This window comes from Oryzibacillus soli (genome assembly GCF_051594765.1).
In the GTDB taxonomy this organism is placed as follows: domain Bacteria; phylum Bacillota; class Bacilli; order Paenibacillales; family NBRC-103111; genus Paenibacillus_AR.
In genome coordinates this window covers 1-57,671 of the sequence record NZ_JBPPGJ010000019.1, presented here as the reverse complement: position 1 = coordinate 57,671, position 57,671 = coordinate 1, and the positions used below count along the sequence as shown (strand labels likewise).

The window sequence follows — 57,671 nt, the reverse complement described above, 5'->3', positions numbered from 1 at the left end:
GCCATATCACCCTTCCGGGACTCAAGCCGGTCATCATTATCTTGTTGATTATGAGCCTGGGGAATATTCTGGAGTCGGGGTTCGAGCCGCAATATCTGCTGGGCAACGGCATGAATGTGGACTATTCCGAGAACCTAGATATCTTCGTGCTCAAGTACGGGATGGCGATGAGCAATTTCTCGCTGGGCACGGCGGCAGGTATGTTCAAGACGGTCGTCAGCTTCATCTTCCTGTTCTCCGCCAACTATATCGCCAAAAAAATGGGCGAAAGCCGATTGTTCTAGAGGAGGGCATCCGTCATGGGGAATGTGAAATCGTCCCGGCTTCGATATTCCAGCCTAAGCGATAAAGTGTTCGATACCTGTAACATCCTCTTTATGCTTGCGCTGATGATCATCACCCTGTACCCGTTCATCAATATGCTGGCTGTATCCCTTAATGATGCGAACGATGCGATCAAGGGCGGAATCTATATATGGCCCCGTTCGTGGACCATGGAGAATTACAAGTATATCTTCGGGGAATCCTCCATCTACCACTCCACGTTGATATCAGCATTGCGAACGGTGATCGGCACGGCGGTTGCCGTCTTCTGTACGGCCATGCTGGCTTACACCATCAGCCGCCAGGACTATGTGCTGCGCAAGTTCGTCACTATGTTCTTCGTCTTTACCATGTATTTCAGCGGCGGATTGATTCCCGTATACCTGCTGATCAAGAATCTGAATCTGATCGATTCCTTCTGGGTATATATCATCCCCGGCATTGTCGGCGTCTTCAATATGATCGTGATCCGCTCCTTCATTGAGGGTTTGCCCGAAGGGATACTGGAATCGGCACGTATCGATGGGGCGGGCGAATTCACGACATTCATGCGGGTCGTCCTTCCGCTGACGATTCCTGCGCTGGCTACCGTCTCCCTGTTCGTCGCGGTGGGACAGTGGAATTCCTGGTTCGACGTCTTCTTGTACAACTCCTCCAATCTGAATCTGAGCACGCTGCAGTATGAGCTCATGAAGATTCTGCAGACGTCCAATACCGCCACCAGCCAATCGGCCGGCGATGTCTATGCTCAGAGCGGAAGCGTCACCTCCGTCACGCCGGCCTCGATCCGGGCTACGATGACGATTATTGCCGGCGTGCCGATTCTTGTGGTATACCCCTTCCTTCAGAAGTACTTCGTGCAGGGCATGACCGTCGGCGGGGTGAAGGGATAGAGAATCATGAAAGGAGGTGAGAGCGATAGAATGGCAGGCAGGGATCTGCACAATTAAATCATTAAGGAGGAGATGAATGTATGGTTCCAGGTGTCAAAAAGTCCATTCGTGCGTTATTGGCTGGTGCAACAGTGCTGTCGCTGCTGTTCAACGTGCCGGGGCCGGCTCCGGCTTCCGCAGCCAGCGACGTCATCGTGAATGTATCGGCGGAAAAGCAGCTGATTCGCGGTTTCGGAGGCATCAACCACCCGGCATGGGCCGGAGATTTGACGGCAAGCCAGAGGGAAACCGCATTCGGCAACGATGCGAATGAATTGGGTTTCTCCGTGTTAAGAATCTACGTTGACGAGAATAAGGACAATTGGTACCGGGAACTGGATACGGCGAAAAACGCCATTGCCCACGGAGCCATCGTGTTCGCTTCACCTTGGAATCCTCCCAGCAGCATGACGGAAACCTTCAACCATAACGGCGACACGGCGGCCAAGCGGCTGCGGTATGATAAGTACGCTGCCTATGCCCAGCATCTGAATGACTTCGTTACATACATGAAGAATAACGGAGTGAATCTGTATGCCATTTCCGTCCAGAATGAGCCGGATTATGCCCATACCTGGACGTGGTGGACACCTCAGGAAATCCTGCGTTTTATGAAGGAGAACGCGGGCTCCATCAATTGCAAAGTCATCGCTCCGGAATCCTTTTCGTATCTCAAAAATATGTCGGACCCCATCCTGAACGATCCGCAGGCTCTTGCCAATATGGATATCCTCGGCACCCACCTCTATGGGACCAGCTTCAGCAATTTCCCCTATCCTCTCTTCAAACAAAAAGGGGCGGGGAAAGAGCTTTGGATGACGGAGGTATACTATCCTAACAGCGACAATAATTCAGCCGACCGTTGGCCCGAGGCGCTGGATGTGTCCTATCACATTAACAACGCCATGGTGGATGGGGAGTTCCAGGCCTATGTATGGTGGTACATCCGCAGGCAGTACGGTCCTATGAAGGAGGACGGTACGATCAGCAAGCGGGGGTATAACATGGCCCACTTCTCCAAATTCATCCGCCCGGGGTATGTCAGGGTGGATGCGACGAAGAATCCGAATACCAACATTTACGCCTCCGCTTATAAAGGCGACAATAAGGTTGTGATTGTAGCCATTAACCGAGGCACTTCTGCGGTGAGCCAGAATTTCGTGCTTCAGAACGGAAATGCGTCGACGGTTTCCTCGTGGATTACGGATGGCAGCCGCAATCTTGCCGCAGGACCCGCCATCTCCGTATCGGGAGGATCCTTCACCGCCCAGCTTCCTGCCCAGAGTGTAACAACCTTCGTAGCCGCTATGGGCGGAAGCACCGGCAGCGGCACGGTCTATGAGGCGGAGACGGGCACCACGCTGACCAGCTCCGCGGTGGAGAGCATCAATCCGGGCTATAACGGTACCGGATACGTGAACTTCAACGCATCCACCGGTGCAGCTATTCAGTGGAGCAGCATTTATTGCGCCACGGCAGGCACGAAAAACGTGAAGTTCCGGTATGCGCTGGAAACCGGAACCCGGAACCTGGATGTGTATGTGAACGGGACAAAGGTGATTAGCGATACGGCCTTTGGGGCATCCGGAAGCTGGTCCGCCTGGGGGGAGAAGACGATTCAGGTCTCCATGAACAGCGGAACCAATACGCTGAAGGTGGTCACGACCGGAACGGAAGGGCCTAATGTAGACAGCATTCAAGTGTCGGCGCAGTAAAAGAATCTAGGAAGACGCCTCTGTTGCGGAACAGAGGCGTTTTTTCATTTTCAATATACTTTTCATACTAGAATCTAAACTTTCCTTACTAATCATAGCTGGGGTTTGTTGATATACTGAAAGAGTATGTGCGGATATATGCAGACAAGCGGTCTTGGTGAGAGGAGAGGAGCCATGCATCAGAACCCGATTATATGGGCGGATTATCCGGACATCGATGTGATCCGGGTCGAGGATACGTATTATATGGTCAGCACCACCATGCACTTTACACCGGGCGGTGTCATTTTAAGGTCCTATGACTTGCTTCACTGGGAGGTAGCCTCCCACGTATACGACGTTCTGGAGGATACGCCCGGGCAACGGCTGGAGGGAACCCACCATATCTACGGAATGGGCATGTGGGCCGCCTCGTTAAGGTACCATCAAGGGCGATTCTATGTGGTCTTCGTCGCTAACGATACGATGAAAACCTATTTGTTCTCCTCCCCGGACGCATCGGGTCCATGGACCAGACACCCTAACATCGAAGGCTTCTATCATGATGCCTCTCTTCTGTTCGACGATGACGGCCGCATCTATATCATGTATGGCAATACCGAGATCCGTCTGACGGAATTAACGGAGGACCTTACGGGTCCCAAGCCCGGCGGCTTGAACCGGATCGTGGTAAGGGACACCGAGCCCCATGATCTCGGATATGAAGGGGCGCATCTGTATAAGATCAATGGCAGCTATTATGTCTTCTTGATCCACATCGCCCGAGCCGGGAACCGGAGGCGGACCCAAGCGTGCTTTAGGGCCGACTCCCTGGAAGGAGAGTTTACCGGCGGTGAAGTTTTTGACGATGATATGGGTTATTGGAATGCCGGCATCGCGCAGGGGGGGATCGTCGATACTCCGGATGGCCGGTGGTACTCCATCATGTTCCAGGATCATGGAGCCGTGGGGCGAATCCCTGTTGTAGTGCCCTTAAGATGGGAGAAGGGCTTCCCGGTATTCGATGCAAGGGCGCCGCATTATATTGATATTCCCAGTACCAGGCCGGACTACATCTACAAGCCGCTGGTGGGGGATGACGATTTCCGCTATGAGCCGGACCGCCTCGGACAAGTTCGATTGAAGGACTATTGGCAGTGGAATCATAACCCGGCGGCAGGGCTGTGGTCCGTCACGGAAAAACCGGGGGCTTACCGCATACGCTCCGGCAAGATCAGCCCCAACCTGAACTATGCGGTCAACACGCTGACCCAGCGGGCCATGGGGGCCGTATGCGAGGCGCAGGTTACCTTGGACGGCTCCGGGCTGAAGGAGGGAGATTACGCCGGCCTATGCTTCCTAATCAGCTCGTACGCCTTCATTGCCCTGCACAAGGTACAGGGGCAGTATGATCTGGTTATGATGGCCCGGCCAGCGGAAGACCCAACGATCTTCGGCAATCTGATCGATCTCAAGCCGGGGACCGAATATGCCCGTATTGCCGCAGGCGGTCCCATTGTGACGCTGAAGGCCAGAGGCAACTTTGCTAACAACACGGATGAGTGCGAGTTCTACTATCAGATCGGGGACGAATGGAACATGCTCGGGATTCGGCATCATATGGTTTGGAAGATGGACCAATTTGTCGGAGCACGCCTGGGGCTATTTATGTATTCGACCCAGGAGACCGGAGGAACCGCAGATTTTTCGTCATTCCAATATAGGCATTAGATCAGTCAGCCCAAAAGATTGGACAGGGTTAGCCCCCGCGTCCACCTCTTGGGCTTCATTATTGCACAACCCTTGCAGAAAACAAGAAAATCAACATTAATAAAAAGAAATTACATCGAGTATTCCCGGCAACACCGCTATAATAAGAGCATTCGCAGCCTCGTCTTCTTCATAATGCTACAATTCGTAACTTTCATTGGGAGGTGGTATAGAAAATTTAAAGCGCTACCAAAGCCGGGAAGGAAGGGGCTTATACACTTTTTTTGGAGGAGGCTCAACAATGAACCGTTCGTCCATTCAACCCCTAATCAGGAAGCCGCTGCTCATGCTCCTGGCGTTCATCCTCTGGGTGGGCATAGCCCCCGGAACGACGATACATGCCGCTCAAGGAAATGCGCCTAACCCCATCCTATGGGGAGATGTTCCCGATCTTAGCGCCATCCGGGTCGGAGATACGTACTACATGACCAGTACGACCATGCATATGAACCCTGGGGTTCCCATTATGAAGTCCAAGGATCTCGTGAACTGGGAAATCGTCAATTATGTATACGATATTCTGGCAGCCAGCGACAAACAGACTTTATCCAATGGGCAAAATATATATGGGAAAGGTTCATGGGCAAGCAGCATCCGGTTCCATAATGGCAAGTATTATATTGCGTTTGCATCCAATGACATTGGCAAAACTTATATTTTTCAAACAACGGACCTCGAACAGGGGACTTGGGAGAAGTATGAGCTTGGAGGCGGCGTCTATCACGACATGTCGCTGCTGTTCGATGATGACGGTCGCGTCTACTTGGTATACGGCAATGGCACGATTCGGATTCTTGAGCTGACAGCCGATGCTACAGCCATCAAGGCAGGGGGCATGGACAAGGTCATTATCGAAAATGCGAGCGCTCCGGGGGGCTCCGGCGGACTTGGGGCGGAAGGCTCCCACATCTACAAAATCAATGGCAAGTATTATATCTTCAATATCTCTTGGCCATCGGGCAGTATTCGCACCCAACTGGTCCATCGGGCCGACAAGATCGACGGGACCTATGAAGGAAGAATCGCTTTAAGATCGGGGAGCCATTCGAACGGTGCCGGCGTTGCCCAGGGGGGGATCCTCGATACTCCCGACGGGAAATGGTACGGCGTCCTGTTCCAGGATTATGGCTCGGTGGGGCGGATCCCATACATCGTTCCGATGACCTGGAGCCAGGATGGCTGGCCGGTATTCGGGGATGTCAATGACACCGGGATTCCGGCGGAGCTGTCGAGATCCGGCTGGGTTACCTCCGACACATTCGATCAGGGACCGAAGAGAGTCCATGCTTATCATACCGTGGTGGCCGGCGGAGAGAATGATGATAACGGCTCCAATCTGGCTCTGGCGTGGCAGTGGAATCATAACCCGGATAACCGGTATTGGTCGCTGACCGAACGGCCCGGATATTTAAGGCTCACGACCGGAAGAACAAGCACCGGCTTGTTGAACGCCCGAAATACGCTATCCCAAAGAACCTTCGGGCCGGAGAGCTCGGGCACCGTTGCCATCGATGTCAGCGGCATGAAGGACGGTGATTATGCCGGTATCGCCGCATTTCAGATGAACTACGGGTTTGTCGGCGTGAAGATGTCGGGTGCGGCCAGGTCCGTCGTCATGATGAATGGGAGCTCCGGGTCTGCGGTTGAAGTGGCAAGTGTGCCTCTCCAACAGAACACCGTGTATCTGAAGACGGAGCTGGACTATAAGAATAGAACGGATAAGGCCAAGTTTTATTTCAGTCTGGACGGTGAACGCTGGGCATCTATCGGGAACACGCTGCAGATGTCCTATACCTTACCGCACTTTATGGGCTACCGGTTTGCATTGTTCAATTATGCAACCAAGACCACCGGCGGCAGCGTGGACTTCGACTATTTCAGACTGGACGACAAGCTGACCGGATCGAACTATGATACGAACCTGAATTCTCTTCGGGTGAACGGCGTACAGGTGGGCGGCTTCAGCCCAAGCACATACACCTATGCCGTAGATGTACCGGCCGGAACGACTGCATCCCAGCTGGTCGTAACGGCAGAGCCGAGTGACCCTGGGGCCAACGTGACGATTACCCAGGCTGCGGGAGTACCCGGCAGAGCTACGGTGACTGTAGGCAGGGAAGGTTTGCAATCCTCCACGTACACCATTGACTTCAGCATTCCGTCCGTGATCGCCATCGAGGCGGAGACAGCAGCGGAAAATTCGCAGAACGCCTATGTATACGGCGTTGCCAACGGCCATACCTGGACGCTGGCGGACGGCCTGATCACCAAGGCCATGCAATTCACCCCGGATGACGGCACTGCGGTGACACCGGGAACGGATGCGGCCAGTCTGGCTGCCGGCTCCAGATTGAATTATAAAATCAACGTGCCGGTAACGGGAGCCTATAACATCTGGCTCTTGGCCAAGAGCCGCAGCTTCCAAACGGATTCCATTCATGTCGGGTTGGATAACAGCTACAAGTTCACCTCCAACGGGATTCAGAGTGTGAGCAATAGCCAGTTCCGATGGGTGAATCTGAGCAACGGCGGCACGTCCGTAACCGGCGGCACTTCGCTGAACATGACCGCCGGTGAGCATGAGTTGAACCTGTGGGGCCGGGAATCCGGTCTGATCATCGACCGGATCTACATCACCACCAGCAATGCCGCCACAGACCCGGTATGGCCGGCATCCCAAGTGCTCACGGCTTCCATCACGGCGGACGGAAGCGTGAAGCCGGGCGGCACCTTAACGGCAACGGTGAGCCTGGACAACGTCGTGCAGAGCGTATACGCCCAGGATATGACCTTAACCTATGATGCCGGCGTATTCGACTATGTGAGAACGGCTGGCGCAACCGAGAGCATTCAGATCGTGAAGGAGAACAAAGAGACGGCCGGTCAAGTACGGATCGTGGCGGCCGATATCGGCGGGATATCCGGCGCCAGCACGCCGGTGCTGAAGGTGACCTTCAAGGTGAAGGACGGTGTTCAGAATACGTCCGGAACCATAGCCGCCGCCCAAGCCAAGCTGGGAGTGGCGCCTGCGGGCACCGTTGTTCAAGCAGCCATGGGCAGCAAGAGCATCTCCGTCGGCGCCTCGGAGCCGGTAGTGGATAAGGCCGCCCTTACCACAGCCATTGTGAATGCACAGAGCAAGTATCAATCTGCTGTGGTCGGCACTCTGCCGGGTCAATACCCGCAGGCTGCTAAGGATGCCTTCGGTACGGCGATCAACGCCGCCCTTGCGGTGAAGGACAACGCAGCTGCGACCCAATCCCAGGTGAACAGCGCCGTTACGGCATTGGCTGGTGCAGTGGAGACCTTCCAGGCTGCTGTGATCAAGGAAGCATCGGCGGACTTGAACCAGGACGGGACGGTTGATGTAGGCGACTTGGCCATCGCTGCTTATCACTTCGGCAAGGACTCCGGCAGTGACGATTGGACCACGGCCAAGACAGCGGATCTGAACGGGGATAACCGGATCGATATTGCGGATCTTGCATACGTCGCGTCCAAGATTGCGGACTAGGCCCATGACAAGGAGATCGAAGATGAGAAAAGGGAACTGTACGATCGCGGGATTGCTCCTCGCACTCTTGTTGGCTGCTTGTATTCCCGGTGTCGTGTATGCGGATGGCGATACGGCGTTCACCCTGAGTCAAAGCTCAGAGCGCGTATTACCGGATCAGACGCTGGAGGTCACGATCCATGGAAGCAACCTGAAAGGCCTCTACGCCTACGAAGCTCTCATTACGTTTGATTCCGATATGGTGGAGCTGGATAAGGCGGAATCGAAGCTGGAAGGCTTCTTTATCCCGCCCAAGGCGGCGAACGGCAAAATGACCATTGCCTTTACCAAAATCGGGAAGAAAGCCGGGGAGCAAGGGGATGTAGCCCTTAGCAGGATCGTCTTCAAGGGGAAAGCTTCGGGCAGCGCCCATATCAAGCTGGAATCCGTGAAGGCGCTGGACCCGAGTCTGACGGCAGCGGTGTACCGGTATGGAGCCGCCTTCGATGACCTGGGAGGCTATGAGTGGGCAAGGATGCAGATCGAATCCCTCGCCGCATCGGGCATCATCAAGGGAACGTCCGCTGCAGCCTTCAGCCCGGGGGAAGCGATCACAAGGGCGGATTTTATGTGTCTCTTGGTCCGGGCCCTGCAGCTTCATGCAGAGCCAGACGGTCAGTTCGACGATGTGGAACCGTCCGATTATTATGACCGGGAGGTAGGGATCGCGCGCAAGCTGGGTATAGCCCAAGGCATAGGCGATAACCGGTTCGATCCCGGCGGCAGGATATCGAGGCAGGACATGATCGTGCTGGCTACCCGTGCCATGAAGAAGGCCGGAAGAATGCTGGATGAGCCGGCCAGCGACTTAGGCGGCTTCCGTGATTCCGAGGAGGTAGCGGCGTATGCGGTTAACGCCTTGGGTCAGATGCACAAGGCCGGGATCATCCAAGGACATAACGGCATGATCAAGCCTAACGATACGGCGACCAGAGCGGAAGCGGCCGTGATCCTCTACAGGCTGTTGAACAAGTAGAATCCCGAACGAAGGTGATACAGTGGCAATATCGAACAGACTCAGGAAAACCATCTCCATGCTGCTCCTTCTGATCATGGTCCTTGCCCCCCTTACCGTTCTTCCTGCAGCGGCTGCCGGGAATCCCATCGTGATATCCGGAGCCAACGGGAATGCCACGCAAATCGAAAAAGGCACGTCCATGAAGCTGGTGGCATCCGGAGTCACGCCGGGGAAATCGGTAAACTGGACGGTGACGGATCTGGACGGTGGGGCAACGGATGCGGCAGCGGTCGTACCCATTAGCCCGCTGTCCTGTATCCTGACGGCCTCAGCCAACCAAGGCGGATCGATCAAAATAACGGCAGCCCAATCGGATGGGTCGGGCCATAAGGGGGAGCAGATCATCCGGATCACAAGCAGCCTGATGACCGTGGATAATCCCGATCTGGCCATCCGATACGTTAGTGCGGGAAGCGGGGAAGCGTGGGCTCCTTCCGCTAACGCGGGCTACTATCAAGGGACGGGAATATCTGTTATACCTCCCGAGGATGACCGCTATTCCGCTTCTGTTCCGGCCTATGCCGAATATACGTTTACCGGCACCGGCATCCAGTGGATCGGCGAAGCCAACTATTCCGGCGGTGTGGCGGAGGTATATCTGGACGGCATGAAGGCTTCTACGGTAGACCCGTTTATGGCTCCCAGCGCCATCCAACAATATATTAACTTCAGCCGGGAGGGTTTGCCCTACGGAACGCACACGATCCGGGTGGTGGCCACCGGGGTGAAAAATCCGTCCAGCACCGTATATCCGGGAACCAAGGTGCTGATCGATGCTTTCAGAGTCGTGCCGGATACCGGAACACCTGCGGTTTCCTTAAGGGGAAGCGAGCGGGTCCTTGCAGGAGAAGCCTTCGATGTCCTCTTGAATCTGATCAACCTGAGCCAGGCGATTCATGCCGAAGATATAACCTTGAGCTATGATACGACACGGTTCGAATATATCGATGCGGAAGCCGCCAGCAGCAGAATCATCATAGCCAAGAAGGAAGCGCATGCGTCTGGAACCATTCATATCCTGGCGGCCAATGATGGAGGCGTGATCGGAGAGGCGCCCATATTGAAGATCTACTTCAAGGCTAAGCAGACCGCCGGGAGCGGTGCGGGCTCCATCGCTGTAACCGAGGCTAAGCTGGGCAGCGGGCCGGAGGGGGCGGTCCTCCAGGCGGGACTAGGCAGTATCACGATCACGGTCGGCGCAGAGCAAGGCGATATCAACGGAGACGGAATCATATCCGTAGGTGATCTTGCCTTGGCGGTGTATTCCTACGGGAAGACCTCCGATAGCGCAGACTGGCCGTCGGTCAAGGCGGCGGATGTGAATCATGACGGCAGGATCGACATCACCGACCTGGTTTCCATTGCGGTCCAGATGTCGGATGAATAATCAAGAAAATGGAGGCTAGTCTATGAAAAGATGGAAGAAAACGTTGGCTGTAACCATGGCGTTAGCCCTTTGCACATCCGTTTCAACCCTGGTGACGGCACCTGTACCGGCGAAGGCGGCAGCGACTCAGCTTGCGCCTGCCTATGCCAAAACACCCGGAAACGGCAATCCGCTCTTCTCACAAAAGTTCGGAGCCGACCCTTTTGCCATGGTGTATAACGGCAGGGTGTATGTCTATATGACCAATGACTTCATGCAGTACAATGCCGACGGTACCGTCAAGGATATCTCCTACAGCCTGATCAATAAAATTACCGTTGTCTCGTCGGATGACATGGTGAACTGGACGGACCATGGAGAGATTCTTGCAGCGGGTGCGCAGGGGGCGGCCAAATGGGCCACCAACTCCTGGGCGCCGTCAGCCGCCCATAAAACGATCGATGGCAAGGAAAAGTTCTTCCTTTACTTCGCAGACAGCGCCAACGGCATCGGCGTACTGACGGCAGACAGTCCAATCGGCCCGTTTACAGATCCCATTGGCAAGGCGCTGATTAACCGGAATACGCCGGGAGCCAGTGACGTCACCTGGCTGTTCGACCCTGCGGTGCTGGTAGATGATGACGGAAGCGCCTACATCTATGCTGGCGGCGGCGTTCCGACCGGCAAGGAGGCGGACCCGGGAACGGCACGCGTTGCCAAGCTTGGAGCGGATATGATCAGTCTCGATCTGTCTGCCAGCGGCGGAACGATGAAGCCGATCAACCCGCCTTGGCTGTTCGAGGATTCGGGCATTAACAAGTACAATGGGAAGTATTATTACTCCTATTGCACGAACTTCTCCGGCGCGCATCCCTCGGATATTCCGACCGGAACCATTGCTTATATGGTGAGCGACAACCCGATGGGTCCATTTACCTTTGTCAAAACGATCCTGCCCAACCCTGCCAACTTCTTCGGGGTCGGAGGCAATAATCATCACGCCATGTTCGAGTTTAACGGTCAATGGTACATCACCTACCATGCCCAGACCCTGGCCAAGGCCATGGCCGAAAGCGGTGATTGGCCGCAAATGGGAGGGCAGCCCCATGGCTACCGGAACGCTCAGATCAACAAGGTCACATTCGACGCCAACGGAGTCATCCAGAATATAACCGGAGACTATAAAGGGGTTCCGCAGGTGAAGAATCTGGACCCCTACCAGAGGGTGGAGGCCGAAACCTTGGGCTGGAACGGAGGCATCTCCACAGAAAGCACGACGGAACCGGGGGGGACGGTCAGCAGTGTGAACCTGGCGGTCAGCAGCATCCAGGATGGAGATTGGACCGCCGTGTCCAAGGTTGACTTCGGTGCAGAGGGAGCGGGCACCTTCACGGCCCAGGTCGCGTCCGGCACCAACGGCGGGCAGATCGAGCTGCGGCTGGATAGCGCCGATGGCCCCTTGGTCGGAACCCTCCCCATCTCCAACACCGGTGGAGAGAACAGCTGGAAGCCGGAAACCATCAACGTCACCGGTGCCACGGGAGTCCATGATCTGTATATGGTCTATAGAGGTGCGGCATCGGGCAATCTCTTCAAGGTGGATCATTGGCGGTTCAGTCCGAAGAGCAGCGTGAAGGAGCTTGCCGCCATCAATGCCTCCATCGATAAGGAGAAGATGGACATCGTGCCTGGCAACAATCAGGCAACCATGAAGGTGACCGCCGTCTATTCCGACGGGACCAGCCAAGATGTAACGTCTCAGGCGGTGGTTACGCCGGCGCAAAGCGGTATAGTAAGTGTTCATGACGGCGTGGTTACCGGCGTGGGCTACGGCACAACGGGCATCTCCGTCACCTATAACGGCAAGGCCGATACCCTTCATATGCTGGTCAAGGATCTGAACAGCGAGCTGACCGTGAAACGGATTACGGTTGACAATCCTTCCATAGCGCTGGATACGGGCAAAACAGCGGCTTTCAAAGTAACCGCCGAATATATGGACGGACATACGGAGGATGTAACCAAAACGGCGACCTATAGCAATCCGAATCCGGGCATCGCAGATGTTGCCAACGGAATGATCACAGCCAAAGCAAGCGGCACCACCCAGGTTTCGGTGAGCTTCAAGGGAGCTCTGGGAGAAGCTGCAACCGCACAAATCTCGGTTACGGTGAACCTTGCCGCTGTAGTGGCCATCGAAGCGGAGACAGCGGCCGACAACTCCGCCACGGCTTATGTCAAAGGTACCGTCAACGGACATACATGGTCTCTTGTTGACGGAGTGTCCACCAAAGCTATGCTGTTCGGGCCGGATAATGGCTTCAATATGCCGGGGACCGATGCGGCAACCCTCTCCGGGGGCTCCAGTCTGAATTATAAGATCAACTTCCCTGCATCCGGCAGCTATAACGTATGGCTGCTGAGCAAGAGCGTCGATTTCAATTCGGACTCCATCCATGTTGGAGTGGATAACGAGTACAAATTCACGGCGAACGGCATACAAGCGGTGAGCGGAGGCCAGTTCAAATGGGTCAATGTAAGCGGTGCCGCCGGCGGAGTAAGCGGTGGATCTGCCTTGAACGTAACAGCCGGTGTGCATGAATTGAACCTCTGGGGAAGAGAGGACGGCTTCGTCATCGACCGGATTTACGTAACCACCAGCAGCGCCGCATCCGATCCTGTCTGGCCGGCACCCAAGACCCTGACGGCTGACATCTCGGCAGACAGCAGCGTGAAGCCCGGAAGCAGCTTTACGGCGGCCGTGAGTCTCGATGGCGTGACGCAGAGCGTGTACGCGCAGGACATCACGCTGACCTACGATTCCAACGTATTCGAATATGGGGGTGCGTCAGGGACGAACGATCATATTCAGCTCCTGAAGGAGGATAAATCCACAGCAGGCAAGGTACGACTTGTTGCCGCCAATATCGGTGGGGTAGATGGAATCAGTACGCCTATACTGAATTTATCCTTCCATGTGAAGGCCGGCGTTCAAAATACGACCGGGTCGATCGCCGTTTCCCAAGCCAAGCTGGGTACGGCAGATGGCACCGTGGTGCAGGCGGCACTTGGCAGCAAGAGCATCTTCGTCCGTGCAGTCGAGCAGCCGGTGGTGGATAAGACGGCGTTGACTACAGCGATTGCCTCTGCGCAAAGTCTGTTTAACGCCGCAGTCGCCGGTACGCTGCCGGGCCAATACCCGCAGGCGGCCAAGGACGCCTTCGGTACAGCCATTAACGCCGCACAAGCGGTCAAGGACAACGCAGGAGCGACACAGTCCCAGGTGGACGGTGCCGTAACCGCCCTGAATGCAGCGGTGGATACCTTCAAAGCAGCGGTCATTAAGGAAGCGTCTGCAGACTTGAACAATGACGGTCAGGTGGACGTAGGCGATCTGGCGATCGTCGCTTACTATTACGGCAAGGATTCCACTGGCACAGACTGGGCAACGGCTAAGATCGCAGACCTGAACGCAGACAACCGGATCGATATTACGGATCTTGCGTATGTCGCAACCAAGATAGAGGAATAGGTTAAACAGGAGGAACGCTATGGATGAGGGAGCTAAGGCCCCTTGTCCATAGCTTTGTTTAAGCGATAAACAAAGGGAGTTGAATCCTATGTTTTCAAGGCTGAAAACACCGGTTCTTGCAGGGTTGGCATGTGCCATGGCGGTGCCGTTCATCAGTGTGCCGGCGGCTGCCCAGGCAACCGCCTACGATGTCACCATCCGTGCAGCATCGGAGAAACAAGTGATCCGCGGTTTCGGTGGTATGAATCATCCGCTATGGATCGGAGACTTGACACCGGAGCAGCGGGAGACCGCCTTTGGCAACGGGGAGAATCAATTGGGCTTTTCCGTACTCCGAATCCCGATTACCGAGGATAAAACGAACTGGTACCGGGAGGTTGAAACGGCAAAGGCGGCGCAGGAGCATGGCGCCATCGTTTTCGCTTCGCCGTGGAATCCTCCTAGCGATATGGTGGAAACCTTCACGCAGGGGACCAGTACGGGCACCGGTACCACGTATGAGGCGGAGACAGGCACAGCGTTGGCCGAGTCCATAGTAGGGAACGCCTATTCCGGATATACAGGCAGCGGTTACGTGGATTTCCAGGCCGCTACCGATGCATCCGTCCAGTTTAACGGTATTACCATCGGCAGTACGGGGACCAAGAATATCAAGATCCGGTACGCCCTGCAGACGGGAACCGCTTATTTGGATGTGTATGTGAACGGGACGAAGGCGCTCAGCCAAGTGGCGTTTGCAGCCACCGGAAGTTGGACGTCCTGGGGCGAGCTGTCCATCCAGGTGCCTATGGTGAACGGGACCAGCACTCTCAAGCTGGTGACGACCGGGACGGAAGGACCGAATATCGATCACGTCCAGGTATCCCCATACGTGCAAGGAACGGCGGCGAGACGGCTGAAATACGACAGGTACGAGGATTATGCCCAATACCTGAATGACTTTGATTCTTATATGAAGAGCAACGGTGTGAACTTATACGGGATATCGATCCAGAATGAGCCTGACTATGCCCATGATTGGACTTGGTGGTCCCCCGATGAAATGCTGCGTTTTATGAAGGAGAACGCGGGATCCATTCATAACCGGGTCATTGCCCCGGAGTCCTTCTCGTATGTCAAGAAAATGTCCGATCCCCTCCTGAACGATCCGGCAGCTTTGGCCAATATGGACATTCTCGGCGCCCATACGTATGGAACGAAGTACAGTGACTTCCCGTACCCTTTGTTCGAACAAAAGGGGGCAGGCAAGGAGCTCTGGATGACGGAGGTCTATTATCCCAACAGCGAAAGCAACTCGGCGGATCGCTGGCCGGAAGCCTTGGGCGTGGCGGAGCATATGTACAATGCCATGGTCGAAGGGAACTTCCAGACCTATGTCTGGTGGTACATCCGCAGGCAGTACGGTCCGATCAAGGAGGATGGAACCATCAGCAAACGCGGATACGCCATGGCCCATTATTCGAAATTCGTGCGCCCCGGCTATGTAAGGGTGGATGCGACCCGGAACCCTGCCCCGGGGGTATTCGTCTCTGCGTATAAGGGGGATGGAAAAATAGTCATGGTTGCGGTGAACAAGGGAACATCGGCCGTCAGCCAAACCTTCGGCCTGGAGAACGGCTCCATGGCGCGGGTCGCATCGTGGATAACGGACGGCAGTAGGAGCCTGGCGGCCGGGACGCCTGTCCGGCTGTCGGACGCTTCCTTCAGCGCCGAGCTTCCCGCCCAGAGCGTGACTACCTTCGTCGCAGAACTCGGCACCCAGTCGGATCCGGCCGCCGGGCTAACGGCAGATAACAGCGTGGAGCCGGGCAGCACCTTCACGGCGACCGTAAGCTTGGACAATGTGGCGCAGAGCGCTTATGCCCAGGACCTGATCTTAACCTATGATGCCCATGTCTTCGACTATGTGAGCGCGGCAGGGGCAAGCGATAGCATCCGAATCGTGAAGGAGGAACGGGGTACGGCCGGCCAAGTGAGACTGGTTGCAGCCCATATCGGAGGGGTATCCGGCGCCAGCACACCGGTCTTGAAGGTGATCTTCAAGGTCAAGGAGGGCGTTCAGAACACGTCCGGGACGATTGCCGCGGTCCGCGTGAAGCTCGGAACGGCGCCTGCGGGAGCCGTCGTTCAAGCAGCCCCTGGCAGCAAGAGCATCTCCATTGGAGCCCCGTCTGCAGACTTGAACAAGGACGGCGCCGTGGATGTAGGCGATCTGGCGATCGCCGCTTCTCACTTCGGCAAGAACTCCGGCAGCGCGGATTGGGCAACGGCCCGGACGGCCGATCAGAACGGAGATGGCCGGATCGATATTGCGGATCTTGCCTATGTTGCTGGCAGGATGCCGGAGTAATCAGCCTGTCCCCCCAAAATAATGCAAGATCAGAATGAAAAAACAAACTAATTTTTTCTCTGTTGCGGAATGTGACGGAAATTTATAAGTTGTGCAGATCAAACTCCGTATACCTGGATTTGGAAGCGTTTTATAATGAAGCCACACCAAATGATGGTGATCCAAAAGGGAGGAATTCAAGAGATGGGAACAAAGAAAACGGCAGGCCTTCTTCTAGCTTCCGTCATGATGCTATTCTCCGCCGCATGCGGAAGCTCCGGCAGCTCTGGCTCCGGGAGCAGCTCCGCTTCTCCGGCGGCATCCACGCCACCGCAAACCGCAGCGGCAGCGGCGGCTACCCAAGCACCGGCGCCTGCAGGCAAGAAGATTACCTTGGGCTTCGCCCAAGTCGGGGCAGAGAGCGGATGGAGAACGGCGAACACCAAGTCGATCCAAGACTCGGCCAAGGATGTCGGCTTCGAGCTGAAATTCTCCGATGCGCAGCAGAAGCAGGAGAACCAGATCAAGGCGATCCGCACCTATATTCAACAGAAGGTGGACATCATTGCCTTCTCTCCGGTCGTAGAGTCCGGTTGGGATACCGTGCTGAAGGAGGCGAAGGACGCCGGCATTCCGGTGATTCTGACCGACCGGGCCGTAGATTCCAAGGATACCTCGCTGTATAAGACCTTCATCGGATCGGACTTCGTGGAGGAAGGGCGCCGCGCAGGCAAATGGGCGGTGGATACCTTCAAGAATGCCAAGGAGCAGGTGAACATCGTGGAGCTTCAGGGCACCACAGGCTCTGCGCCTGCCAATGACCGCAAAGCCGGCTTCGAGGAAGTGATCAAGTCCAATCCGAACCTGAAGATCATCGCCTCCCAAACCGGCGACTTCACCCGCGCCAAAGGCAAGGAAGTCATGCAAGCCTTCCTGAAGGCCCAGAAGAAAATCGATGTGCTGTACGCGCACAATGACGATATGGCTCTGGGCGCCATTCAAGCCATCGAAGCCGCGGGCCTGAAGCCGGGCAAGGACATCACCATCATCTCCGTGGATGGCGTGAAGGACGGCTTTGTCGCCGCCAGCGAAGGAAAAATCAACTTTATCGTCGAGTGTAACCCGCTGCTCGGACCGCAGCTGATGCAAGCCGTTAAGGATGTGCTCGACGGCAAGGAGCTGCCGAAGCGTATTGTAACCAAGGAGGGCGTCTTTACCTCCGAAGATGCCAAGCGCGAGCTGCCTAACCGCCAATACTGATCCGATCTCGGACGGTTTCAAGGAGACATAAGGAAGGGCCGTTCCATTCCGCAGCGAGGCGTGGAACGGCCCCTATCCTTGGATGGAGAGGAGTGGAAGAGATGGCAGATGAGCGGCCATTGCTGCAGATGACCGGAATCCACAAGCAGTTTCCGGGAGTTCGAGCGTTATCTGATGTAAGTTTCCGGCTGTTTCCGGGAGAAGTGCATGCCTTGATGGGGGAGAATGGAGCAGGCAAATCCACCCTGATCAAGGTGGTGACCGGGGTGTATTCCATCGATCAAGGGACGGTGGAGTTGGAAGGGCGGGCCATCAAGATCGGGAGCCCGCAGGATGCCCAGAATGCGGGTATCAGTACGGTTTACCAGGAGGTGAATCTGTGCCCCAATTTGTCCGTGGCGGAGAATATCTATATCGGAAGGGAGCCCCGAAGATTCGGCCGCATCCTATGGAAGGACATGTACCGCAACGCGGAGCAGCTTCTGAAGAAGAGGCTGAATCTGGAGATCGATGTCACCCAGCCCCTCCATCACTACTCGGTGGCTATTCAGCAGCTGGTGGCGATTGCGAGGGCCGTCAGCATCTCCGCCAAGGTGCTGATTCTGGATGAACCGACTTCCAGCTTGGACCGGGGGGAGGTCGTCCAGCTCTTCTCCGTGATGACACGGTTGAAGTCGGAGGGGCTGGCCATCCTGTTTGTCACCCATTTTTTGGACCAAGTATATGAAATCTCGGATCGAATAACCATTCTCCGCAACGGAGAATTGATCGGGGAGCATCCGGCGAAGGAGCTGCCCCGCATAGATTTGGTATCTAAGATGATCGGCAAGGAGCTCCATCTTCTGGAGGAGCTGCCGAAGACCCATGCGGAACGAAGTGTTCATCCGGAGGTTCTTCTGGATGCGTCCCGATTGGGCAAGAAGGGCTCCGTCGAATCGGTGGACTTGACCATCCGCAAGGGTGAGGTGGTAGGGATAGCAGGTCTGTTGGGCTCCGGGCGTACGGAGCTGGCCCGGCTTCTGTTTGCGGCGGACCGGCCGGACACGGGTGAGATCAAGATTGGCGGCCGCAAGGCCGTTATCCACAATCCCAGGCAGGCCATCGATCATGCCATCGCCTTTTGCTCGGAGAACCGTAAGCTGGAGGGCATCATCGACGATCTGACCGTTCGGGAGAACATCATCTTGGCGCTGCAGGCTTCCCAAGGCTGGTTCAAGACCATCTCCCGCAAGCGCCAAGAAGAGGTCGCCGATGAATATATACGAACCTTGAATATTAATCCGCCCCATCCGGAGCACTTGGTTAAGAACCTAAGCGGGGGAAATCAGCAGAAGGTGCTGCTCGCCCGCTGGCTGCTGACGGAGCCTAAGCTGCTCATCCTCGACGAGCCGACGCGGGGAATCGATATCGGCGCCAAGGCGGAGATTCAGAGGCTGGTGATGTCGCTGGCCGAGAAGGGAATGTCCGTCGTGTTCATCTCCTCCGAATTGGAAGAGGTTCTTCGGGTAAGCGATAAGATCGCGGTTCTTCGGGACCGCCGGATGATCCTGGAGATGTCGGGCGATGAGATCAGTCAGCAAAATGTGATGAAGGCCATAGCGGGAGGTTGACTTGAAATGCTGAAGCATCCATTATTCTGGCCGCTTGTCGTCCTGGGGGCATTGCTGTTATTCAATCTGGTGTATTCGCCGGATTTCTTCTCCATCCGGATGAAGGACGGGCATCTGTACGGCAGCCTGATCGATATCCTGAACTTCGGCTCGCCGCTGATCATCGTGGCCATCGGAATGACCCTGGTCATCGCCACCTCGGGCATTGATCTGTCGGTTGGCTCGGTGGTGGCGATCTCGGGTGCGATGGCATGCCTGACGATCAGTCATGGAGACGGGCAGGACCCGTTCGGGTTGATGCTGAAGGCCGTTGCCATTGCCCTGGTGCTGTCCTTGGTGCTTGGGGTATGGAATGGGTTTCTCGTGGCGCAGATCGGCATGCAGCCCATTATCGCCACCTTGATCCTGATGGTAGCCGGCCGTGGGGTGGCCCAGCTCATCACGAACGGGCAGATCATCACGGTGTCGAATGGGGAGTACAAGTACATCGGGGCCGGAACGTTGGCCACCTTGCCCTTCTCCATCTTCATCGTCATCATGGTCTTCACGGCTGCAGCCCTCCTCACCCGAAAAACCGCGCTTGGCCTGTTCATCGAATCGGTGGGCTGCAAGCCTACGGCCAGCCGTCTGGCCGGCATCCGGTCCAAGACCGTGCTCTGGGCCGTCTATATGTTCTGCGGGCTGTGCGCCGGCATCGCGGGCTTGATCCTGAGCTCCAACGTATCCAGCGCCGACGGCAACAACGCAGGATTATGGTATGAGCTCGACGCGATTCTGGCGGTCGTCATCGGAGGAACCTCCTTGAACGGCGGGCGCTTCTCCTTGGCGGGCACCTTGATCGGGGCCTTGATCATCCAAACGTTAACGACCACCATCTATATGATCGGGGTGCCGCCGGAAATTACGCTGGTCGTGAAGGCTTGCGTCGTCCTGGCCGTATGTCTCATCCAATCGGAAACCTTCCGAAGCACCATCATCGCCCGCTGGAAGACCCGGCGTTATCCGGCAGAACGGGGGCTCAAGCCGCATGCTTAAGAGACAGAATTTCCCGATATTCGTCACCATAGGATTGTTCGTGCTGTTATTCGCAGCGGGCTCCTTTCGCTATACGGGCTTTTTCTCCACCCAGGTCCTGATGAATCTGCTGATCGATAATGCCTTCCTCCTCATTGTGGCCGTCGGCATGACGTTCGTTATTGTCTCCGGTGGAATCGATTTGTCCGTAGGCTCCATGATCGCACTGACGACCATGATTTCAGCATCCCTGCTGCAATCGGGCTGGTCGCCGGTGGTGGTGATTCCATTGGTCTTGGCCTTGGGGGCCGCCTTCGGATGGGGGATGGGGGCCATCATTCATATCTTCCAGATCCAGCCCTTCATCGTGACGCTAGCCGGCATGTTCCTGGCCCGGGGACTCTGCTATGTCATCAGCATCAACACGATCACCATTGACAACGGCTTCTACACCAGCATGGCCCAGACCAAGATCCGGTTTCCCGGCGGAGACTTCATCTCGGTCAGCGTGTTGATCGCCCTGGCCGTCGTGGGGGTGGGCATCTATCTGGCACGTTATACCCGGTTCGGGCGAAATACCTATGCCCTGGGAGGCAGCGAGCAGTCGGCCCTCCTGATGGGTCTCCCCGTAGGCAGAACGAAGATGATGGTCTACATGTTCAGCGGATGCTGCTCTGCGCTGGCGGGCATCGTCTTCACCTTCTATATGCTATCGGGCTACGGGCTGCACGCCATGGGAATGGAGCTGGATGCCATCGCTGCGGTGGTGATCGGCGGCACACTCTTGACCGGCGGGGTGGGAACCATTGCCGGAACCTTCTTCGGCGTCATGATTCAAGGGGTGATCCAAACCATCATCAGCTTCGAGGGCACGCTCAGCTCCTGGTGGACCAAGATCGTGATCGGCGCCCTGCTGTTCCTCTTTATCCTGCTGCAAAAGATTCTAAGTGAGAGAAGCTGGACGAATCGGGCATAACGAATAGAAGGAGATACCGGCGGTGTAATCCCGGTATCTCCTTCTTCTATCGCATAAGGCTTACGGTGTCCGGCTCAGCGGCGTCACTTCCCGGAATCCCGTATCGATCCAAGAGGAGATGGGATTTCCCGATGAGGCATCCATCAGACTGGCGATGATCCGGCTGCCGAGAAGGTGTTCGTTCTCCGATATGACCGCATTCACCTGGCCGTTCGACAAGGCGCCTTGAACCTCGGGAGACATGCCGAAGGCCAGTGCCAGCCGCTTCAGCCCCAGCGCCTTCCATACCAGAATGGAGGTGGAGCTGGAGATCAAGTCCATGGAGACCAAGGCATCGAAGTGCGGATGATCGTCGATCATCCGCTCCAGATTCGCCAGTGCCTGCTCGCTGCGGCCTTCATGATACCGGACCTCCAGAACCTGAATGCCGGTATTCCGCTTCAGATATTGCAGCAATCCGTCCAGACGGAGCTGTTCCCGGGATAGACCGGATAGTCCGCCTTGCACCATGATCATTCCCTTGCCCTTCAATTGGCGGTTGAGAAGCTCTCCCATCAGCTCCCCCTCCTGCCTGTGGTCCGAGCCGATATAGACCGATCTCCGGCTGTCCAGAATGTCGGATTCGAAGCAGATGACGGGAATCCCCTGCCGGACGGCCTTTTCCACGAGAGGAGTTAGTGCGACGGGGTCAATGGGACTGATGGCGATGGCGGACACCCTCTGCCGGATCATATTCTCCATCATCAGGACCTGCTGCTCCAGATTCAGCTCCGCCGGCGCTTTGACGATGAGCTTGACGTGGAACTTCTTGGCGTATTCCTCCATCTGCTCGGTAATGTTCTCGTAGAACGGATTGGCCATCGGATAGAGGATGCCGAAGGTGTAAGAATCGGACGGGTCAGTATCGCGGTCTTTGGCTGCTGCGGCGTCTTCGATGCCCTTGGACGGAGCTGCGGGCGGCGCGGTGCTTCGGCACCCGGCTATAACAATCAGGAGGGCGAGCATCAGAACCATCAGGGGGAAGGAGCGGAGACGCATGGGTCAGGCCCCCTCCTCTGCCAAGCTTTCCAACGGAAGTCCGCTCTTCCTGAACTCCTTGGTCGTCATCCCGGTCATCCTCTTGAACAAGTTGGAAAAGTAGTGGGGATCGCAGTAGCCCACCTGGAATGCGATCTCATAGGACTTGGCCGATGTGGTCTGGAGGAGCTCCATCGCCTTGCGGATCCGGACCTGGGTGACATATTCAATGAAGGTCTGTCCGGTCTCCTGGCTGAATACCTTGCTCAGGTGACTGGGGCTGACTCCCGCGTGATCCGCCGCATCCTGCAGGGAGACATCGTCCTGATGGTAATGAGTGCGGATGAACTCCTTAACCTTCAGGAGCATATCGCTGTACTTGTCGATCCGGGAACGCCAAGACCAGAACTGCTCCGTCAGCCTCCTGAGATAGGCGCAGACGTCTTCCCATGCTCGGATGCTGCCGATCACCAGCTGCAGCTGTCCCAAGACCTCCTCCGAATCCGACAGCCTGCGGTACATATTCTTCGCGGAGCGGAATACTTCCAAGGTCAAGTCGTTCAGGATGTAGTACCCGATGGGGGAATTCTTCCAGTTGATATCCTTCAGCACGGCGGCATACTCCGGAATAAAGGAATCCAGCTGGTTCATCGTTCCGATCTTCAGAAATTGGATAAACCTTCCCCGGTCCAGAAATACCGATGCATCCAGCGTTCCGGACATGATCTCCCACAAGGAATGGCTGTTCTGGCGGGAGAGCCGGCGCCAGTGCATGTCTTCAGCGGCCTCCAGGAAGGAGATATGTACGTTCTGCAGGCGGTCTTGGACGCTGCCGATCCCGACGGCCAGAGTAGGATCCCCGTCCTCCATCCGAAGCAGCTGCATATCCTTGAAGGGCTGAAGCTCCTTCTGCAGCTGCTCCAGAGAATCCGCCTTCAAGATCCAGACCGTTTCCGACTTGCTGCGCTGAAAGCTCAGCTGCGAGGGCTCCCGCTGCATCGCGGAGAGGCGTTCCGCCAAGCCGCCTGCAGCTTCCTTAGACTGCAGCGCGGATGAGCCGGAGCGGTAGTCTGCGATGACGACCGTATAGAAGGAGGCCACCAAATTCAAATGCAATCCCGTGCTCAGTTGAATCGCATCGTGGGTTGTGACGAAGCCGCTGCACAGGTCATTCAACAGCTTCTGACGGGAGAGCTGAACGTGCTCGGACTCCCTGCGCTCCAGCTTCTCGATGCGGCTCTTCTCCTCCCGCTCCTGATCGATCTTGGCGCTTACTTCCCGGAGCGTCTGGGTCAGCTCAGCGGAGGAGATGGGCTTCAGGCAGTATTCGTCGATGCCCAGGCGAAGGGCCGATCGGGCATATTCGAACTCGCCATGGCCGCTTAGTATGATGATCTTCATCTCCGGGAAACGCTTGGTTACAATATTGCACAGCTCCAGCCCGTTCATGAAAGGCATAGAGATATCCGTGATGAGAATATCAGGCCGAACCTGCTCCAGAATCGGAAGAGCCACCTCGCCGTCCGAGGCGTCCCCGCAATAGATCAGTCCTTCCTTGTCCCAATCCAGGCATTCCCGAATGGTTTCCCGGAACACGATCTCGTCGTCGACCAAGACCACCTTCTTCATTGGCATCCTCCTATCTCATCGGTATTCGAAGGGTTACGGTCGTCCCCTCCGATTCCACACTCTCCACTTGCACTCCGTAGGACTCGCCGTAAAACAAGCGAAGCCGCTGGTGGACATTATGCAGCCCGAAGCCCCCGGACACTTCTTGGCCGGTGGATTCCGGAATCTGCATATTCTGAAGCTCTTCGAGCAGCTTATGCAGCCGGGCTTCCGAGATCCCGATCCCGTTATCCTCGACCCGGAACAGGATATCCTTATTCCCGGCAGTGTGGCCGCTGATCCGGATCCGCCCCTTGCCACGCTTGTTCTTCAACCCGTGATACAGAGCGTTCTCCACGATGGGCTGAAGAATCATCTTCAGGATGGGGAGCGGGTGGATGCCGGGATCGACGCATATTTCGTAGTCCAGGATGTCCCGGTACCGGGTCTGCTGAATGATGAGATAGCTCTGCAGGTGTTCGACTTCCTTCTCTATGGTGATCCAGTCTCTGCCCTTGCTCAGCCCGATCCGGAAGAAGCGGGACAGGGCCAGCACCACCTGGACCACCTGCTCCTTCTTCCCCGCCTCCGCCAGCCATAGGATCGAATCCAGGGTATTATACAAGAAGTGAGGATTGATCTGGGCTTGAAGCGCGCGGAGCTCCGCCTTCTTCAGCTCATGCTGCTCCTGAACGCATTGATCCAGAAGCATGCGGATCTTATCGATCATCGTGTTGAAGCTGTTGCCCAGATCCGTAATCTCATCGTTGCCGACGGGCATCACCTTGGCCTCCAGGAAGCCCGACGCCGCAAGCTGCATCTTCTTCTTCAGAATATGGAGGGGGAGCGTAAGGCGCTTGGTCAAGATATAATGCAGCGTCAGGGCGAAGATGATGCTCAGGACGACGCTGACCACAATCAGCTGCCGGATCGACTGGGCTTCCCAGACGATCTCCTGGAGCGGGACCAGCCCAACGATACTCCAGCCGGTCGTCTTGGACGGGCTTGCGAAGATAAACTTCGGCTTGCCCTCGGACTTGTCGACGATGTGCTTATCAGGGCCCCGAAGGATGAGGGACAAGGTCTCATGACGGGGCCATTTGATCTCCGTGCCGTTCAGTCTCGTGGGGATCAGGATGGGAGCCCCGCTTTCATCCGCCACGTAGAAAAATCCGTTCTTCCCGATGGTATTCGTATCGCAGAACCTTCTTACGATGCTGTCGTCCAGGTCGATGATGATATAGCCGATCACTTCATGGGTGACCCGCTGTTTGATGGTGGATAGGATGGAGATGACGCTGCGCCCTTGATAATCGGAGCCGTCGAGCGGAGGCAGGGCCTTCGGGTCGGAGGAGGGAATGTTCATCACGGTTTCCTTATTCTGCAGCAATTCCTTGAAGGGCTCGCCGGAGATCAATGGAATGCTGACCTGGAAGACGCCCTTCCGCTCACTGATGCCGCGCCCGTACATATTGATCATGGTGACGTTCAGTACGCTGTCGTATTGGTAAGTCTGCCGGTAGGAGTCCATGGTGCGGAGAATATCCTTGGCGTTCTCGTAGGTGTCATTCTGGGAGAATAGATATTGAAGCACTTGGGGGTTCTTCTCCAGCTCCAGGAGCTTCCTCGTGTCGGTAAAGAGACTGTCGATGTCACGGGCAAGCTGCTCCGCAAGCAGCATGGTCTGGGATTTGCTGGTGTTGAACACGGTATGGTAAGACTTCTGATAGGAGATCAAGCCCACCGTAATCAGCGGCATGCATGTCAGGATGATGAACATGGTCAGCAGCTTGGCACGCAAGCTGGATGTGATCGATCGGAACAGTTTCATGGCTGCATGGACCCCACGTTGAAGAGTGTCAAAGCCCTGGTAATTCCGATTATGAAGCAACCCCCAATAAAACGCAATCATTAGTAAAAAACTATAAGATTTGAATAAAAAAACAAACGTTTTGTTGCGATGGATGCTCTTGCCAATCTCGGGAGGCTGCGACTACAATGATCACAGGAAGCGCTGCCATAAGCGAAAAACACGGAGTAGGGGAGATGCCCTTCGATGCATAAGATGTCGCACAATACGCCGCGAATGGCGGCCTGGTTATGGATGATCCTGGGGATGGTGCTGATGGTATCCGGCTGTCTGCGCGGGAACGGTACCGAGCCGGCCGGGGAAGAACGCGGCAGACAAGCTGCGATCGGGGAGCTGAGAGGGCTTGCCGGGGAAGGGGAAGCGGATTCGATCGTACTCGGCTTCTCCCAGTTGGGCTCCGAAAGCGATTGGAGGAAGGCCAATACGCTGTCCATCCAAACTTCCGCCCGTGAATCAGGAATTCTCCTGGAGTTCGCCAATGCTGAGCAATCCCAGGAAAGGCAATTCGAAGCCATCCGTTCTTTTATTCGGAAGCGTGTGGATGTCATCGCCCTAGCGCCTGTTGTCGAGGAGGGCTGGGATGCCATCCTGGAGGAGATCCGGCAAGCCGGAATTCCGGTCATTATCATTGACCGATTGGTGAAGGTGAAGGATCCGTCCATGTATGTTTCCTTCATCGGGTCGGACTTCTATCTGGAGGGCCAGAAGGCTGGGAAATATGTGCTCGATAAGCTGGCTGACATCACCGGACCTGCCGGCATCGTGGAATTGAAGGGTACGGAAGGCTCCACGCCATCCATCGACCGGGGGAACGGGTTCCGGGCCGTCATGGCGAAGCGGCCGGATCTGCAGCTCCTGGAGAGCGAATATGCGGATTTTACTTACGACCGGGGCAAAGAGGTCATGGCCCAATATCTGCACAGGCAGGGCAGCCGCATCCGGGTGCTGTATTCCCATAACGATGACATGGCGCTTGGGGCCATAGAAGCAATTGAAGAATACGGGCTGCGTCCGGGGCGGGACATCATCATCGTCTCGGTGGACGGGACGAAGCGGGCGCTGGAGCAGCTGGCTGCAGGCAAGATTAACAGCGTCGTCGAATGCAACCCTCTCTTGGGACCCGGTCTGATGCAGGCGGTCAAGGAGCTGATGGACGGGCGTACCTTGCCCAAGCGCATCGTAACACCCGAGACCATCTTCACGGAAGTGACCGCGGAGCTGGAGCTGGAGAACCGGACCTATTAAGGAAGCTGACCATCCTGGAGGTGGCAACGAGGAGCCGGTTCCCCTGGTTCCGAGGAGCTGCAACGATAAATTAAGGGGCCTCCGGTGAAGCCCTCTTCACGGCTTTCAGGTCATACAGTCCATGTCCCCGCCCAATGACGAAATCCGGCTGGCCCTTGGCACGGCCTTGGCGGTGAAGCTCCAGATGGGCCTCGCTCTTCTCCCAGTTCTTCCAAGCCTCCTCGGATTCCCAGCGGATCAGAAGCAGCACCTCTTCTTCACCGCGCCGCACCTGCTTGACGAGAATGGATTGATCCACGAAGCCGGGCGCCTTCTCGAGGGGCCCCTCCTGGCTAAAGCGATTTACCACCTGCTCGGAATAGCCTTCCTTGACCTGAATCGATTTCAATTCGATAAACATCTGCAACCACCGCTCCTTAAGTCCAAAATGACAACCAATCCCTTCCATTATATTGAGAATGATTATCATCGTCAATGATAAACTAGGGACTATGCAAGAGGGGAGGCTGCCCCGTTATCCAAGATAGATCTTCCGGTATTGGTTGGGACTGATCTGCTCCAGCTTCTTGAAGACGGTGCAGAAGTAATTGGCATCCTCGAAGCCGGCCCAAGCGGCAATCTCCTTAATCTGCATATGCGGGTTCGCAAGGAGAAGCTCCTTGCTCTTCTTGATCCGGACGGAATGGATGTATTGGAAAATCCGGTTATTCGTGGTTTTCTTGAACACGGTGCATAGGTGCTGCGGGGAGAAGCCTGTAATCTCGGCCATCAGCTCCAGGGTAAGAGGCTTATGAAAATTCTCTTCGATATAATCGAACAAGGGTTTTAGCTTGTGGTTCAGGCTTGTGGCGCTGTGATCCGGATGGGCAGAGGCATACTGCACCATATCGGTCAGGAGGGAGTAGACGACCTTGGAGCATTGGATGCCTTGCAGCGGCCGATCCGATTGAAGGATTTCCAATGCGTTCTGAATATGGGACAGAAACAGATCGGGCCTCGATACATATAAGGCGCAGGAGGATTCGATCCCGGCGTTATGCTCGATGAACGGCCCCACCTGGTGGCCATCGAAGACGATCCAATCCACGATCCAGGAGGAGCTTATGGCGTAATACTCATGAGGGATGCCCTTCAACAGCAGCATGGCCATGCCTTCCTTCAACCGGAAAGTGTTCCCCCCGGTGATCAGCTCTCCTTCCCCTTCGACGCATTGAATCCATTGGTACATATATCCGACAGGGCGTACGACATGCTCCTGACTCCAAGTAGATCCCACATCAATAAGATAATAGGGAAGCCTCTTGTCCGTATCCGTAATGACCGGTATGTGTCTTTTCATGAGAATCCCGCCTTAATATTTTCGAGTTGTCCTTAATATCGTTAGATTGTTAGGCGTAAAGGTCGGTCCTATAATGTGAATATATCAGAGTGTCAAGCGCTAGACAACGAAAGGATGGGAGCTCATGAGCCGAAGAGAGACCCTGATCATGAACGGATGGGAATTCACGTTGAAGGAGCCGGAGGATTCGCACTTCGTGCCGGTACAGCTGCCGCATGATTGGGCCATTACCGCCCCGATCAACCGGAATATGAAGGAGGGGGAGCCCCAGGGCTTCCGAGACCGGTGGGGGATCGGGTGGTACAGAAGAAAGCTTGAACTAGCGGAGATCAAGCCGGGCTATGTGTATCTGCTGCAATTCGACGGGGTATACGAGAACAGTACGGTATGGGTGAACGGCCAGGAAGCCGGGGGGCGCAAATACGGCTATTCCCGATTTACACTGGATATCACGGCTTACATTCATGAAGGCGTCAATCGGATCTTGGTGAAGGTGGATAACACCGCCCATCCGGCGGACCGGTGGTATTCGGGAGCCGGCATCTACCGGACCGTCAAGCTGCTGGAGCTGAATCGGCATCATCTGAATCCCGAGGACATTCAGGTGAAGACCGCAATCGACGGCGATACGGGGATCGTAACCATCCAGACCGGCGTCCGTTCCTTGGTCAAGGCCTGTCTTGCGGATGGGAGCGTGCGGATAACGGGTGAATCGGATAACGGGGTCATCCGGCTGGACATTCCGAACGTCAAGCGGTGGAGTCCGGATGAGCCCCACTTGTACCGGCTGGAGCTGTCCCTGTACGAGGGGGATGAACCCGTGGATACCTGCGAATTGCGGATTGGAGTAAGGGACATTCAATGGATTCCCGGTAAAGGGATGTCGGTGAACGGCCGGATCACCAAGATCAAGGGATTCTGCATCCACCAGGATGCAGGCTGCCTGGGAGTGGCCGTCCCGCCTGAAATCTGGAGAGACCGGCTCATTGCCTTCAAGGCCATGGGCTGCAATGCCATCCGGACGGCCCACCACATGCCGGCAGCCGAATTGCTGGATCTGTGCGACGAATTGGGACTGTTCGTCTATGAGGAACCGTTCGACAAATGGACGGGCGGCTCGTACCGAAGGTATTTTGAGACGGAATGGCAGAGGGATCTGGAGTGTATGGTGAAGCGGGACCGCAACCGTCCGTGCATCTTCATATGGGGCGTCGGGAACGAGGTGGAGCATCAAGGGCAGGAATCCATGCTCCAGATCCTTAGGATGCTCAAGGAGCATCTGCTTGCCCTGGACGATACGAGACCGGTCACCTATGCCATGAACCCTCACTTCAAATACGAAAGCAACGTGGATCTCTCCCAAGTGAAGGATATTCAGCAGTTTGTCGATGAGGTCAGCGATACGGAGATTGAAGACCTGGACGAGAAGGTGGAGCGAATCCGGAGAATCGGCGAGATCGTGGATGTGATCAGCTGCAATTACCAGGAGCAATGGTATCCGGCCATCCATAAGGCCATTCCGGATAAGCTGATTCTGGGAACGGAGACGTACCAATTCTTCCGCGGTCATCCCGGCCAGATGCAGAATTACAGCGAGGACGTGCCTTGGATGGACGTGGAGAAGCATGATTATGTGATCGGCGGCATGCTCTGGACGGGCATCGATTACTTAGGCGAATCCATGGGCTATCCCGCCAAAGGCTGGGCCGGCTCCCTGTTCTGGACGAATAACGAGCGTAAGCCGCTGTCGTATCTCTATGAAAGCTATTGGTCCGATAAGCCGATGGTTTACCTGGCCGTCATGGACTACTCCTTGCAGGATGAAGGGGTGAAGGAGCATTGGGATGCCCCCAGATACGCGAGCCATTGGAACTTCCCGCAGTTCCACAAGACGGTGATTCCGTATATGATCGCCACTAATTGCGACGAGGTCACCTTGGAATTGAACGGGAAGCGGATCCACGAGAAGCCCCCCGCATCGTATCCCAGCCGGATGATGACAGGCTATCTCCCCTATCTGCCGGGAACCGTAACGGTCCGAGGCTTCATCGGCGGAGTCGAGGCTTGCTCGTACACGCTGAGAACGGCAGGGCCGGCTGTGAAGCTCGGGTTCGATCTGGAGGTATTAAGGCTCGGGGCCGGCAGCGGCCATCAGAAATTATTCACGGTCCGGGCGAAGGACAGCGAGGGCATCCCGGTATTCCGGGAAAGCTCCAAGGTCGCCTTCCGTGTGGAGGGACCTGCCGAGATCGTGGCGGTGGACAACGGGGACCTCTGTTCGAGCGAGACCTATGACAACTCCTGGATGCATATGTACCATGGGGCCGTCAGTACGGTCCTCCGGTTCACCGGAGAGAAGGGAAGGGTCGTCTTATCCGCCTTCTCGGAAGGTATGGCCGCCGCCCAGTTGGTTATTCATATCGTCTAAGCCGCAGAAAGACCACCTCGCGTGGTCTTTTTTTCTTCTGTTCCTACTCCGCGGCGGCACCGTATAGCTTCCGGTAGGTGTCCGGGGTCATGCCTTCCTTCCTGCGGAAGGTGGACACGAAGTGGCTGGCGTCCCGGAACCCCACCGCCTCCCCGATGCGGCGGACCGTCCAATCCGGCCGGGAAGGGAGCCATTCCTTGGCTTTGCGGAGCCGCAGGTGAATGAGATAGGCATAAGCCGATTGGCCGAACAGCTCGCGGAATAGGCTGTTCAGCTGACGCTCTCCGGTCCCGAGCCGCTCCGCCATCTCCGCCAGCCCGATCCTCGGGTTGGCGAATTCGTGGTCGAGCCAGCTCAGGAGACCTTGAATCCGCTCCAGCCGCTTCGAGATGGAGGGACGGTTGTCCATGCGGGCATCGGTCCGGAGCAGAGTCAGGAACCGGTACAAATCCGCCGAAGACTGCCATCCCGACGGATCGCCCCCCGACTCGGCGAACGCCAGCATGCTCTCCAGGTGGGCGGTGATCCGATCGTGCTCCTCCTCCCATTGGAACCGCAGGGAGGTCTTCCAATCGAAGGAATGAACGAACGCTTCGGCCATGCTGCCGTGAAAGGTGATGTATCCGGTCCGCCACAGGCTGCTAATGGCCTGGTACCGATGGGGGACGCCCGGCGCCAGAAGGACGCCGGTATGCACAGGCAGCCTCCAGGTTTGGCCGTTGGCCGTTAGTTCCCCTTCCCCCTCCAGGGTCTGCAGCCAATGGAAATGGGGATAGCCGCCCGGACGGATGAAGATCTCTTGATCGGGCTTCATTCCGATGGTTTCCAGCTGCAGGGGAAGCGTTTCCGCCGGGAAGGCAGGAGCCACATGGCGTATCATAGGGAACCTCCAGATTTTTATATGCAAAATCCTATATTTTATATGGGAACGGGTGAAAATGCGACTTAAAATAGAGTTGTATATTGTATTTTTATCATATCTGATGATAGGCAACAAGCGTGGTAAGTATAATCTAGGGAGGCACGATCATGCAGCATAAGAAAAAAGGCGGCTTCACCCTTCCGGGGGAAGCGGGATACGAAGCATTGACGCTGGAATTGGCCAATCGCTGGGGGGCCGACGTCATCCGCGACAGCGACGGCACGGCCTTATCCGATGAGATATTGAACGCAGGCTACGATATTTACTCCACGATCTGCATCATTCGCGATCATAACGAATGGGCGAAGCGGAACCCGGACAAGCTCCAGATGACCTTCCTGATGACCCAGCCCGTGGTAGCGGCTGAATCGGAGCTTGCCATATCTCTTATGCAGGACTTCTTCGCGGAGCAGTTCGCCGTCAGCGAGACCCCGGATTCGCTCCGGTACTGGCAGGTCTTCGACCGTACAACCGGGAACGAGGTGCCCCGGGAGAAGTGGACCTACGACAGCGCCGCGCAGCGTGTGCTGGTGCATGGGGCTGCGCTATGGCATACTTATACGGTCAGCTTCCTGGCGTACCGGATCTGGGAAGAGATCTCCATGTACAACCATACCACCAACAATTGGGACAAAGAGCATCTCATGCAGATCGACCCGATCTACCCGGAAACGCAGGAATACCTGCTGAACTGGCTGGAGAATTGGTGTCTGGCCCATCCGGCCACCAACGTGATCCGCTTCACCTCCATGTTCTACAATTTCGTCTGGATCTGGGGCAGCAGCGAGAAGAACCGGCATCTCTTCACGGATTGGGCCTCCTACGACTTCACCGTCAGCACAAGGGCGCTGGACCTGTTCGCCGAGCGCTACGGCTACCGGCTGACTGCGGAGGATTTCGTCAACAAGGGCAAGCTGCGGACCACCCATACGGTGCCTGACCAGCACAAGCTGGATTGGATGGCGTTCATCAACGACTTCGTCATCGAATACGGCAAGAAGCTCATCGATATCGCCCACAAGCACAACAAGCTGGCGTACGTCTTCTATGACGACAGCTGGGTCGGCATCGAGCCTTACAACGGACGGTTCGCGGAATTCGGCTTTGACGGAATCATCAAATGCGTGTTCTCCGGCTTCGAGGCCCGTCTGGGCTCCGGCGTCGAAGGGGTCAAGACCCACGAGCTGCGGCTGCATCCGTATCTGTTCCCGGTCGGGCTGGGCGGACTGCCTACCTTCATGGAAGGCGGCGACCCTACGCTGGATGCCAAGAAGTTCTGGAACAACATCCGCCGCGCCTTATTGCGGGCTCCTGTGGACCGGATCGGACTGGGCGGGTATCTGCATCTGGTGGAGCCGTATCCCGACTTCGTCGATTATATCGAGAAGATCGCGGACGAATTCCGCTTGATCCGGGATCTGCATGCCGACGGCAAGCCGTATGCCCTGAAGCCCAAGGTGGCCGTGCTGACCGCTTGGGGCAAGCTCCGCAGCTGGACCTGCTCCGGCCATTACCACGAGCAGCCGGGGCTGGACCTGATCAATGTCTTGGAGAGTCTGTCCGGATTGCCGTTCGAGGTGGAGTTCCTGAACTTCGACGAGATCCGGAACGGGGTACCCGACGGTATCCAAGTCATCATCAATGCAGGGACGGCCGGCAGCGCATGGAGCGGCGGAGAGCTGTGGAACGATCCTTCCGTCATCGAGGCTCTCACCGGCTGGGTCTATAGCGGCGGAGTCTTCCTCGGAATCAATGAGCCTTCCGCGGCTCCGGGACAGGATCGGCTGTTCCGCATGGCTCCCGTATTGGGGCTGGACAAGGACACTGGCGAGCGGATCAGCCATGGCAAGTGGCCTGTAGCCGCCCAAGGCGGAGAGGTGTCCGTACCGGGAGACTTGACGGAGCAGAAGGGCTTGTATCTGACCGACGGCAAGGCCCAGGTATTGGCGGAGCAGAACGGCAGCCCGCTGGCTGCGGTCCATGACTTCGGCAGCGGCCGGGGCGTGTATCTGTCCTCCTACACCCATTCCGTTCAGAACGCCCGTCTCTTGATGGATCTGATCCTGCATGCCGCCAAGCAGCCGGCTTCTCCGGACTATGTGACGGATAACGCGGCGACGGAGTGCGCTTATTATCCGGCCAGCAGCACCTTGATCATCATCAACAACAGCGATGCGGAGCAGACCGCTTCCGTCCGCACAGACAAAGGCACCGTTACCCAAACCCTGGCAGCTTACGACACCGTTATTCTTAAGGTGTGACGAATCGGCCGGGCTCATTACAACAAGAGGGAGAATGATCCTATGGCATACCGGAAAGCATTGACCATGAAGATATTCGAGGGGCGCGCGGAAGAGTATAAGAAGCGCCATGATGAGCTGTGGCCGGAGATGAAGGCCATGCTCTTGGACCATGGAATCACAACCTATTCCATCTATCTGGACGAGAAGACGGGCATCCTGTTCGCCTATCTGGAATACGAGAGTCAAGAGCTGCATGACAGCATCTCGAGTGAGCCAATCTGCAGAAAATGGTGGGACTACATGAAGGACATCATGGAGACGAACGAGGATCACAGTCCTATCAGCTTCGACCTCCGGGAAGTCTTCCATATCGAGAAATAAGCTCGCATGAATACGAGGTCTCCGCTCACAGAAATAGCCCCTTTCGGGGCTATTTCTCGTTTAGAGCGACCCGAACAGGCGCGTGCACTCCAACATTTCGTATGGTTTACCCTTCGTTTACGGTCACCGGCTTGAAGGCCGACTCCTTGGACTCCTCCTTGGCTTGGGAGGTCTTCTTGATGAAGAAGGAGAGCAGCAGAGCCAGGATGCCGATGGCGACAATCACGAGGTACGCGTCGTTGATGCCCTTGATCGTAGCATCCAGAATCAACTGCTTCTGACCTGCCGCGTCCGTGGCGCCGCCCGACATCATCAGCTCCTTCACGTGAGATTTGGTTCTGTCGGTCATGACGGTGACGAGGAGCGAGGTGCCGACGGCTCCCGCCACCTGGCGGATGGTGTTGGAGATGGCTGTGCCGTGAGCGTTCAACCGGTTCGGCAGCTGGTTCAGGCCTGCGGTCTGGATCGGCATTAGGAACAAGGCCATCCCGATTCGGCGCCCGGTAGACATCAGGATCAGATAGGTGTAGCTGGTGGAGCCCGTCAGATTCACGAAGCCCAGGGTGGTGGCGATGGTAATGACGAGACCGATGACGGCCAGCCACTTGGCTCCGAACCGGTCGAACAGCTTGCCGGTAACGGGCATCAGAAGCCCCATCACCAGGGCGCCCGGAAGCAGGAGCAGGCCGGATTCCACCGGGGTGAAGCCGCGGGTGTTCTGCAGGTACAGCGGCAGGAGCATCATGTCCGCGTACATCACCATCGTGACGGCCACATTGATGATGGTGGTCAAGGTGAACATGTTGTACTTGAACGCGCGAAGCTCAAGAAGCGGCTCCTTGGAGACGAGCTGCCTCCAAGTGAAGAGGGCCAAGCCGACCACACCGGCACTAAGGGTGGCCAGGACTTCCGCGCTGTCCCAGCCGGCGCTTCCCGCACGGCTGAAGCCGTAGAGGAGGGCGCCGAAGCCCGCGGTAGAGAGCAGCAGGCCGGCAACATCCAGCTTGGCGGGGGTCCGCTCGGAGATGTTCCTCAAGTAGATGGTTCCGCAGATCACCACGATGACGGCCAGCGGGATCATCCCGTAGAACATGACCTGCCAATCATAGTGCTCCAACACATAGCCCGCGAGCGTCGGCCCTACGGCCGGGGCGAAGATGATGGCGAGGCCGACCATACCCATGGCGGCCCCTCTTTTTTCGGGGGGGAAGAGGGCTAAGATGACATTCATGAGCAGGGGCATAATAATGCCGGCACCGGCAGCCTGGATCAGACGTCCGGTCAAGAGCGACGGGAAGTTGCCCGCCAGGGCGGATACGACCGTTCCGATCAGGAAGATGACCATGGAGCTTAGGAAGAGCTGGCGCGTCGAGAACCGCTGCATGAAGTAGGCGGTAATCGGGATCAGCACGCCGTTCACCAGCATGTATCCGGTGGTCAGCCATTGGGCGGTGGTGGCCGAGATGCCGAAGTCCTTCATCAGCTCCGGTGTGGCAACGCTCATGATGGTCTGGTTCAAGGTGGCCAGGAAGGCGCCCAGGATCATGATGAATAGGATGGGGCCCTTCTTGATGGAGCTGCGCTCCAAAGGCGGGGTATGGCTCATTTCCACTCCAGTCCTTTCTCTTTGTCTATAGATTTAATTTACAACCTGTTGTATAATCCACGATGTATAAATTAGATTATAGCGCCGGAGCGGTCATTTACAAGCAACGATTTTCGAGGAAATGTTGATTAGTTTACAGTGCGATTCGATCTGTAGCATAGCTGAGAGAAATACGACAGGGATGATGACAATTGTCAATAATCATTCTAATGAATAGGAAGGAGAGCCGTTATGGAGACTGCCAAACCGCGATTGGATCCACGGATTATCCGGACCCGTCAGCTGATCCGGGAGGCCTTCGTCGAGCTGTTGGAGGAGATGGATATCGATAAGATCTCGGTGAATCGCATCGCCGAGCGCGCCACGATCAATCGGGTCACGTTCTATCTGCACTACAAGGATATTCCGGACATGATCGACAAGATGGCAGAGGAGATGATCGAAGAGATCCGCCGGGCCCTGTATCATTCCCCTCCCTCCGCATCCAAGACGGAGAACGGGGAGGAGCCGGTTATTCTCGGACTGCTGGAGCATTTCGCAGAGCATGCCAAATTCTATAAAGTGATCCTGGCCTCCAGACGAACGCCCGTATTCACGGAGAAGCTGAAGGTCTTCCTGACGGAAAGCATCAGTGCGCGCTTCGAGAGCCAACCTCCTTCCGAGATGGGGGGAATCCAGAAGGAGATTGCCATCTGGTACGGGACCTCCGCCTTGATCGGAACCATCGTGTCCTGGCTGCGGGCGGACATGCCCTATACGCCGGCATACCTGGCCCGGCAGTTTAGGTTGCTAAGATCCCTCCACATGGGGCGGAGCTAGCCTTCAACAAGGTTGGGCGAGCCGCATTTTATGTTGTCAATATTTTTTCCGTCGGGCGACAGCCGACTGGAGGAATTTGTCTGCAGAGCGAGAACTAATGAACGAGAGAAGAGAGCCGGCTATGAAAGGAAAGAATGTGGTCATGAACCGTATTCCGTGGTTGATCGGCTTTTCCATGATCTTGTTGTATCTGGTTGTCGGCTGGGGCTGGTATGATGCGGAGTCAGTCCGGTATCTGGCGGGCATCAATGCGCTGCAGACGCTGGCCGCTCTGTATGCGGCGGTTCTATTATGGCGTTTGTACCGGATGAACCGAAGGCGTTATTGGCTGAGTTACAGCCTTGGTGTGCTGTTCTACTTTTTCGCCCAGGTCTACTGGACGGTCTTCCTCCTCGTTCAAGGGAAAGAGCCCGGCTCCTTCGGCATTCCGGAAGTGCTCTGGATGCTCCAATATCTGTTCTACCTGCAAGCCCTGTACCGGCAAAATAAGATCAGCCGCAGGAGGCCGGCTCTTCGGTTTTCACTGGACGTGCTCCTCTTCATGACGGTTGCCACAACCGTGTATTGGCGATTTATCATCGAGCCGCTGTCCTCCGGTTTCACAGACGCTGAAAGGTTCTTCCACTTGTATTGCTCCTCCGCCAATACGGTGATTCTGCTCGGGCTGTTCCTTCTCTTCATCTATGAGCGGGACTCCAATGATGCTCGTGCGACGCTGCTCCTGATGGCGGGATTCTTGACGAAGTCAAGCGGGAATACGATCGGGCTGCTGCTCTTCTACCGTTACGATGGGACCGGGATACCGGGTTGGCTTCCCGACCTTTGTTGGTTCGGAGGGCTGATGCTCCTGGGGATGTCCGCCGCCGCAGCGGGCACCCGATCCGAGCGAGCTTCTCCTCCGGCACAGGCCGGCAGGTGGTATACGGGCAAGCGGTATATACCCCTGATGGCGATTTTTTTGCTGTTGATGATCTTTGTGGTTGGGGACCAACCTCTATCGGCCGGCTTGATAGGATTGTTGGTGGCCTTCGTCATCTTGCTGGTCCGGCTGCTTGTGGAAATTCAGGATTACAAGCAATCCGAGCAAGCGCTGATCCGGTCCGAGAAGCTATCCGTCGTCGGACAGATGGCCGCCGGGGTGGCCCATGAGATCCGCAATCCCCTTACGTCTCTCAAAGGGTTCACGCAGCTGCTCTACAGGAGCTCGGAAGCCAACCGCAGATACTGCGAGCTCATGCTCACGGAGCTGGAGCGGATCAATTACATCGTCGGCGAGTTCATGCTGCTCTCCAAGCCGCAGCAAAGCCAGAATCTGCGGCCGCACAGCGTGCAGGAAATTCTGACGGATCTCATCCCGATTGTGGAGGCGCAAGCCATCATTCATGATGTCGTGATCGAGGTAGAGCGCACACCCGAGCTGCCACCGGTTCTGTGCGACGCGCGCCAAATCAAGCAGGTGTTCCTGAATGTATTGAAAAATTCGATCGAAGCGATGCCGGACGGCGGCAGGCTGGTCGTATCCTTCCATAGCTCCGGGATGGAGATCATCGTCACGGTTGAGGATGAGGGAAACGGCATTCCGGAAGTGATCCTGCACCGGCTGGGCGAACCGTTCTTCTCCACCAAGGATACGGGAACCGGATTGGGGCTGATGGTCTGCCAGAACATCATCCAATCCCACCGGGGCTCGCTTACGATCCGGAACCGTCCGGTCAAAGGCGCCGTCGTGAGCATCCAATTGCCGGCGCTTTCATAATGTGAGCAAGCCGGAGGCTTCTGCCTCCGGCTTTTTTTTGGCGCGGAGGTCCGTCCTTCCGGCAGGGAACCCTCGATTGTGGGAAAACGTAAGACATTGTATAGTACTAAGGTAACCGTATGTTGCGAGCAAGAACCATACCCACGGAAGTCGCAGTCGCAGGCCGCGCGGAAAGGACGACCTCATGAGCACGAACCAACTCGAGCAATTCAAGCAGCTTCGCACCCTCCTGACCCGATTCATGATGATGTACAAGTTTGCCTTGCAGGAAGTGGAGACGAAGATCGATATCCTGCAGGAGGAGTTCCAGCTTCTTCACGAATACAACCCCATTGAGCATACCAAGTCCCGTATCAAGACCCCCGAGAGCATCATGAAGAAGATCTACCGTAAAGGAGCCATCCATTCTCTGGACGATGTGCGGGAGAGCATCAAGGACATTGCGGGAATCCGGATCACCTGCTCCTTCGTGTCGGACATTTACCGCATCAGCCGGATGCTTCAAGATCAGAGCGACCTGGAGATCGTGTCCGTCAAGGATTACATCAAGAATCCGAAGCCCAACGGGTACAAAAGCCTGCACCTCTTGGTCAAGGTCCCGGTCTTCATGTCGGACCGGCAGGAATCCGTATACGTGGAGGTGCAGATCCGGACCATCGCCATGGATTTTTGGGCCAGCCTGGAGCATAAGATCTTCTATAAATATAACGGCACCGTTCCTGAGCGGCTGCTTGATGAATTGAAGGAAGCCGCCATAACGGCCACGGAGCTGGACGGGAAGATGGAACGGCTCCACGAGGAGGCCAACCGGATCAAGAGTGAACAGACCGGAGGCGAAGGGCTTGCGTCCGAATTATTCGGCGGGGCTGCCAAGCTTCCGATCCCGGACCATTTCCTGGCGCTGCTCGGCGGCTCGGACGAGTAAGCGGCCTGCGGACGGCGCTGACCGTTCCCAGAAGAAGGAGGGATCCCTTTGGACATCGGCAATCTGGTTACGCTTATCGTCTCTATCGTGACGGTCGGCAATATATTGCTGGCCGGCGTCGTGGTCTTCATCGAACGAAGGGATATCGGGGCAACCTGGGCCTGGCTGATGGTCCTGTTCTTTATCCCGCTGCTGGGCTTCCTCTTCTATATCTTTTTCGGCCGGCAATTAACGAAGAAGAATTTCTATAACCTGTCGTCGGAGGAGCGCGCTTACCTGCAAGCTGCAGCCGATGAGCAGCTGACGCATATCCATTCGTTCGGGCCGTTGTCGGAGAAGTATGGGGATCTCATGCAGATGAATCTGAGCTCGGCCAATGCCACGGTGACCACGGACAACGAGGTGGAGGTCTTCCATGACGGGAAGGCGAAGTTCGAATCCTTGTTTGAGGATATCCGGAATGCGGAGAAGGAGATCAACGTCCAATATTACATCATCCAGCGGGACGGATTGGGCAAGCGTCTACGGGACGAGCTGACCCGTAAGGCTAAGGAGGGAGTGAAGGTCCGGGTTCTCTACGACGAGATCGGGTCGCGGCGGATCTCCCGTTCCTTCTTCCGGGAGCTGCTGGCCTATGGCGGGGAAGCGGAGGTGTTCTTCCCGTCCTGGTTCAGACTGGTGAATTTCCGGATCAACAACCGGAATCACCGGAAGCTGTGCATTATCGACGGGAAAACCGCCTACATCGGAGGCTTCAACGTCGGGGAGGAATATCTGGGCTTGGATCCGAAGATGGGCTATTGGCGGGATACGCATTTGCGGATCACGGGTGAAGCGGTCCGCAACATTCAGGGCCGATTCGTATTGGACTGGAAGAAGGCGGCGCACCGCAAAAGCATCCACCCGGAGGAATTCGTCTTCCGGTCGGACCTGCACACGGGGAGCAGCACGGTCCAGATCATCTCCAGCGGCCCGAATTCCGAGACGGAGCATCTGAAGAATATGTACCTGAAGCTGATCACGACGGCGAAGAAGAGCATCTTCATCCAGTCTCCGTATTTTATTCCCGACTCCAGCTTCATCGATGCCTGCAAGATCGCGTTGTTATCCGGCGTCGACATCCGAATCATGATTCCGAACAAGCCGGACCATCCCTTCGTGTATCCGGCGACGCTGGCCCATGCGGGGGAGCTTCTCCCCTATGGCATTCGTGTCCTGCAGTATGAGAAAGGGTTCCTGCACGCGAAGACCATCGTCGTGGATCAGGAGGTGGCCTCCGTCGGGACGGCCAATATTGATACGCGGAGCTTCCGCCTGAACTTCGAAGCCAACGCGCTGGTCTATGACGCGGAGGTGGCCAAGCGGCTGCACGCTCTGTTCCTGAAGGACAGCGAGGACTGCTCGGAGCTCACTCTGGAGCGGTACAGAGGCAGGAGCCGGATGGATAAGTTCAAGGAAGCGGTGTCGCGGCTGCTGTCCCCGATTCTATAGGGGCTGCAGCCGGTGGAGGGGCTTAGGCGAGGGCCGCAGGCAGGACGCAGCAGGAGTTAAGGAGTTAAGGCGGTGAGACGCCTTAACTCCGACGCTGCCGGGTCTAGACCCGGGTTAAGGCTTGCAGCCGCCTTAAGCTGCGCAAGCAGCCGGGTCTTGGCCCGGCTATTCGCATGTAAGGCGGTGAGACGCCTTAACTCCGACGCTGCCGGAGCTAGACCCGGGATAAGGCTTGCAGCCGCCTTAAGTTGCGCAAGCAGCCGGGTCTTGGCCCGGCCTTTCGCAGTTAAGGCGGTGAGACGCCTTAACTCCGACGCTGCCGGAGCTAGACCCGGGTTAAGGCTTGCAGCCGCCTTAAGCTGCGCAAGCAGCCGGGTCTTGGCCCGGCCTTTCGCATTTAAGGCGGTGAGACGCCTTAACTCCGACGCTACCGGAGCTAGCCCCGGGTTAAGGCTTGCAGCCGCCTTAAGCTGCACAAGCAGCCGGGTCTTGGCCCGGCTCCAAGCCCCCCCCTGGTCGGGCCGAGGACGCTCCCCATTCAAGCAATAAGGGTCCATTGATTTTGCACTGGCAAACGGAGGGTTAGAAACCGAATATTGAAGTCAGGGACAACGCGCAACCGGTTTGTTCCATCTTTATGTATGCGCTTTCACAAAGGGGGCCATGGGGAAGCTGATACGGAGATGGCGCCACAAGGCTCGGGCCTAAGAATTCTCCGGGGCGGATGAATACAGTGTACTATGTATCATCCGGTTACGAAGGAGACGTCATCCATGCGCCAAGTGGCCTCGAAGTGGCAGAAGTTCATCATCCTGCAGAAACATCCCGGTCTGGCCAGGCATATCCCCAGGATGGACCGGTTCACCATGCCGAAGCTCTTGGCCATGCTCCGGCAGTACCCCTTTGTGGTCGCCAAGCCTGTTGTGGGAACCGGTGGGAAGGGAGTGGTCCGCATCAGCCGGACGGGAGCAGGCTTCGAGATCCGGCATGGAACCTCAATCCGCACCGCCTCTTCCCCCGTCCAGCTGGAGGGGATTCTGAACGAGATCCGCCGGGGGCGGGCCTACATGCTTCAACAGGGCATCCCCTTGACCAGGGTTGACGGAAGGCCGTTGGATTACCGGGTGAAGCTGGTGAAGGAGAACGGCCAGTGGCACATCCGGGCCGTCGTCGCCCGGCTGGCCCATCCTTCGCTCTTCGTCACCAATCTGTGCAGGGGGGGCTCCTTGATCGGCGGCAGGCGGGCCCTGCACATGACGTTTCCACAGCGATTGGCCCGCGACAAGCATGCCACGATGGTAGGCGTCGCCCGGACGGGGACGGCCCTCCTGGAGCAGCAGCTCCCGGGCATCGGCGCGCTGGGCTTCGACTTCGGCATCGACCGGTCGGGCACCGTGTGGATTCTGGAGGTCAACACACGGCCGCATTAAGGTGGCCGTGTGCTCCGGTCCTTACAGGGTATAGAATCTAGTCTTGCGGCTGCAAAGTTTATATCCCCCATGCGGAATGGTTTCTGTTATATTCACATATTGTGTTATGGTGAACCTACTCCGATGAAACCAAAGGTAACGAACTCATGAATCCTACGCCCCTGAGACTTCGTATTCGGTATCTGCCCGGGCTTCTGGCCATCGTCCTGTTGGCCGGATGTATGGGCAACGCCAGTGCGGAGAGAACGAAGATGACCGAGCCCACCGGTCCCGTCGTAACCGTTTCCCCAGCACCGACCGTTCCGGAATCGCCGTCCCCTTCTCCCATTACGGAGATCGAGCACGAAAACGGCAAACCCAAGGAAGAGACCACAGGCAAGGAGCCGGCCCGCAAGTCCAAGCTCCAGCCCGAATATTCCGTCGCCAAGGGCACGGTGGCGATTACCGTCGACGACGGCCCGACCAAGCATACCCCGGAGCTCCTGAAGGTGCTGCGGGAGGAGAAGGCCAAGGTCACCTTCTTCTTCCTGGGCCAGAATGCGGCCGCCTACCCCAAATCCGTAAGCGAAGCGGTCTATAACGGGCATGGGATCGGCTACCATTCCAACGTGCACCCGAAGATGACCGCCATGACCTTCGACGAGCAGTTGAAGGAATTCGACACCGGACTCAACACGCTGCAGAAATGGGCCAAGCAGCCGGTGCTGCTCTTCCGCCCGCCGTACGGAGCATACAATAACGATACGAAGCTGATCACGGAGGACCACAAGATGAGGATGATTCTCTGGAACGAGGACCCCAAGGATTGGTCTACATCAGACCCGTCCGTGATCGCCAGAGGAGTGCTGGGCCAAGTCCACTCCGGCAGCATCATCGTCATGCATGACCGGCCCTCCACAATCGCCGCTTTGCCGGCTATTATCGATGGAATCCGCAAGAAGGGCTATCAGCTGGTAGTCCTATGACGCCATTCGTAGTCTGCCGGTTATGCAGGCGGATAGTCGTACCTATGGAACGGCAGCTTCGGGACAGGAGTCCCGGCTGCCGTTTTCCATTTTGTCGCTAAATCAGAGATTGGTCATGAATTTCTTGATACAAATTGTAACATTTATTATATAATAATGATCGTATGACCAGTCATAATCCAATTATAGGGAGTGAAAATGTGAAGAAACGCAAGCTCTCGAGTCTTATGGCGCTTACGATGTTGTCCGCCCTCCTGGCGCCGGGGTGGGACGGCACCGCTTCCGCAGCGTCCTCCGGGACCGGCGGCCATCCGGAGTTCCATGTACGCGCTCCTGCCTTGGAGCGTCCCGATCTCAGCCGGTTGGAGCTGGACAGCAGCGGCAAGATGGCCATGCGGAGCAGCCATGCTTCGGAAGAATCTTCCCCCGAAGCCTCAGCCCGGGCATGGTCCGGCAAGTCCCATGCGGTGCCCCAAACATCCGCGGGCCCACACAGCTACGTCCCGAAGACGTCGGGCAGCGGCAGCACCACCGTCATCGTCGAGCTTCAAGCGGAGCCGTTGGCCGTCTACGAGGCGAACGTGAAGAAGGGCCTGATGAAATCTTCGGGCAATCACCGGTCCAGGATCGCCGCGGAACAATCCGCTTTCTCGGCGGCAGCCGAACGGACCTTGGGAATCCGCGTGAACCGGACGTTCACCAAAGTGTTCAACGGGTTCTCCCTGACCCTTCCCGCGAACCGGGTGGATGCCCTGTTGGCCATGCCCGGTGTGAAAGCGGTTTATCCTTCTCGGACCTTCAAGGTGGACCCCATTCAGGAGGTCACCCCCAAGATGTCGGACGGCGCTCTTCATATCGGGGCGGATGCTTTTTGGAGCGGCGGCTATGACGGGAGCGGCATCAGGGTCGGCGTCATCGACTCGGGCATCGACTATAACCATCCCAGCCTGAAGGATGCTTACAAGGGGGGCTACGACTTCGTGGACGAGGACGACGATCCGATGGAGACTCCTCCGGATCCTGACAATCCCAACGCCGCCACCTTCCACGGTACCCATGTGTCGGGAATCCTGGCCGGCCGAGGCCATCCAGACGATCCCGTCAGCTCCACAGGCTGGATCCGGGGCGTAGCTCCGGGAGCGGACCTGTATGTGTACCGCGTGCTCGGCCCCGGCGGGGACGGGACGACGGAGGACGAGATAGCCGCCATAGAGCGGGCTGTAGAGGACGGGATGGACATCATCAACCTGTCCATGGGCTCCTACGCCAACAACCAATACGAAGCCGATGCCGTTGCCGTGAATAATGCGGTGCTGGCCGGTACGGTAGTGGTCGCCGCCAACGGGAACGACGGGCCCGGGGATTATACCATCAGTGCGCCCGCCGTCTCGGAGATGGCGATTTCCGTCGGGTCCAGCACGTCATCGGGGGTGCTCGAGTCCATCCGGGGCACCAGCACCGTTACGGGGAGCACCTATTACACCTTGTATGAGCTGGCCAAATACAACACCAGCGATTATAAGCCGCTGTTGAACCGCCCGTTGGAGCTGGCGTATGCAGGTCTGGGAACCGCCGCCGACTTCGAAGGCCGGGATTGGACCGGCAAGATGGCCTTCATCAAGCGGGGGGCCATCAAGTTCGTCGAGAAGATCGCCCATGCCAAGCAGGCCGGGGCGGCAGCCGTTCTGCTGTTCAATGACGAGCTGGAAGAAGGGTACATCAATCCCGAGCTGGACGACTTCCCGGAGTATCTCCCCGCCTTCGATATGAAGGGCTCGGACGGAAGAGCCCTGCTATCCGCTCTGGAGACCGCCGGCACGGGAACCTTCACCTTGACGGGCTATGAAACGCTGCACTTTCCGGGAGATACCTTGGCCGACTCCTCCTCGAGGGGGCCAGCGCTGCCCGGCTATGAGATCAAGCCGGATCTGACCGCTCCCGGCGTGGGCATCCGATCGTCCGTACCGGTGGAGAACGGTGGAGACCGCTATGCCTACGGGGCCTACTCCGGAACGAGCATGGCGGCTCCCCATGTCGCCGGGGCAGCGGCCCTGGTACTCGATAAGGAGCCCGGGCTGAAGCCGGATGAGGTGAAGTCTCTCCTGATGAACCAAGCGGTTCCCATGGAGAAGCCGGACCATGCCCGGTATTCCCTCATGGGGCAAGGAGCCGGCCGATTGGACCTGCCCAGCACCCTCCAGGCGAAGGCCGTGGCCATGGTCCGGGAAACGACGGACGCCACTCCCGGCGGCGAAAGCACGGAGTACCATACCGGAAGCCTCTCCTTCGGCCTGCTTCAGCCTGGGGAAACGGTGTCCCGTACGGTGGACGTGAAGAGTGTGGCCGGGCAGGCGGCAAGCTATGCCCTATCCACACATTGGACCGGCGCCGGTGCCGGCAGCTTGGAGACCGGTGTCACCCAGGTTCAAGTGGAGGCGGGGGGCAGCTCCAGCTTCGAGGTGACGCTAGGCGTGCCGGCCGATACTCCGTCCGCCTGGTATGAGGGCGAGATCCTCCTGACGGGGGCGGACGGGGAGCTGGCCATTCCGGTTTCCGTCTACGTGCCGAATGTGGTGTCCGATATCGAGATCTTCCCGGAGCTGTTCTCTCCGAACCGGGATGAGGAGCAGGACGTGGCTGCGGTCAGCTTCAGCGTCAATCTGGAGAACCGGTATCTGTCCTTGGACGTTTATAACGCGGGCACGGGTAGTTGGGTCGGCACCCTCTTCGAGGAGGAGGCCGGCACCGCTCCCGGAACCTTCGCCATCAACGATTGGGAGGGCTTCGTATGGGATCAGCAGGGCCGCTTCGTGCTTCCGGACGGCTCCTACCTCATCATTCCTTGGTACGGAGATGGAGCCGATAAGTATATGCTCGAGTCGGAGGCGGTTCCGTTCGTCGTCGATACGGATGCCCCGGAAGTCACCTTCGACCCGATCCGGGTGGAAGGGGAGCTGGGGACGATTCGCGGACAGATCGGCGGTGATCTCCTGATCGACCATTTCGGAGATTATCGGGGCATATTTGTAAGAGCATGGTACAAGGAAGGCGGCGTCTGGCACGATGCGTCGGGAGACATAGAGGACGACGGTACCTTCCGGATCGATTTCCCGGTTCATACCGGAGAAAATGAGATCGAAGTGTACGTCTTCGATGCGGTCGGCAACGGCAGGATCGTACCGGCTCTGGAGCAGACCTTCACGAAGGCTCCTCCCTCCGGATCGGGAGCCGCTGTCTCTGCGGTCCCTTCCAAGACGGAGGTGAAGCCGGGCGAGCCCTTCACGGTGGATGTACGCTTCAGCGGGTTGGAGGATTTGTACTCGGCTCAATTCAGTCTGACCTATGATGCCGGATTGACGAAGGGAGACACGATTCCCAGCGTCACGATGAGCGTCTACCAGCAGCAGCAGGACCCCGGGAGCAGTCTGATCGTGAAGGAGAAGATTACGGCACTGGGTGACGGCCTCGTCCGCACCGATTATATCCTCTCCATGACCGGGGAGGTCCAGGGCTATACGGGCGACGGCATCTTGGCCGCCTTCCCCTTCCAGGCCGGATCCACGGGGAATTACTCCTTCGGGATCTCGGACGTGCGGTTCCTGAATAGCAGCGGGGGAGAGCTGGACCCCGGAATTCTCTCCGGAACGGCTGTGAAGGTGACGCCGAACGGAGGCGGCGGACCGGTGGAGCATGCCGTTGCGGGCACTATCCGCGCCGAAGGTCTTCCGGTTGATTTCGATTACAGCACCGTCTGGTATGAAGGAGCGGACGGCAAGCTGCAGGTGACCGTCGAAGCGTTGAACGGCCAGGGAACCGTCGTCAAGTGGGGAACCGTCCAAGCGGACGGCACCTATGCACTGAGCCTACCGGCGGGCAGCTATACCATCCGAGTCCGCATTCCCGGCTACAGCAGCGTCTCCCAGACACTCCATGTGAACGGTCCCGCCTCGCTGGACTTCAGGCTGAGGGAGTCCGCAGCAGGGGACGTCTCCGGCGACTCTCGGATCGATCTGCTGGATCTGAACCGTGCGGCACGAGCCTTCGGCAAATCCGCACCTTGGACCAGCAAAGCCATAGGCGAGGCCGACATCAACCGGGACGGCGTCGTGAATATGCTGGACATTTCCTACATCCTGGGCAACTTCGGCTCCGGCGAATAAGATCCACCACGGCCGGCGGGGAGTATTCTCCGCCGGTTTCATCAAGTCTCAGAACGCATCCATCGCTTCAGGAGGAGACTTAATCATGAGAAACCTGCATCGAACCATCCTGGGCCTCTCGGCCTTCGGCCTGGTTCTCTGGGCGACGGCCCCTGCGGGCCAAGCGGCAGCCCCGGCTTACGACACGAAGATTCCCCAGATTCGGGTCGCCCTGTCCCAAACGGCCGTTCAAGCCGGTGACACCTTTGAAGCGGCCTTTTGGCTGCAGGGGTACTTAGGGGAATACGGAGGGATCGAGGGCTTCGAACTCCAGGCCGACTACGACCCGGAGCTGCTCCGGCCTGATCTCTCTGGAGGCTCCGAGGTGTTCCGGAGCCGTATCTTCCCGGCCTCCGCCAAGCCGATCACGTGGATGCAATCCGCGGAGCCGGCGGGCACTCTCCGGTTCGCCCAATCCCTTCCGCCCCAGAGCGGCTCCGGGCAATTCTACGGCAGCGGCAAGCTCGGGGTCGTCACCTTCAGGGCCCTGAAGGACGGTGCGGCTTCCATCACGCTCCGGAATACCGTAGTGATCAAGCCGGGCAATCCGGGGGTGAACATCCGGCACGCGACTAACCGGCCTTCCGTCACCATCGGCGTGTCGGCCAAGCCGGAGGAGGATCGTCTGACGGCTGTGGGCAGTATGCCGAAGAACGCGGCAGCCAAGCGAACGGAGCAGGAGATCATCGGCTCGTTCACGGATAGGCTGGAGCTTGCGGAGGTGCCCTGGGCCCGGGAGGCCATCGCGGCGCTGACACAATACGGGGCCGTCAAGGGGATGCCCGACGGCTCGTTCCGCCCGTCCCAGCCGATGACCCGGGCGGAATTCGCTCATTTGGCGGCTATGGCCCTGGCAATGGATATGGAGCAGCGACCCGCTCCCACCTTCGGGGACATTCTGCCCGGGGATTGGTACTATGACGCTGTGGAGACCGCTTCCGCCCAAGGGCTGATCAACGGCTATGCCTCCGGGAACGGAAGCCGGGTCTTCCGGCCGGAGAACGTCATTACGAGGGCGGAGATTGCGGCCATTTACTCGCGGGTTCTGGACCGGGTGAAGCAGCCCGCTGCCGTGCCCTCCCGGAAGGAGCCCGATTTCCGCGATGTCGCGCCGGACCATTGGGCCCGTGCCTCGATCGGCCGCCTGTACCAGTGGGGGATCGTCAACGGGAAGGACGCGAACTCGTTCGACCCGGAGGCTACCGCCACCCGGGCAGAGGTCAGCGTCATGCTGCATAAGCTGCTGCTGGTTCGGTAGGCGGCCGGAATTCATTTCCATCGGTTCGGCATAATAACGAACGGGGGGAGCGCCGCATGCGTTCCCATCCCATTGCCGAGGATGGAAATGAAGGAGCTGGGCCGTATGTGGAGAAAAGCGGTGATCTTCGATCTGGACGGCGTGATCGTGTCCACGGACGAGTATCACTACCGGGCATGGAAGCGGATGTGCGAAGAGGAGGGCCTCCCCTTCGACCGTAGCATCAATGAGCGGCTTCGCGGCGTCAGCCGGATGGACAGTCTGTCCATTATCCTGGAGCAGGCCGTCCGCCCCTATTCGGAGGAGGAGATGCGGGTCTTGGCCGAGCGCAAGAACGAGTACTACAAGGAGCTGTTGGCGGGGCTGTCGCCCAACGATCTTTTGCCGGGGGTGCAGGAGCTGTTGGAGACGCTTCGCCAACGGGGAATCCGGACGGCCATCGGCTCCTCCAGCAAGAACACGCCTCACATCCTGAAGCGGATCGGGCTCGCCGACGCCTTCGAGGCCGTGGCCGACGGGAACGGAATCACCCGGAGCAAGCCGGACCCGGAGGTCTTCCTGCTGGCCGCGCGGAAGCTGGGTCTCGCCCCGGCGGATTGTGTCGTGGTGGAGGATGCCGAAGCGGGGCTGGAAGCGGCACGGTCGGCGGGAATGAAGGCGGTGGGCGTCGGTTCGGCCTCCGAAAGCCTGCTGGCGGATGTCCGGGCGAAGGATCTGTCCCAGCTGGGACTGGAGCAGCTGTTGGGTTAATGAATCAAGATTAACCAAGGAGCCAAGCGGACCGTTTCCGCCTGGCTCCTTGGTTTTTTTTCAAGCCTCGGGAGAGATCATGGAATGATCATCCTTTTTTAACAATGAGTTCATCACGGGATCATGGTCCGTTCAACTTTGGAGGGTAAAGTGGGTGATGTACCGAATCCAAAGCCGAAAGGGGTATGGGACATGAAGACGCTGAGCAAGTGGGCAAAAGGCTTCTCCGCCGTTGTGATAGCGGCGGGACTGATGGCGGGATGCTCCGCCGGCAAGGATAGTCCGGCGGATACGAATCCGCTGGAGGGGAAAACCGCCCCGTCCGGGAAAACCGTTCCATCGGATGGCACCGGCACGGGCGCTTCCGCCCAAACATCCTCCCCGAATCCTTCGTCCCCCGCTGCGAAATGATCCTTCAAGCGTGGCAGGCGTCACCGGCACCGTCCGGCGGCGCTTTTTTCCATTGGCCCGTATCCTCCGCCTGCCCACCCAAAAACGCCCCGTCCGAAGAATACTATAAGGATACGAAGGATGGGAGGGAGCGGTTCTGAATCATTGGAAGGTCTTGATTGCCGACGACGATCCGAATGTGAGGGAGATCATCCGCCTCTATTTCAAGCAGCATCAAATGGAGGTTATGGAGGCCAGCGACGGGGAGTCGGCGTTGGCACTGGCGGCGGAATCCCAGCCGGACATCGCCATTCTCGACGTCATGATGCCGGGAATGGACGGGTTCGAGACGTGCCGGGAGATGCTGAAGCGTTACGACTTCCCCGTCATCATGCTGACGGCCAAGGGGGATGAATTCGACCGGGTGCTGGGCTTGGAGCTCGGTGCCGATGACTATATCACGAAGCCCTTCAGCCCGCGGGAGCTGGTGGCCCGGATCAAGGCGGTGTTCCGCCGGATGCAAAAAAGCCGGGCGCCTCAGGACCACGGCGCGGCTCTTGTCCTGTACGAGTTCGACGGACTGACGATTCATCTGGACCGCCGGGAGGTCATGGCCGGGGGCGAACGGATCGCGCTGCGGCCCAAGGAGTTCGACCTGTTGGCTTATATGGCCAAATCGCCGGGCAGCGTCTACACGAGAGACCAGCTGCTGGAGCGGGTGTGGGGATATGATTTCCTGGGCGATATGAGGACCGTGGACGTTCATGTCAAGAAGCTGCGGGAGAAGCTCCTCCCGTGGAGAAGCGACTGCATCCACACCGTGTGGGGAGTCGGTTATAAGTTCGAGGCTGCGCCATGTTCTTGAATTGGAATAAAAGCATCTTCCGCAAGCTGCTGTTCAGCTCCATGATTACGGTGCTGCTGGGGCTGTGCGCCGTCGGGCTGGTCATATCCTTCCTCGCCAAGGACGGCATCGTCGATTCCAAGGGACAGGAGCTGCTCCGCCAGGCGAAGCGGGTCAATCTGGCTATTCAGAACCGTCCGGCGCCGGATGAGAGCTTTAAGGAGCTGCTGCTGTTTTTCGACCAATCGTACGATGCCCGGATCTGGGTCTTCAACAAGGAAGGGAATATTGTGTCCACCTCCTCCAAGGATGAAGTCAACGCGGGGAAGTCCGTTAACGGGGACATCGTCCGTCAGGTAACCGCAGGCGAGGAGGCGGTGTGGAGCTTCCGCTTGGACGGCCAGAAGGAAGAGATGCTCTCGGTGGCGGTGCCCTGGGGCAAGGACAACTCCGTCTACGGAGGGATCGTCATGTATGCCCCCATGACCCGGATCAACGAGACGATCAGCCATCTCCGGGAGAACATCCTGTGGGTCACGCTTCTCGGCATGCTGTTCTCCTTCACGGTCTCTTCCTATCTGTCCTGGTCCATCTCCAGACCGCTTCAGAAAATCGACAAAGCTGCAGCGAAGATTGCTTCGGGAGATTACAGCGAACCCATCCTCATCCGGTCCAAGGACGAGCTCGGCGAGTTGGCCTCCACCTTCAACGAGATGATGGAGAAGCTGGGCCGGGTGGAGGGGGAGAAGAGGAAGCTGGACCAGCTCCGGCATGACTTTTTGGCCAATGTATCCCACGAGCTCCGGACCCCGCTGACGGCGATGCAGGGATTTCTGGAGGCGCTTCAGGACGGCATCATCGAGGCGCCGTTCCAAGACCGGTATTATGAGATCATGTACCAGGAGACCCTCCACATGAACCGGCTGGTGGACGACATTACCGACCTGATGAAGCTGGAGAACCGGGAGATCGTGCTGACCCGCACGGCGGTGGAGCTGGAGCCGCTGCTTCGCAAGCTGGCATTCAAGTTCCGGCAGGAAGCCGATGCGCGGGGGACGGTGCTGCAGACCGTAGTGGCTGACGGATTGCCTATGGCTTACGCCGATCCGGACCGGCTGAAGCAGATTCTCAACAACCTGGTGATGAATGCGGTGAAGTTTACCGAGAACGGGTCGGTTGAGCTGAAGGCGGAAGCCGGAAGCGACGGGCGTACGGTGCTCATCACCGTGACGGATACAGGCATTGGCATCTCCGAGGAGGACCGGGAGCTGATCTGGGAGAGGTTCTTCAAGGTGGACCGGGGACGGCCTCGCAAGAACAAGGGCTCCGGCCTGGGGCTGGCCATCGTCCGGGAGCTGGTGGAGCTGCATCAGGGATCGATACGGGTCGAGAGCGAGGTCGGGCAGGGAAGCTGCTTCCAGGTTCATCTGCCGGCTGTCGATGCCGGCGGCCGGTCCGGGGATAAGGGAAAATGTTAACGGTTCGATCATACTTTGGACATATCCTTCCTCTAGAATGTGTTCCATGGAAAGGATGATGGACATGCAATGGTTGAAGGGTTGGGAAACGAAGCTCGGGATCGACTTGGGAACGTCGACCACGATCATATATCAGAAGGGCAAGGGCATCGTCCTGAGCGAGCCGTCGGTGGTGGCGTACAACCGGGAGAGCGGTCATATCGAAGCCGCGGGGGAGGAAGCCCGGGCGATGGTCGGCCGGACGCCGGGGTATCTGGAGGTCGTCTTCCCGTTGAAGGACGGGGTCATTGCCAATTTCGACATGACCACCGTCATGCTGCAGCACTTCGTCAAGAAGCTGGAGGGGCGAATGTCATTCCTTCGGACAACCAGCATGTTTATCTCAGTCCCCTGCGGCATCACGAATGTGCAAAAGCGGGCGGTGGAGGAAACCGTCATCCGCAAGGGGGCCAAGAAGGCCGTAGCCGTCGAGGAGCCGCTGGCGGCCGCTTGGGGGGCCGGACTTCCGGTGCTGGAGCCGACCGGCTGCATCATCGTCGATATCGGAGGAGGCACCATCCAGGTGGCGGTGCTGTCCCTCGGCGGCATCGTCGTCAGCCATTCCGTGAACCGGGGCGGCATGTCCATCGACAGGGAGATTGTGGAGCACGTGAAGAAAACGTATAATCTCGCCATCGGGCTCCGGACCGCCGAGGACGTCAAGATCCGCATCGGGTCGGCGGTTGCTCCGGAGAAGGATGCTTCAATGGACATCCGGGGGAGAGATCTGCTGACCGGTCTGCCGAAGACGCTGTCCGTTAACGCAACGGAGCTCCATATGCTGCTGGAGGATTTCATCACCTCGACGGTGGAGGCGGTCCGGACGACGCTGGAGCAGTGCCCGCCGGAGCTGGCCGGCGACATCATGGACCGGGGGATTACGCTGTGCGGCGGCGGGTCTCAGCTTAGCGGGCTGGACCGCCGGCTGCAAGCCGAGATCCGGGTACCCGTCCGGATCGCCGACCGGCCTCAGGAGTGCGTAGCCCTGGGCATCGGCCGGATGCTGGGCGGCCAATCATCTGCGTCGGTTATGGGGGAGGCTGCGGAGTCAAGCTCCGCAGGCAGGATCCTTAATCCCGCAGGGTGGTACATGGGACCAGGCAGGGATGAGGATGCAGAGGAGGAGGAAGAGGCCACCATTACAACAGTATCTTGACCAGCTCCCAAAGCGCATCCCGCAGCTCGTAGGCCCTGCTCCAACGGTCGGCAAGCCGGACGCACCATCCGGCGCCGTCGGAGGTGAGCTGAAGGTCGGAGCCGTATTCGGTCAGAAGCTCCATCAGCTCTCCGAGGGACAGCAGGGGAAGCGTTTTGTGCTTCTCAATGCCGTTGACATAATAGACCATCTCCTCGCGTTCTCCGATGGCCACGTAATCGCCCTCCTGGGGGATCCAGCGCAGCCGCAGCTTATTCTGCTGCTCCGGAGTGAGCTCGAGCAGATGGTGGGGAGCAATCCGCTGGTTCATCGAATCCCGCCTTTCTTTCTTTGAGAAAAATAGAAAGCCCATGACAGCATAGAACGCCTCTCTGCCGAGTGAGCGTTCCATGATGTTATGGGCCATAATAGAAAAAGGACCGCATCGGGTCCTTGTACGCAAGCGTACGTCATAAAGTTGACCCATCTATCGCTGACGAGGTTAGCTGACGGACTAGGGAAAGATGGTTCCCTTCATGATGGACATGATTCGCCCCGAATAAGTGGTTCCCCCGCTTTCCGACTATGCGGAAATTAAGCGTATCTTCATGATAAGGCATGAGACCTTAATGGTCAACCCGAACGGAAAGCGGACACTGTCCCGCAGAGCCCCCCAATTCCCTTCGCCGCGGTTCTTCGAAACCGTAGCTTGTCCTAGCACCGCTTTATTGCATATAATGGTACAAGGATCACCATGGCTTGCGGGCTGCCGCAAGTGGGAATAATAAGAAGAAAGCGGGTTCATCATGGGACGTAAGTGGAATAATATCAAAGAAAAGAAAGCTTCCAAGGATGCCAATACCAGCCGCGTGTACGCCAAGTTCGGCGTCGAGATTTACGTTGCGGCGAAGAAGGGGGAGCCCGATCCGGAGTCCAACCAGGCCTTGAAGTTCGTACTCGAACGGGCCAAGACCTATAATGTCCCCAAAGCCATCATCGACCGCGCGATCGAGAAGGCCAAGGGCAACTCGGAGGAGACCTATTCCGAGCTCCGCTACGAGGGCTTCGGTCCGAACGGATCTATGCTCATCGTCGATGCACTTACCAATAACGTGAACCGTACAGCCGCGGACGTTCGTTCCGCGTTCAACAAGAACGGCGGCAGCATGGGGGTTAGCGGCTCCGTCGCGTATATGTTCAGTCCGACCGCCGTTATTGCCGTGGAAGGCAAGACGGCGGACGAGGTGCTGGAGCTCTTGATGGAAGCAGATGTAGACGTTCGGGACATCGTAGAGGAAGAGGACACGGTGGTCGTATACGCTGAGCCGGATCAATTCGCCGCTGTCCAGAATGCGTTCAAGCAGGCAGGGGTGAAGGAGTTCTCTACTGCTGAAATCAGCATGCTGGCCCAAAATTTCGTCACCCTCGGAGACGAGCAGATGACTCAGTTCGAGAAGCTGGTCGATGCCCTCGAGGATCTGGAGGATGTCCAGCAAGTGTACCATAATGTAGAGTACCCCGAAGACGAAGAATAAGAAATTCTCATATGATCATAAAAAGCTGCCGAACCGGATGGGTTCGGCAGCTTTTTTTATCGGAGCAGGGGAGCTCTTGCTCGGTCCGGTCAGTGCTTCATCGTTTCCCCGCCGTGGTCCAGCCCGTCTGCGGTTACGCGTAGAACCGCTACTGCACCTTTTGACGCATGGTTGAACTGGTGAGTCACGATCGGGTAATCTCCCTCTTCGGTAACTGTAAATTCAACGATCGCGCCACCGCTGGCCGGAAGCAGAACGGTCTGCATGCCATGGAGTATGTTGCCCGGGTTCCCGTCCAGATACACGGTGTCCATAATCGTGCCCACCACGTGGAAGGAGGAGACCTGGTTGGGGCCAGCATTGTTCACGTAGAGACGGACGGTGTCGCCGGGCTTGGCCATCAACGGCTTCTCCTTCAGTCCGTAGTCGTTTCCATTGAACACGACATAATCCGGCTGTCCGTCGGTCATATCCTCCCAATCCTGCTCCTTGTAGAACTCGCTCTGCACGATGGTATACGAGCGGTCCACCAAGGCATCCGTCGGATAGCCGCCTTGGGGCTCCACGATGATGGTCCCGTACATGCCGTTGGCGATGTGGGCCAAGACGGGCTGGGTGCCGCAATGGTACATGAATACGCCGGGTGTCGTGGCGGGATAGGTGAAGGTTCCCGATTCGTCGGGCATCACGTCCACGAACTTCTTGCTTGGCGCCGCATGGACCGCGTGGAAGTCCATGGAATGGGGGAGGAACGGATCCCGGTTCTTCAGCGTGAAGGTCAGCACATCCCCCTCGCGTACGCGGAGCACGGGTCCCGGAACAATTCCGTTGAAGGTCCAAGCGTGGTAGATCGTGCCGCGGGAGATCTCGATGTCGGTCAGCTGGGCCGTCATCTCGATGGATACCTGATTGCCCTGACGGCGGATGACGGGCTCCACCGGAGCTTGGTTAATGGCCGCCGGCTGCACGGTCCCCGTGCTGGCGGGAGCCTTGGGCTCACCACCGCCAGGTGCGGCATCCATCCATAACGCCCCTGCCAGAAGCAAGCCGAGAAGTGTGAAAGCTGCTGTCCGTTTCATCGTGATCATCCCTTCCGCTAATTGAGAATCATTGAGAATCACTTATGTGCCTTCAATGTATCCAATTTGGGAGGGCGGAAATGTGATGCAGCGCATAATTGCGGCTGGTGCTCGTGACAGATCTATGAAGGTGAGCACGCCGCTTAGCGAACGGGCGGATTAGCTCACTTTAACAAGTTACAAATAAAGGAAAACCCCGCGATTTACCGAATAAGGTAGAATATTCAACTGCGAAATTCGTTGATATGCAGTTATGTGCAATGTCACAAAAACTCGAAAGGAGATAAGACATATTGAAACATTCATTACTAATGGTATTGCTGGTTTTCATAATCTTTTTAACTAGCTGTTCGTCTTCAGAGGATCGATTTGATGACGAGGATATAAAGATTAGTTTGATAAATGAACAGTCAAATAATGAATACAGATCGTATTCAATAGAGATAAAGAATTTAGGTATATTGGAAATTAAAAACATACATTTATATTTATATTATCCAATTATTTTGTCAAATGGATCTAAGGGAAACCCATTTAAACTTGAAGGGAAGACAGATATTACTAGCCCAGTAAATCTTAAATCTGGAGAATCCATTAGATACACAATATTTGCACCAATAAAAGAGGTATTTGGAGATTCTAAGTTATTAGATTTTAATCATCCTCAGATTGAATTGAATGGACTAGTACAACAAAAAAAGTCTGAAATACCATTTGAAATGAGTGGCGGTTACTTACATTTGAAGTGATTTTTATGAGTTCTTCAGAGAAGCGCGGCACAAGAAAAAATAAAAGGAGTGGTTCATTGATGCCTGTAAAATATAGAATGCCTGGTACATTAAGAAACCTTGTCAAGTTGGACAATATACTTGACGAACAGTTTGGCAGCACAATCGATGATTATTTAGGTTTTGGAATAAGTTTTGACAACGAGGAAGATCGATATGAATGTACACCGGAGGATGCTATTATTTTTGGCAGCACCGGTGTAGACGGAGATCACTTTGCCTTTGCAACTTTTGGGGGCTCAATACATGATCTCGAAGAAGCCCCAATTCTATTTATTCAACCGATGGATTTTGGGAATGAGGTAAAACTAGTAGCAAGAAATATTATTGATTTAATAGCTATATACTTAAGCCTGAGAGATCTTTATATATTAGAAAGGATTAGTTATTGTGGTAGCAAGGAGGAGTTCAATAGAGACTTAATGGAGAACAGCTTTAATAGTACGAATGACATGGACGATGATAATATATTTTTCATAAATAGACTAAAGAAATTAGTTGAATATAAAGAAATAATTGATGTATATGACTACATAACTGAACTAAAGAAAGACATTATGATACCTTGATAATGAGTCGAGGGGGCATGTATTTCGTCTTGCGCCGTTTTCGCGGGGTCTGTCAAGAATTTTGTGTAAACTCATTTATAGGGAACTCCCCCGGGGAGGGGGAGTTGGCCTGTCTAGCGTAAATGTTGACCGACCCGATCCGGGAAAAAGACAGACAGTTGCAGCAGCATTTGTCCCCAGTTTT

Annotated in this window: 42 protein-coding genes, 2 pseudogenes and 1 riboswitch (1 of these 45 running past the window's edge); of the genes and pseudogenes, 35 read left to right on the top strand and 9 right to left on the bottom strand. The window is 56.8% G+C overall.

The genetic code is table 11. The features are described from left to right. The 15 genes and pseudogenes from ACSEXW_RS22515 to yjfF all read left to right on the top strand — a co-directional run. Positions 1 to 284 carry the 3' end of an ABC transporter permease gene (locus ACSEXW_RS22515; protein ID WP_438448471.1) on the top strand. It extends 643 nt beyond the left edge of the window, so 284 of the gene's 927 nt are visible here — the last part of the coding sequence; its start codon lies beyond the left edge, outside the window; its stop codon occupies positions 282 to 284. Between the two features lie 15 nt (positions 285 to 299). Beyond that, positions 300 to 1,217 carry a carbohydrate ABC transporter permease gene (locus ACSEXW_RS22510; RefSeq protein WP_438448435.1) on the top strand — a complete coding sequence of 306 codons (918 nt, stop codon included), beginning with the start codon at positions 300 to 302 and terminating at the stop codon, positions 1,215 to 1,217. Between the two features lie 80 nt (positions 1,218 to 1,297). Beyond that, entirely contained in the window at positions 1,298 to 2,971 is a 1,674-nt protein-coding gene (xynC, locus tag ACSEXW_RS22505) for a glucuronoarabinoxylan endo-1,4-beta-xylanase XynC (protein WP_438448434.1), read from the top strand. 174 nt (positions 2,972 to 3,145) lie between these two features. Further along, a complete protein-coding gene (locus ACSEXW_RS22500; protein ID WP_438448433.1) occupies positions 3,146 to 4,681 on the top strand; it encodes a glycoside hydrolase family 43 protein in 1,536 nt (511 codons plus the stop codon). A 280-nt stretch (positions 4,682 to 4,961) separates the two neighbouring features. After that, positions 4,962 to 8,234 (top strand): family 43 glycosylhydrolase, encoded by a 3,273-nt coding sequence (locus tag ACSEXW_RS22495; protein WP_438448432.1) that lies wholly within the window; start codon positions 4,962 to 4,964, stop codon positions 8,232 to 8,234. Between the two features lie 22 nt (positions 8,235 to 8,256). Next, complete coding sequence (locus tag ACSEXW_RS22490; RefSeq protein ID WP_438448431.1) at positions 8,257 to 9,249, top strand: S-layer homology domain-containing protein; 993 nt, start codon at positions 8,257 to 8,259, stop codon at positions 9,247 to 9,249. Positions 9,250 to 9,271: 22 nt separating this feature from the next. Further along, positions 9,272 to 10,678 carry a cohesin domain-containing protein gene (locus ACSEXW_RS22485; RefSeq protein ID WP_438448430.1) on the top strand — a complete coding sequence of 469 codons (1,407 nt, stop codon included), beginning with the start codon at positions 9,272 to 9,274 and terminating at the stop codon, positions 10,676 to 10,678. Between the two features lie 22 nt (positions 10,679 to 10,700). Then, positions 10,701 to 14,189, top strand: coding sequence for a carbohydrate-binding protein (locus ACSEXW_RS22480; RefSeq protein ID WP_438448429.1), 3,489 nt, complete (start codon positions 10,701 to 10,703; stop codon positions 14,187 to 14,189). 88 nt (positions 14,190 to 14,277) lie between these two features. Continuing rightward, positions 14,278 to 14,670: pseudogene (locus ACSEXW_RS28595) on the top strand (hypothetical protein); the annotation flags it as partial. 93 nt (positions 14,671 to 14,763) lie between these two features. Then, positions 14,764 to 16,260: pseudogene (locus tag ACSEXW_RS22475) on the top strand (carbohydrate-binding protein); the annotation flags it as partial. A gap of 21 nt (positions 16,261 to 16,281) precedes the next feature. Next, the gene (locus ACSEXW_RS28590; RefSeq protein WP_500797274.1) at positions 16,282 to 16,539 is read left to right on the top strand and encodes a dockerin type I domain-containing protein; all 258 of its coding nucleotides are present in this window, start codon (positions 16,282 to 16,284) and stop codon (positions 16,537 to 16,539) included. A 183-nt stretch (positions 16,540 to 16,722) separates the two neighbouring features. Beyond that, the gene (locus tag ACSEXW_RS22470) at positions 16,723 to 17,778 is read left to right on the top strand and encodes an ABC transporter substrate-binding protein (RefSeq protein ID WP_438448427.1); all 1,056 of its coding nucleotides are present in this window, start codon (positions 16,723 to 16,725) and stop codon (positions 17,776 to 17,778) included. A gap of 101 nt (positions 17,779 to 17,879) precedes the next feature. Further along, positions 17,880 to 19,388: a sugar ABC transporter ATP-binding protein gene (locus tag ACSEXW_RS22465; RefSeq protein ID WP_438448426.1), complete on the top strand. Its 1,509-nt coding sequence runs from the start codon at positions 17,880 to 17,882 to the stop codon at positions 19,386 to 19,388. A 6-nt stretch (positions 19,389 to 19,394) separates the two neighbouring features. Further along, on the top strand, positions 19,395 to 20,423 hold the full coding sequence (locus tag ACSEXW_RS22460; RefSeq protein ID WP_438448425.1) for an ABC transporter permease: 1,029 nt from the start codon (positions 19,395 to 19,397) through the stop codon (positions 20,421 to 20,423). Next, positions 20,416 to 21,378, top strand: coding sequence for a galactofuranose ABC transporter, permease protein YjfF (gene yjfF, locus ACSEXW_RS22455; RefSeq protein ID WP_438448424.1), 963 nt, complete (start codon positions 20,416 to 20,418; stop codon positions 21,376 to 21,378). Before ACSEXW_RS22460 ends, yjfF begins: the two co-directional genes overlap by 8 nt. Before the next feature lie 60 nt (positions 21,379 to 21,438). Here the strand turns inward: yjfF and ACSEXW_RS22450 are convergent, their stop codons facing one another. The 3 genes from ACSEXW_RS22450 to ACSEXW_RS22440 are packed head-to-tail and all read right to left on the bottom strand — an operon-like array spanning position 21,439 to position 25,834. Next, positions 21,439 to 22,416 (bottom strand): sugar ABC transporter substrate-binding protein, encoded by a 978-nt coding sequence (locus ACSEXW_RS22450; protein WP_438448423.1) that lies wholly within the window; start codon positions 22,414 to 22,416, stop codon positions 21,439 to 21,441. A 3-nt stretch (positions 22,417 to 22,419) separates the two neighbouring features. Further along, complete coding sequence (locus ACSEXW_RS22445; RefSeq protein WP_438448422.1) at positions 22,420 to 24,024, bottom strand: response regulator; 1,605 nt, start codon at positions 24,022 to 24,024, stop codon at positions 22,420 to 22,422. A 10-nt stretch (positions 24,025 to 24,034) separates the two neighbouring features. Continuing rightward, the gene (locus ACSEXW_RS22440) at positions 24,035 to 25,834 is read right to left on the bottom strand and encodes a cache domain-containing sensor histidine kinase (RefSeq protein ID WP_438448421.1); all 1,800 of its coding nucleotides are present in this window, start codon (positions 25,832 to 25,834) and stop codon (positions 24,035 to 24,037) included. Between the two features lie 225 nt (positions 25,835 to 26,059). On the opposite strand from ACSEXW_RS22440, the gene ACSEXW_RS22435 reads away from it, so the two are divergent. After that, positions 26,060 to 27,118, top strand: a complete 1,059-nt coding sequence (locus ACSEXW_RS22435) for an ABC transporter substrate-binding protein (RefSeq protein WP_438448420.1) — start codon at positions 26,060 to 26,062, stop codon at positions 27,116 to 27,118. Between the two features lie 70 nt (positions 27,119 to 27,188). Here the strand turns inward: ACSEXW_RS22435 and ACSEXW_RS22430 are convergent, their stop codons facing one another. Then, the gene (locus ACSEXW_RS22430) at positions 27,189 to 27,518 is read right to left on the bottom strand and encodes an antibiotic biosynthesis monooxygenase family protein (RefSeq protein ID WP_438448419.1); all 330 of its coding nucleotides are present in this window, start codon (positions 27,516 to 27,518) and stop codon (positions 27,189 to 27,191) included. A 114-nt stretch (positions 27,519 to 27,632) separates the two neighbouring features. Then, entirely contained in the window at positions 27,633 to 28,457 is an 825-nt protein-coding gene (locus ACSEXW_RS22425; RefSeq protein ID WP_438448418.1) for an AraC family transcriptional regulator, read from the bottom strand. Between the two features lie 124 nt (positions 28,458 to 28,581). Here ACSEXW_RS22425 and ACSEXW_RS22420 point away from each other — a divergent pair, with 124 nt between their 5' ends. Beyond that, positions 28,582 to 30,885 (top strand): glycoside hydrolase family 2 TIM barrel-domain containing protein, encoded by a 2,304-nt coding sequence (locus ACSEXW_RS22420; RefSeq protein WP_438448417.1) that lies wholly within the window; start codon positions 28,582 to 28,584, stop codon positions 30,883 to 30,885. A 43-nt stretch (positions 30,886 to 30,928) separates the two neighbouring features. Here the strand turns inward: ACSEXW_RS22420 and ACSEXW_RS22415 are convergent, their stop codons facing one another. Next, positions 30,929 to 31,765 carry a helix-turn-helix transcriptional regulator gene (locus ACSEXW_RS22415; protein ID WP_438448416.1) on the bottom strand — a complete coding sequence of 279 codons (837 nt, stop codon included), beginning with the start codon at positions 31,763 to 31,765 and terminating at the stop codon, positions 30,929 to 30,931. Between the two features lie 149 nt (positions 31,766 to 31,914). On the opposite strand from ACSEXW_RS22415, the gene gnpA reads away from it, so the two are divergent. Continuing rightward, positions 31,915 to 34,068 carry a 1,3-beta-galactosyl-N-acetylhexosamine phosphorylase gene (gene gnpA, locus ACSEXW_RS22410; protein WP_438448415.1) on the top strand — a complete coding sequence of 718 codons (2,154 nt, stop codon included), beginning with the start codon at positions 31,915 to 31,917 and terminating at the stop codon, positions 34,066 to 34,068. Positions 34,069 to 34,110: 42 nt separating this feature from the next. Continuing rightward, entirely contained in the window at positions 34,111 to 34,431 is a 321-nt protein-coding gene (rhaM, locus tag ACSEXW_RS22405; RefSeq protein WP_438448414.1) for an L-rhamnose mutarotase, read from the top strand. Between the two features lie 106 nt (positions 34,432 to 34,537). Here rhaM and ACSEXW_RS22400 read toward each other — a convergent pair whose 3' ends face one another. Continuing rightward, positions 34,538 to 36,037 carry a DHA2 family efflux MFS transporter permease subunit gene (locus ACSEXW_RS22400; RefSeq protein ID WP_438448413.1) on the bottom strand — a complete coding sequence of 500 codons (1,500 nt, stop codon included), beginning with the start codon at positions 36,035 to 36,037 and terminating at the stop codon, positions 34,538 to 34,540. Positions 36,038 to 36,268: 231 nt separating this feature from the next. Here ACSEXW_RS22400 and ACSEXW_RS22395 point away from each other — a divergent pair, with 231 nt between their 5' ends. From ACSEXW_RS22395 to ACSEXW_RS22335, 13 genes are all read left to right on the top strand, one after another. After that, positions 36,269 to 36,856, top strand: coding sequence for a TetR/AcrR family transcriptional regulator (locus ACSEXW_RS22395; RefSeq protein WP_438448412.1), 588 nt, complete (start codon positions 36,269 to 36,271; stop codon positions 36,854 to 36,856). Positions 36,857 to 36,977: 121 nt separating this feature from the next. Next, entirely contained in the window at positions 36,978 to 38,612 is a 1,635-nt protein-coding gene (locus tag ACSEXW_RS22390) for an ATP-binding protein (protein WP_438448411.1), read from the top strand. A 184-nt stretch (positions 38,613 to 38,796) separates the two neighbouring features. Continuing rightward, a complete protein-coding gene (locus ACSEXW_RS22385) occupies positions 38,797 to 39,537 on the top strand; it encodes a GTP pyrophosphokinase (RefSeq protein WP_438448410.1) in 741 nt (246 codons plus the stop codon). A 48-nt stretch (positions 39,538 to 39,585) separates the two neighbouring features. Then, entirely contained in the window at positions 39,586 to 41,028 is a 1,443-nt protein-coding gene (cls, locus tag ACSEXW_RS22380) for a cardiolipin synthase (protein WP_438448409.1), read from the top strand. A 773-nt stretch (positions 41,029 to 41,801) separates the two neighbouring features. Next, entirely contained in the window at positions 41,802 to 42,458 is a 657-nt protein-coding gene (locus tag ACSEXW_RS22375; protein WP_438448408.1) for a YheC/YheD family protein, read from the top strand. A gap of 146 nt (positions 42,459 to 42,604) precedes the next feature. Beyond that, positions 42,605 to 43,423 carry a polysaccharide deacetylase family protein gene (locus ACSEXW_RS22370; RefSeq protein WP_438448407.1) on the top strand — a complete coding sequence of 273 codons (819 nt, stop codon included), beginning with the start codon at positions 42,605 to 42,607 and terminating at the stop codon, positions 43,421 to 43,423. Positions 43,424 to 43,623: 200 nt separating this feature from the next. After that, positions 43,624 to 47,583: a S8 family serine peptidase gene (locus ACSEXW_RS22365; RefSeq protein WP_438448406.1), complete on the top strand. Its 3,960-nt coding sequence runs from the start codon at positions 43,624 to 43,626 to the stop codon at positions 47,581 to 47,583. Between the two features lie 85 nt (positions 47,584 to 47,668). Beyond that, positions 47,669 to 48,880: an S-layer homology domain-containing protein gene (locus ACSEXW_RS22360; protein WP_438448405.1), complete on the top strand. Its 1,212-nt coding sequence runs from the start codon at positions 47,669 to 47,671 to the stop codon at positions 48,878 to 48,880. Positions 48,881 to 48,985: 105 nt separating this feature from the next. After that, complete coding sequence (gene pgmB, locus ACSEXW_RS22355; RefSeq protein ID WP_438448404.1) at positions 48,986 to 49,630, top strand: beta-phosphoglucomutase; 645 nt, start codon at positions 48,986 to 48,988, stop codon at positions 49,628 to 49,630. Positions 49,631 to 49,822: 192 nt separating this feature from the next. Then, positions 49,823 to 50,041 carry a hypothetical protein gene (locus tag ACSEXW_RS22350; protein ID WP_438448403.1) on the top strand — a complete coding sequence of 73 codons (219 nt, stop codon included), beginning with the start codon at positions 49,823 to 49,825 and terminating at the stop codon, positions 50,039 to 50,041. Between the two features lie 136 nt (positions 50,042 to 50,177). Beyond that, positions 50,178 to 50,885 carry a response regulator transcription factor gene (locus tag ACSEXW_RS22345; protein WP_438448470.1) on the top strand — a complete coding sequence of 236 codons (708 nt, stop codon included), beginning with the start codon at positions 50,178 to 50,180 and terminating at the stop codon, positions 50,883 to 50,885. Beyond that, a complete protein-coding gene (locus ACSEXW_RS22340) occupies positions 50,876 to 52,342 on the top strand; it encodes a sensor histidine kinase (protein WP_438448402.1) in 1,467 nt (488 codons plus the stop codon). The genes ACSEXW_RS22345 and ACSEXW_RS22340 overlap by 10 nt, the downstream gene beginning before the upstream one ends. A gap of 64 nt (positions 52,343 to 52,406) precedes the next feature. Then, on the top strand, positions 52,407 to 53,537 hold the full coding sequence (locus ACSEXW_RS22335) for a rod shape-determining protein (protein ID WP_438448401.1): 1,131 nt from the start codon (positions 52,407 to 52,409) through the stop codon (positions 53,535 to 53,537). Here the strand turns inward: ACSEXW_RS22335 and ACSEXW_RS22330 are convergent. Further along, entirely contained in the window at positions 53,521 to 53,847 is a 327-nt protein-coding gene (locus tag ACSEXW_RS22330; RefSeq protein WP_438448400.1) for a hypothetical protein, read from the bottom strand. The genes ACSEXW_RS22335 and ACSEXW_RS22330 overlap by 17 nt on opposite strands. 145 nt (positions 53,848 to 53,992) lie before the next feature. Next, positions 53,993 to 54,127: riboswitch (cyclic di-AMP (ydaO/yuaA leader) on the bottom strand. Positions 54,128 to 54,322: 195 nt separating this feature from the next. Between ACSEXW_RS22330 and ACSEXW_RS22325 the strand changes: the two genes are divergently transcribed. After that, the gene (locus tag ACSEXW_RS22325) at positions 54,323 to 55,051 is read left to right on the top strand and encodes a YebC/PmpR family DNA-binding transcriptional regulator (RefSeq protein WP_438448399.1); all 729 of its coding nucleotides are present in this window, start codon (positions 54,323 to 54,325) and stop codon (positions 55,049 to 55,051) included. 89 nt (positions 55,052 to 55,140) lie between these two features. Here ACSEXW_RS22325 and ACSEXW_RS22320 read toward each other — a convergent pair whose 3' ends face one another. Further along, entirely contained in the window at positions 55,141 to 56,130 is a 990-nt protein-coding gene (locus ACSEXW_RS22320) for a multicopper oxidase domain-containing protein (RefSeq protein WP_438448398.1), read from the bottom strand. Between the two features lie 293 nt (positions 56,131 to 56,423). Here ACSEXW_RS22320 and ACSEXW_RS22315 point away from each other — a divergent pair, with 293 nt between their 5' ends. Then, complete coding sequence (locus tag ACSEXW_RS22315) at positions 56,424 to 56,879, top strand: hypothetical protein (RefSeq protein WP_438448397.1); 456 nt, start codon at positions 56,424 to 56,426, stop codon at positions 56,877 to 56,879. A 59-nt stretch (positions 56,880 to 56,938) separates the two neighbouring features. Then, positions 56,939 to 57,487, top strand: coding sequence for a hypothetical protein (locus ACSEXW_RS22310; RefSeq protein WP_438448396.1), 549 nt, complete (start codon positions 56,939 to 56,941; stop codon positions 57,485 to 57,487). The last annotated feature ends 184 nt before the right edge of the window (positions 57,488 to 57,671 follow it).

Coding starts and splice junctions, on each gene's coding strand:
- ACSEXW_RS22510 (WP_438448435.1), top strand. CDS start 300: ATGGGGAATGTGAAATCGTCCCGGCTTCGATATTCCAGCCTAAGCGAT.
- xynC (WP_438448434.1), top strand. CDS start 1,298: ATGGTTCCAGGTGTCAAAAAGTCCATTCGTGCGTTATTGGCTGGTGCA.
- ACSEXW_RS22500 (WP_438448433.1), top strand. CDS start 3,146: ATGCATCAGAACCCGATTATATGGGCGGATTATCCGGACATCGATGTG.
- ACSEXW_RS22495 (WP_438448432.1), top strand. CDS start 4,962: ATGAACCGTTCGTCCATTCAACCCCTAATCAGGAAGCCGCTGCTCATG.
- ACSEXW_RS22490 (WP_438448431.1), top strand. CDS start 8,257: ATGAGAAAAGGGAACTGTACGATCGCGGGATTGCTCCTCGCACTCTTG.
- ACSEXW_RS22480 (WP_438448429.1), top strand. CDS start 10,701: ATGAAAAGATGGAAGAAAACGTTGGCTGTAACCATGGCGTTAGCCCTT.
- ACSEXW_RS22470 (WP_438448427.1), top strand. CDS start 16,723: ATGGGAACAAAGAAAACGGCAGGCCTTCTTCTAGCTTCCGTCATGATG.
- ACSEXW_RS22465 (WP_438448426.1), top strand. CDS start 17,880: ATGGCAGATGAGCGGCCATTGCTGCAGATGACCGGAATCCACAAGCAG.
- ACSEXW_RS22460 (WP_438448425.1), top strand. CDS start 19,395: ATGCTGAAGCATCCATTATTCTGGCCGCTTGTCGTCCTGGGGGCATTG.
- yjfF (WP_438448424.1), top strand. CDS start 20,416: ATGCTTAAGAGACAGAATTTCCCGATATTCGTCACCATAGGATTGTTC.
- ACSEXW_RS22450 (WP_438448423.1), bottom strand. CDS start 22,416: ATGCGTCTCCGCTCCTTCCCCCTGATGGTTCTGATGCTCGCCCTCCTG.
- ACSEXW_RS22445 (WP_438448422.1), bottom strand. CDS start 24,024: ATGAAGAAGGTGGTCTTGGTCGACGACGAGATCGTGTTCCGGGAAACC.
- ACSEXW_RS22440 (WP_438448421.1), bottom strand. CDS start 25,834: ATGAAACTGTTCCGATCGATCACATCCAGCTTGCGTGCCAAGCTGCTG.
- ACSEXW_RS22435 (WP_438448420.1), top strand. CDS start 26,060: ATGCATAAGATGTCGCACAATACGCCGCGAATGGCGGCCTGGTTATGG.
- ACSEXW_RS22430 (WP_438448419.1), bottom strand. CDS start 27,518: ATGTTTATCGAATTGAAATCGATTCAGGTCAAGGAAGGCTATTCCGAG.
- ACSEXW_RS22425 (WP_438448418.1), bottom strand. CDS start 28,457: ATGAAAAGACACATACCGGTCATTACGGATACGGACAAGAGGCTTCCC.
- ACSEXW_RS22420 (WP_438448417.1), top strand. CDS start 28,582: ATGAGCCGAAGAGAGACCCTGATCATGAACGGATGGGAATTCACGTTG.
- ACSEXW_RS22415 (WP_438448416.1), bottom strand. CDS start 31,765: ATGATACGCCATGTGGCTCCTGCCTTCCCGGCGGAAACGCTTCCCCTG.
- gnpA (WP_438448415.1), top strand. CDS start 31,915: ATGCAGCATAAGAAAAAAGGCGGCTTCACCCTTCCGGGGGAAGCGGGA.
- rhaM (WP_438448414.1), top strand. CDS start 34,111: ATGGCATACCGGAAAGCATTGACCATGAAGATATTCGAGGGGCGCGCG.
- ACSEXW_RS22400 (WP_438448413.1), bottom strand. CDS start 36,037: ATGAGCCATACCCCGCCTTTGGAGCGCAGCTCCATCAAGAAGGGCCCC.
- ACSEXW_RS22395 (WP_438448412.1), top strand. CDS start 36,269: ATGGAGACTGCCAAACCGCGATTGGATCCACGGATTATCCGGACCCGT.
- ACSEXW_RS22390 (WP_438448411.1), top strand. CDS start 36,978: ATGAAAGGAAAGAATGTGGTCATGAACCGTATTCCGTGGTTGATCGGC.
- ACSEXW_RS22385 (WP_438448410.1), top strand. CDS start 38,797: ATGAGCACGAACCAACTCGAGCAATTCAAGCAGCTTCGCACCCTCCTG.
- ACSEXW_RS22375 (WP_438448408.1), top strand. CDS start 41,802: ATGCGCCAAGTGGCCTCGAAGTGGCAGAAGTTCATCATCCTGCAGAAA.
- ACSEXW_RS22370 (WP_438448407.1), top strand. CDS start 42,605: ATGAATCCTACGCCCCTGAGACTTCGTATTCGGTATCTGCCCGGGCTT.
- ACSEXW_RS22360 (WP_438448405.1), top strand. CDS start 47,669: ATGAGAAACCTGCATCGAACCATCCTGGGCCTCTCGGCCTTCGGCCTG.
- pgmB (WP_438448404.1), top strand. CDS start 48,986: ATGTGGAGAAAAGCGGTGATCTTCGATCTGGACGGCGTGATCGTGTCC.
- ACSEXW_RS22350 (WP_438448403.1), top strand. CDS start 49,823: ATGAAGACGCTGAGCAAGTGGGCAAAAGGCTTCTCCGCCGTTGTGATA.
- ACSEXW_RS22340 (WP_438448402.1), top strand. CDS start 50,876: ATGTTCTTGAATTGGAATAAAAGCATCTTCCGCAAGCTGCTGTTCAGC.
- ACSEXW_RS22335 (WP_438448401.1), top strand. CDS start 52,407: ATGCAATGGTTGAAGGGTTGGGAAACGAAGCTCGGGATCGACTTGGGA.
- ACSEXW_RS22330 (WP_438448400.1), bottom strand. CDS start 53,847: ATGAACCAGCGGATTGCTCCCCACCATCTGCTCGAGCTCACTCCGGAG.
- ACSEXW_RS22325 (WP_438448399.1), top strand. CDS start 54,323: ATGGGACGTAAGTGGAATAATATCAAAGAAAAGAAAGCTTCCAAGGAT.
- ACSEXW_RS22320 (WP_438448398.1), bottom strand. CDS start 56,130: ATGAAACGGACAGCAGCTTTCACACTTCTCGGCTTGCTTCTGGCAGGG.
- ACSEXW_RS22310 (WP_438448396.1), top strand. CDS start 56,939: ATGCCTGTAAAATATAGAATGCCTGGTACATTAAGAAACCTTGTCAAG.